Annotated in this window: 41 protein-coding genes and 2 pseudogenes (1 of these 43 only partly in view); 22 read left to right on the forward strand and 21 right to left on the reverse strand. The window is 67.9% G+C overall.

Annotated features, from left to right (window positions below; translation table 11 throughout):
- Both EV643_RS35655 and EV643_RS35660 read right to left on the reverse strand, forming a co-directional pair.
- A protein-coding gene (locus EV643_RS35655) for a M56 family metallopeptidase (RefSeq protein ID WP_133804619.1) crosses the window boundary here: on the reverse strand, positions 1-545 show its 5' portion. It extends 376 nt beyond the left edge of the window; only the first 545 of its 921 coding nucleotides appear in the window; the start codon lies at positions 543-545; its stop codon lies beyond the left edge, outside the window.
- Positions 542-925, reverse strand: a complete 384-nt coding sequence (locus EV643_RS35660; RefSeq protein ID WP_133804620.1) for a BlaI/MecI/CopY family transcriptional regulator — start codon at positions 923-925, stop codon at positions 542-544. The genes EV643_RS35655 and EV643_RS35660 overlap by 4 nt, the downstream gene beginning before the upstream one ends.
- Positions 926-1237: 312 nt before the next feature.
- Between EV643_RS35660 and EV643_RS45125 the strand changes: the two genes are divergently transcribed.
- Together EV643_RS45125 and EV643_RS35670 are read left to right on the forward strand one after the other, a co-directional pair.
- Positions 1238-1471, forward strand: coding sequence for a hypothetical protein (locus tag EV643_RS45125; protein ID WP_238166035.1), 234 nt, complete (start codon positions 1238-1240; stop codon positions 1469-1471).
- A 213-nt stretch (positions 1472-1684) separates the two neighbouring features.
- Positions 1685-2527, forward strand: coding sequence for a F510_1955 family glycosylhydrolase (locus EV643_RS35670; RefSeq protein WP_166665703.1), 843 nt, complete (start codon positions 1685-1687; stop codon positions 2525-2527).
- Positions 2528-2587: 60 nt separating this feature from the next.
- Here the strand turns inward: EV643_RS35670 and EV643_RS35675 are convergent, their stop codons facing one another.
- Entirely contained in the window at positions 2588-2998 is a 411-nt protein-coding gene (locus tag EV643_RS35675; protein ID WP_133804622.1) for a heavy metal-responsive transcriptional regulator, read from the reverse strand.
- A gap of 92 nt (positions 2999-3090) precedes the next feature.
- Between EV643_RS35675 and EV643_RS35680 the strand changes: the two genes are divergently transcribed.
- The 7 genes from EV643_RS35680 to EV643_RS35710 all read left to right on the forward strand — a co-directional run bounded on the left by EV643_RS35680 (position 3091) and on the right by EV643_RS35710 (position 11145).
- Entirely contained in the window at positions 3091-3315 is a 225-nt protein-coding gene (locus EV643_RS35680) for a heavy-metal-associated domain-containing protein (RefSeq protein ID WP_133804623.1), read from the forward strand.
- 95 nt (positions 3316-3410) lie between these two features.
- Positions 3411-5624, forward strand: coding sequence for a heavy metal translocating P-type ATPase (locus tag EV643_RS35685; protein WP_133804662.1), 2214 nt, complete (start codon positions 3411-3413; stop codon positions 5622-5624).
- A gap of 344 nt (positions 5625-5968) precedes the next feature.
- Positions 5969-6217: a hypothetical protein gene (locus EV643_RS35690; protein ID WP_133804624.1), complete on the forward strand. Its 249-nt coding sequence runs from the start codon at positions 5969-5971 to the stop codon at positions 6215-6217.
- 12 nt (positions 6218-6229) lie between these two features.
- Positions 6230-7615: a DUF4331 domain-containing protein gene (locus tag EV643_RS35695; protein WP_133804625.1), complete on the forward strand. Its 1386-nt coding sequence runs from the start codon at positions 6230-6232 to the stop codon at positions 7613-7615.
- Complete coding sequence (locus EV643_RS35700; RefSeq protein ID WP_133804626.1) at positions 7612-7938, forward strand: hypothetical protein; 327 nt, start codon at positions 7612-7614, stop codon at positions 7936-7938. The genes EV643_RS35695 and EV643_RS35700 overlap by 4 nt, the downstream gene beginning before the upstream one ends.
- A gap of 362 nt (positions 7939-8300) precedes the next feature.
- Positions 8301-9683 carry an LVIVD repeat-containing protein gene (locus EV643_RS35705; protein WP_133804627.1) on the forward strand — a complete coding sequence of 461 codons (1383 nt, stop codon included), beginning with the start codon at positions 8301-8303 and terminating at the stop codon, positions 9681-9683.
- An 82-nt stretch (positions 9684-9765) separates the two neighbouring features.
- A complete protein-coding gene (locus EV643_RS35710; RefSeq protein ID WP_133804628.1) occupies positions 9766-11145 on the forward strand; it encodes an LVIVD repeat-containing protein in 1380 nt (459 codons plus the stop codon).
- Between the two features lie 57 nt (positions 11146-11202).
- Here EV643_RS35710 and EV643_RS35715 read toward each other — a convergent pair whose 3' ends face one another.
- The 8 genes from EV643_RS35715 to EV643_RS35750 form a co-directional block, all read right to left on the reverse strand.
- Positions 11203-12015, reverse strand: a complete 813-nt coding sequence (locus tag EV643_RS35715; RefSeq protein ID WP_133804629.1) for a DUF6299 family protein — start codon at positions 12013-12015, stop codon at positions 11203-11205.
- 213 nt (positions 12016-12228) lie between these two features.
- Positions 12229-12954, reverse strand: coding sequence for an ABC transporter ATP-binding protein (locus EV643_RS35720; RefSeq protein WP_133804630.1), 726 nt, complete (start codon positions 12952-12954; stop codon positions 12229-12231).
- Complete coding sequence (locus EV643_RS35725) at positions 12951-13733, reverse strand: ABC transporter ATP-binding protein (protein ID WP_133804631.1); 783 nt, start codon at positions 13731-13733, stop codon at positions 12951-12953. The genes EV643_RS35720 and EV643_RS35725 overlap by 4 nt, the downstream gene beginning before the upstream one ends.
- 11 nt (positions 13734-13744) lie before the next feature.
- Positions 13745-15556, reverse strand: coding sequence for a branched-chain amino acid ABC transporter permease (locus tag EV643_RS35730; RefSeq protein WP_133804632.1), 1812 nt, complete (start codon positions 15554-15556; stop codon positions 13745-13747).
- Positions 15553-16647: a branched-chain amino acid ABC transporter permease gene (locus tag EV643_RS35735; RefSeq protein WP_133804633.1), complete on the reverse strand. Its 1095-nt coding sequence runs from the start codon at positions 16645-16647 to the stop codon at positions 15553-15555. Before EV643_RS35735 ends, EV643_RS35730 begins: the two co-directional genes overlap by 4 nt.
- A gap of 67 nt (positions 16648-16714) precedes the next feature.
- Complete coding sequence (locus EV643_RS35740) at positions 16715-17980, reverse strand: branched-chain amino acid ABC transporter substrate-binding protein (RefSeq protein WP_133804634.1); 1266 nt, start codon at positions 17978-17980, stop codon at positions 16715-16717.
- A gap of 121 nt (positions 17981-18101) precedes the next feature.
- Positions 18102-18512: an aconitase X swivel domain-containing protein gene (locus EV643_RS35745; RefSeq protein WP_166665704.1), complete on the reverse strand. Its 411-nt coding sequence runs from the start codon at positions 18510-18512 to the stop codon at positions 18102-18104.
- Positions 18512-19810, reverse strand: a complete 1299-nt coding sequence (locus EV643_RS35750) for an aconitase X (protein WP_133804636.1) — start codon at positions 19808-19810, stop codon at positions 18512-18514. The genes EV643_RS35745 and EV643_RS35750 overlap by 1 nt, the downstream gene beginning before the upstream one ends.
- 76 nt (positions 19811-19886) lie before the next feature.
- Here EV643_RS35750 and EV643_RS35755 point away from each other — a divergent pair, with 76 nt between their 5' ends.
- A complete protein-coding gene (locus EV643_RS35755) occupies positions 19887-23309 on the forward strand; it encodes an NAD-glutamate dehydrogenase domain-containing protein (protein WP_133804637.1) in 3423 nt (1140 codons plus the stop codon).
- Here the strand turns inward: EV643_RS35755 and EV643_RS35760 are convergent.
- Both EV643_RS35760 and EV643_RS35765 read right to left on the reverse strand, forming a co-directional pair.
- On the reverse strand, positions 23306-28798 hold the full coding sequence (locus EV643_RS35760; protein WP_133804638.1) for an ATP-binding protein: 5493 nt from the start codon (positions 28796-28798) through the stop codon (positions 23306-23308). The two genes, EV643_RS35755 and EV643_RS35760, sit on opposite strands and share 4 nt — an antisense overlap.
- A 94-nt stretch (positions 28799-28892) precedes the next feature.
- Positions 28893-29303: a DUF4386 family protein gene (locus EV643_RS35765; RefSeq protein WP_238166036.1), complete on the reverse strand. Its 411-nt coding sequence runs from the start codon at positions 29301-29303 to the stop codon at positions 28893-28895.
- A 22-nt stretch (positions 29304-29325) separates the two neighbouring features.
- Between EV643_RS35765 and EV643_RS35770 the strand changes: the two genes are divergently transcribed.
- The 6 genes from EV643_RS35770 (at position 29326) to EV643_RS35795 (ending at position 36879) form a co-directional block, all read left to right on the forward strand.
- Positions 29326-29730, forward strand: a complete 405-nt coding sequence (locus EV643_RS35770) for a TetR/AcrR family transcriptional regulator C-terminal domain-containing protein (RefSeq protein ID WP_238166037.1) — start codon at positions 29326-29328, stop codon at positions 29728-29730.
- Positions 29731-29765: 35 nt separating this feature from the next.
- Positions 29766-32042, forward strand: coding sequence for a penicillin-binding protein (locus tag EV643_RS35775; protein ID WP_238166038.1), 2277 nt, complete (start codon positions 29766-29768; stop codon positions 32040-32042).
- A gap of 127 nt (positions 32043-32169) precedes the next feature.
- Complete coding sequence (locus tag EV643_RS46775) at positions 32170-33987, forward strand: S8 family serine peptidase (protein ID WP_133804641.1); 1818 nt, start codon at positions 32170-32172, stop codon at positions 33985-33987.
- Between the two features lie 20 nt (positions 33988-34007).
- The gene (locus EV643_RS35785) at positions 34008-35864 is read left to right on the forward strand and encodes a RiPP maturation radical SAM C-methyltransferase (RefSeq protein ID WP_133804642.1); all 1857 of its coding nucleotides are present in this window, start codon (positions 34008-34010) and stop codon (positions 35862-35864) included.
- Positions 35861-36196, forward strand: a complete 336-nt coding sequence (locus EV643_RS35790; protein ID WP_133804643.1) for a hypothetical protein — start codon at positions 35861-35863, stop codon at positions 36194-36196. Before EV643_RS35785 ends, EV643_RS35790 begins: the two co-directional genes overlap by 4 nt.
- On the forward strand, positions 36193-36879 hold the full coding sequence (locus EV643_RS35795) for a hypothetical protein (RefSeq protein WP_133804644.1): 687 nt from the start codon (positions 36193-36195) through the stop codon (positions 36877-36879). The genes EV643_RS35790 and EV643_RS35795 overlap by 4 nt, the downstream gene beginning before the upstream one ends.
- Here EV643_RS35795 and EV643_RS35800 read toward each other — a convergent pair.
- The 3 genes from EV643_RS35800 to EV643_RS35810 are packed head-to-tail and all read right to left on the reverse strand — an operon-like array spanning position 36869 to position 39072.
- The gene (locus EV643_RS35800; protein ID WP_133804645.1) at positions 36869-37345 is read right to left on the reverse strand and encodes a pyridoxamine 5'-phosphate oxidase family protein; all 477 of its coding nucleotides are present in this window, start codon (positions 37343-37345) and stop codon (positions 36869-36871) included. The genes EV643_RS35795 and EV643_RS35800 overlap by 11 nt on opposite strands.
- The gene (locus tag EV643_RS35805) at positions 37314-38648 is read right to left on the reverse strand and encodes an MFS transporter (protein WP_133804646.1); all 1335 of its coding nucleotides are present in this window, start codon (positions 38646-38648) and stop codon (positions 37314-37316) included. The genes EV643_RS35800 and EV643_RS35805 overlap by 32 nt, the downstream gene beginning before the upstream one ends.
- 49 nt (positions 38649-38697) lie before the next feature.
- Positions 38698-39072: a DUF5997 family protein gene (locus tag EV643_RS35810; protein ID WP_133804647.1), complete on the reverse strand. Its 375-nt coding sequence runs from the start codon at positions 39070-39072 to the stop codon at positions 38698-38700.
- Positions 39073-39109: 37 nt separating this feature from the next.
- Here EV643_RS35810 and EV643_RS35815 point away from each other — a divergent pair, with 37 nt between their 5' ends.
- From EV643_RS35815 to EV643_RS35830, 4 genes are all read left to right on the forward strand, one after another.
- Positions 39110-39784: a LysR substrate-binding domain-containing protein gene (locus EV643_RS35815; RefSeq protein ID WP_133804648.1), complete on the forward strand. Its 675-nt coding sequence runs from the start codon at positions 39110-39112 to the stop codon at positions 39782-39784.
- 90 nt (positions 39785-39874) lie between these two features.
- The gene (locus EV643_RS35820; protein ID WP_133804649.1) at positions 39875-40564 is read left to right on the forward strand and encodes a hypothetical protein; all 690 of its coding nucleotides are present in this window, start codon (positions 39875-39877) and stop codon (positions 40562-40564) included.
- An 8-nt stretch (positions 40565-40572) separates the two neighbouring features.
- Positions 40573-41121 (forward strand): DUF6529 family protein, encoded by a 549-nt coding sequence (locus EV643_RS35825; protein ID WP_133804650.1) that lies wholly within the window; start codon positions 40573-40575, stop codon positions 41119-41121.
- A 12-nt stretch (positions 41122-41133) separates the two neighbouring features.
- A complete protein-coding gene (locus tag EV643_RS35830) occupies positions 41134-41538 on the forward strand; it encodes a Rieske (2Fe-2S) protein (protein WP_133804651.1) in 405 nt (134 codons plus the stop codon).
- A gap of 133 nt (positions 41539-41671) precedes the next feature.
- Here EV643_RS35830 and EV643_RS35835 read toward each other — a convergent pair whose 3' ends face one another.
- A complete protein-coding gene (locus tag EV643_RS35835; protein ID WP_133804652.1) occupies positions 41672-42190 on the reverse strand; it encodes a hypothetical protein in 519 nt (172 codons plus the stop codon).
- A gap of 167 nt (positions 42191-42357) precedes the next feature.
- Positions 42358-42756 (reverse strand): annotated as a pseudogene (locus EV643_RS47070) (IS701 family transposase); the annotation flags it as partial.
- Between the two features lie 126 nt (positions 42757-42882).
- Here EV643_RS47070 and EV643_RS35845 point away from each other — a divergent pair.
- Entirely contained in the window at positions 42883-44391 is a 1509-nt protein-coding gene (locus tag EV643_RS35845) for an IS1634 family transposase (protein WP_440589994.1), read from the forward strand.
- Here the strand turns inward: EV643_RS35845 and EV643_RS35850 are convergent.
- Together EV643_RS35850 and EV643_RS35855 are read right to left on the reverse strand one after the other, a co-directional pair.
- Positions 44332-45012, reverse strand: coding sequence for a hypothetical protein (locus EV643_RS35850; protein ID WP_133804655.1), 681 nt, complete (start codon positions 45010-45012; stop codon positions 44332-44334). The two genes, EV643_RS35845 and EV643_RS35850, sit on opposite strands and share 60 nt — an antisense overlap.
- 193 nt (positions 45013-45205) lie before the next feature.
- Positions 45206-45811: a TetR/AcrR family transcriptional regulator gene (locus tag EV643_RS35855; protein WP_133804656.1), complete on the reverse strand. Its 606-nt coding sequence runs from the start codon at positions 45809-45811 to the stop codon at positions 45206-45208.
- A 74-nt stretch (positions 45812-45885) separates the two neighbouring features.
- Between EV643_RS35855 and EV643_RS35860 the strand changes: the two genes are divergently transcribed.
- Complete coding sequence (locus tag EV643_RS35860) at positions 45886-46407, forward strand: cupin domain-containing protein (RefSeq protein WP_133804657.1); 522 nt, start codon at positions 45886-45888, stop codon at positions 46405-46407.
- 179 nt (positions 46408-46586) lie between these two features.
- On the opposite strand, the pseudogene EV643_RS44440 reads toward EV643_RS35860, so the two are convergent.
- Positions 46587-47159 (reverse strand): annotated as a pseudogene (locus EV643_RS44440) (hypothetical protein); the annotation flags it as partial.

Here is a 47159-nt window from a genome sequence, read left to right on the forward strand (position 1 = left end):
AGCAGATGGTGGCGCCCGGCCAGGTGCGCACGCTCATGGGCGAGCGCTGCCCGGAGTTCGGCGGGCTCCAGCCGGTGAAGGGCGCCGCTGGTGAGCACGACCTTGTCGGTGCCGGGCACACAGTAGGCCGCGGCGCTGGTCGATGAGACGACCAGGACGCCGAGATTGGAATCGTGGCGGCCGAGAACGCTCAGCAGTTCGAGGTGCCGACGGCGATCTGCGCGCCTCCGGCGGGCGCCGGCGATCGCGACCATGGTCAGCCGGGCCAGCAGGAGCACCGGGGCGAGTAGGCCAATGGCCACGGTCAGCACGCCCGTGGCGCCGGTGTCGCCGACCAGCGCGGCGATGCAGGTCTGAATGAGGCCTGGAGACGTCACACAGGTGGCGGCGGCCAAGACGAGCGATACGAGCACGCTCGCGGCGGAGGCGTGCCACAACGTCATGGTGAGTCGAGGCGACCGAAGCCTCCAGGCGCCGGCGAGTGCCCGCGGCGCGAGTGTCGCGACGAGCGCGGCGTAGCCGAACAGGGCGATGGCGAGTGTCATGGCTGCTGCGACTCTCGACGCGCGCGCCGCTGCAGGGATCGGAGTGCTCGCCGGACCGCGTCGACCTCGTCGGTGGTCATCTCGCCGACGAAGTGCAGCAGCGTACTCGTGTTGTCGCCGCTGCTGTCGAGTGCTTGCCGCATGAGCTCCGCGCTGTACTCCTGGCGCGACGCCACCGGACGGTAGCGGTAGGCGCGGCCGTCGAGCTCCCTGGTCAGCCACCCCTTGCGATGCAGGTTGTCCAGCACTGTCATCACCGTCGTGTAGGCCAGATCACGGTCTCGCCGCAGATCATCGAGCACCTCCCGCACGGTCGCCGGCTGCTCCCACGCCCACAGCCGATCCATCACGGCAGCTTCAAGGTCCCCTAGGCCGCGCACCTACCAACTCCTTTCGACCCGAACAATGACGGAAACTTCGTGGCCAAGGCGGCTCGTTAGCCCCGGCCAGTTTGTCAACTATCGTAGATAGTAGCCGGGGGTCGGTTGACGTGGCAGGGAGGTCGAATGCGTCCCGGGAGCGAATCCCCCACCCGACCGTATGTACTATGCAGACTAGTACTAACCAAGTTCGGACTCCTGTCGTTGGGCCGGCCTGCGCCTCCCGCTCGATCGCCGACCCGGCGCCCAATCGCCCGATCGAGGGTCCAGGTAGATCGCAGAACAACTCGAGGAGGTGTCAAGGCACAGACGGTGTATGTCGCGGAGGGCCTCTACGCGCTGGCTATCTTGGCCTGTCCGGTCGGGATGTGCCTGATGATGTGGTTGATGATGCGGGGCAACAAGCGGGCCGACAGACCCCAGTCAGGTCCCGGCACGTCGCAGACTGACGCCGAGGTGGCACAACTGCGCGCCGAGCTCGACGTGCTGCGCGCGACCGCCCGCGATCGGCAGGCCCCACCAGCGGACTCGGGTCGGCCACACTGATACCCAGCTGGTTCCGTGACAGAAGCGATCGGCCCACTACTATCCTTCTTCGTAGATACTGCTCAGCACGGTCGTCGACTTATCCTGAGGTCCAGTTTGGAGGGGTGCCGCATGGCCCGCACCGGTTCACGGCAGGCGGCGGGGAGGAAGCCACCTCCGGCGGCTGCCGCTCGGACGAACGAAGCCGACCATGGTAGACGTTGGGCAGCGCCCGTGGTGTTCGTCGCCGTCCTCGCCGTCGTTCTCGCGGTGGCACTCCCGTTTCTGTTTGGCTCGGACGACAAAGCCGGTAGCCCGGCCGCGGGATCGGACCCGGGAGTGGCGCACGTTCATGGCCTCGGCGTCGACCCGAAGGATGGGACGCTGTACGCCGCGACGCACCATGGCGTGTTCCGGATCCCGGCTAGCGGGACGGCGACCCGGATCGCAGACCGATACCAGGACACGATGGGTTTCACGGTGGTCGGGCCACGCCACTTCCTCGGCAGCGGGCACCCCGACCTGCGCGAGGACAAGCCCAGCCGACTCGGGCTGATCGAGAGCACCGATGGTGGCGAGACCTGGCAGTCGCTGTCGCTGGAGGGGAGGGCCGACTTCCATGTGCTGGCAGCCGCTCACGGCCGGGTCTACGGGTTCGACGCGGCCAGCTCTCAGTTCATGGTCAGCACGGATCGGCGGTCCTGGGAGTCGCGCGGACTGACCCCGCTGGTCGACTTCGCCGTCAGCCCCACCGAGGCCGACACCATCCTGGCCACCCTCCAGGACGGGCTCGCCCGAAGCACTGACGGCGGCCGCTCGTTCGCCATCGTGACGGGAACACCGCCCCTGGTTTTCCTGGCCTGGCCGGCCGCCGACCTCGTGTATGGCGTCACCGTGACAGGGGCAGTGATGGCCAGCAGCGACGGCGGAGCGACCTGGGAGCAGCGAGGCTCGCTCGACGGCCGCCCCGAAGCCCTCATCGCAGACGGCAGCCAAATCGTCCACGCAGCCACCGAGTCGGGCATCTACACCTCGACCGACGGCGGCCGGACCTTCCGGCTGCGCTACCGCGGTTGATCCCGCCGCCGCAGGCCCCACCCGATTGGCCATAAGGCCGCGGACGGCGGCAGGTCGGCCTCAGGCGTTGTCCGGTTCGCTTTCGAGGATCCAGCAGACGGTCGAGCTGTCGTGGTCGGTGTCGTTGTCCTGCTCGGCGTGGGCGAGCAGTGCCTCGAGGTGGGTCTCGAGGGTGATCAGCTCGGCGATCTGCGCCCGGACCTGGTCCAGCCGCTGGCCGAGTACGCCGCGGACGTGACCGCAGGGCGCTTCGCCGCGGTCGTGGATGGCCAACACCTGGCGGATGTCGCGCAGCGAGAGGCCGGCGGCCTGGGCGCGGCGGATGAAGTGGAGCCGCTCGATGAACTCTGTGCTGTAGTCGCGGTATCCGCTGGGCCTGCGGGTGGGCTCTGGCATCAGGCCGGACTGCTCGTAGAAGCGAATGGTCTTGGCGGTCGTGCCGGTGTGCGCGGCCAGTTCACCGATCTTCATGACGCCTCCCTTGACTTTCCAGCGTACTGGAAGGTTGACACTGGTGCCAGAAGCCCGCGACCTGGCGCGGGGACACTGGGCGGAGGAGCACCATGAGCCAGACCACCTACATCGTCACCGGGATGACCTGCGGCCACTGTGTCGACGCGGTCAGCGGCTCGCTGCGAGCACTCGCCGGAGTCCGCCAGGTCGACGTCGACCTGGCCACCGGCCGAGTCACGGTGACCAGCGACGACGCACTGCCGACCGACGAGGTGCGAGCCGCCGTCACCGAGGCTGGCTACGAGCTGGCCACAGACAACGGGGGCCGATCTTGACCATCGAATCGGACGGGGACCAACCGAACGCCAACGTGCGCGACGAGACGGACGCTGCGCCGGCCGTGCAGCAGGTCGAGCTGTTGATCGGCGGGATGACGTGCGCCTCGTGCGCGGCGCGGGTCGAGCGCAAGCTGAACAAGGTCGACGGCGTCGCGGCGACGGTCAACTTCGCCACCGAGAAGGCCCGGGTCAGCTTCCCGGCCGACCTGGATCCGGTCGAGCTGGTGAAGGTGGTCGAGGCCACCGGCTACACCGCCGAACTGCCCCGGGCGGCCACGGCCCCGGACCGCGACGCGGCCGAGGACGCCTACGACGAACGCACCCTCTCCCTGCGGCAGCGGATGATCGGCTCGCTGACCCTGGCCGTCCCGGTGATCGCGTTGGCGATGATCCCGCCGCTGCAGTTCACCAACTGGCAGTGGCTGTCCCTTGCCCTGGCGGCGCCGGTCGTGGTGTGGGGTGCCTGGCCGTTCCATCGCGCGACCTGGACCAATCTGCGGCACGGCGCCGCCACGATGGACACACTGATCTCGGTGGGTGTCGCGGCGGCGTTCCTCTGGTCGGTGTACGCATTGTTCTTCGGCGCCGCCGGCAGGCCCGGTCTGCGGCACGAGTTCACCTTCACCGTGCAGCGCGGCATGGCCGCCGAGAACATCTACCTCGAGGTGGCCACCGGCCTGACCGCGGCGATCCTCAGCGGCCGCTTCTTCGAGGCCCGCTCCAAGCGCCGCGCCGGCGCCGCACTCCGCGCGCTGCTCGAACTCGGCGCCAAGGACGTCGCCGTACTGCGCAACGGCCACGAGGAACGCATCCCGGTGGACCAGCTCGCCGTCGGCGACCGGTTCGTCGTCCGGCCCGGGGAGAAGATCGCCACCGACGGCGTGATCGAGGACGGCAGCTCCGCCGTCGACGCCAGCATGCTCACCGGCGAATCCATCCCGGTCGAGGTCGCCCCCGGCGACACCGTCATCGGCGCCACCGTCAACGCCGGCGGCCGGCTGATCGTGCGGGCCACCAAGATCGGCGCCGACACCCAGCTGGCGCAGATGGCCAAGCTGGTCGAGGAAGCCCAGAACGGCAAGGCAGAGATCCAGCGGCTCGCCGACCGGATCTCCGCGGTGTTCGTGCCGATCGTGATCGTCCTCGCCGTCGCCACGCTCGCATTCTGGCTCGGCAACGGCGCCGACACGTCGACAGCGTTCAGCGCCGCCGTCGCGGTACTGATCATCGCCTGCCCCTGCGGGCTCGGCCTGGCCACCCCGACCGCACTGCTCGTCGGCACCGGCCGCGGCGCGCAGCTCGGCATCCTGATCAAAGGAGCCGAGGTCCTCGAATCCACCCGCCGGATCGACACCGTCGTGCTCGACAAGACCGGCACCGTCACCACCGGCAAGATGAGCCTGGTCAGCGTGCACACCGCCACAGATGTCGACGCTCAGCACGCCCTGCGAATCGCCGGCGCCCTGGAACACCCCTCCGAACACCCCATCGCCAAAGCCATCGCCGCGGGCGCCGCGGAACAAACAGGACGCCTGCCGGCCATGACCGACTTCCGCAACCTCGAAGGACTCGGCGTACAAGGAGTCGTCGACGGCCACGCCGCACTCATCGGACGCGCAGCGCTGCTCCATCAGCACGGCGTCGACCTGCCCGAGGAACTCGAACTGGCCCGGAAACAGGCCGAGGCACAAGGCCGCACCGCCGTGGTCGTCGCGTGGGACGGCGCCGCCCGGGCACTGCTGGTGGTCGCCGACACGATCAAACCCACCTCGGCCGACGCCATCCGCGGGCTGCGCGACCTCGGGCTCCGACCCGTGCTGCTCACCGGCGACAACGACACCGCCGCCCGCGCCGTGGCCGCCGAGGTCGGCATCGACGAGGTCATCGCCGAGGTCCTCCCCAAGGACAAGGTCGACGCCGTCAAACGGCTGCAAGACGAAGGCCGGGTCGTGGCGATGGTCGGTGACGGCGTCAACGACGCCGCCGCACTCGCCCAGGCCGACCTCGGACTGGCCATGGGCACCGGCACCGATGTCGCCATCGAAGCCAGCGACCTCACCCTTGTGCGCGGCGACCTCCGCGCCGCCGTCGACGCGATCCGGCTCGCCCGCCGCACACTACGCACCATAAAGGGCAACCTGTTCTGGGCCTTCGCCTACAACATCGCCGCCCTGCCACTGGCGGCCCAAGGCCTGCTCAACCCCCTCATCGCCGGCGCGGCCATGGCCTTCTCCAGCGTCTTCGTCGTCTCCAACAGCCTGCGCCTCCGGCGCTTCAGCAGCGCCCAACCCAGTGGACGATGGTGACCGAGCGCCATCGGAGCTGACTGAATTGGTCTTGACTCGCTCCCGAACCAGGGCGACCGTGAGGTGATCAGGGGATTGCGGCCGTTGCGATACCTGGGGCGTCTTGACGGCCGCCGAGGGGGCGATCGCATGGCCGCCGCGCCAAGATCTGTTGTGCTGAGACCTGCTGGTGGTGACGCGGTCTGGGTGCTGACGGACGTTGCCGGCGGCGAAACGGGCATCCTGGTGTGATCGCTCCTGAAGCGACGGTGTTCCGTATCTCCTCGTCCGAGCCGGCGATGCGCCTTTCTCCGGCCCCCCGAATGATCGATGGACCAACCGGCTTCACAGGGAGGGGAAGTGTCATGAACAACGCCACGCGTCGAGGATTCCTGGCGATGGCAGGCGCAGGCGCTGCGATTGCGGCGACACCTGGAGCGGTCGCCCAGCCGGTGGCTCGCGCGCACGCCTCGAGCGGGCCGCTGGTGGCCTACGCGAGGGACGTCAGTAGCTCTGAGCTGTCCATCATGGTGGGCGAACAAGAGGTCGTGGTCCACGACCCCGACCTGGTCGCCAGGCTCGTCCAAGCGGCCCGCCCGGCCGGCCGCGACTGATGGGGGCATGTCATGTCATCGCATCGCGAGGCTCCCGAGATCTCGAAGGACCCGGTGGCCGACAATACCGACGTCTACGCGTTCGTCAGTCCGGACCGGCCCGACTCCGTCACCCTGATCGCGAACTTCATCCCGTTCCAGTCGCCGCAGGGTGGCCCGAACTTCTACGAGTTCGGTGACGACGTCCTGTACGGGATCCACATCTCGAACCGTGGTGACGCACGCGCGGACATCAGCTACCTATTCAGGTTCACGACCAAGATCCGTAACAACAACACGTTCCTCTATAACACCGGCCCGATCGGCGCATTGGACGACCCGAACTGGAACCGCCCGCAGTTCTACTCGGTCACGAAGGTGACCCGCGGCTACGAGAACGAGCCGCAGGTGCTGGCGAGATCGCTGCCCTGCCCACCGGTCAACATCGGGCCGCGCAGCACGAACGACTACGCGCGCTTCACCGCGCTGGCCACGCACCACCTGACCGGCGGCCGGAAGGTGTTCGCCGGGCAACGGGCCGAGGGGTTCTTCGTCGACCTCGGCAGCATCTTCGACCTCGGCACGCTCCGGCCGTTCCAGCACCTCCACCTGATCCCATCCGCGGCCGCCGTCGGCGTGAACGGCACCCAGGGCCTCAACGTCCACACCATCGCCATCCAGGTACCCCGCCGCGAGCTGACCCGGGACGGGACGACCCCGACCGATCCGCTGAACCCGAAGTCCGTCGTAGGGGTGTGGGCCACGGCCAGCCGCCGCAAGTCCCGCATCTACGACACTTCGACCGGCCGGACCACCGGGCACGGCCCGTTCAACCAGGTCTCGCGACTGGGGAACCCGCTGTTCAACGAGGTGATCGTGCCGATGGCGGCCAAGGACCGCTGGAACGCGCTGCCGCCATCCAAGGACAGCGAGTTCGCCAAGTACGTGTCCAGGCCCGAGCTGGCCGGATTGCTGCCGGTGCTCTACCCCGGGGTGTTCCCAAACCTGGCCGCCTACACCAAGCCACGAGCCGACCTGACCGCGATCTTGCTGACCGGCATCCCACCCGGTGTGGCGCCCGGGTTCCAGAACTCCACCGGGTCCGTCCTCGCCGACCTGCTGCGGCTCAACCTCGCCGTACCGCCGGCGACGTCGCCGAACCCGCTCGGCCTGGTTGGCGGCGACGCGGCCGGATTCCCCAACGGCAGAAGGGTCTTCGACGACGTCGTCACAGTAGAGCTACGAGCCATCGCCGGCGCCACCATCCCGCTGGTCGACCCGTCCTTCACACCGGACGGCGCCGCGGCCGCGATCAAGGACGGCACCTCGAACACCAACGCGCCGTACCTGACCACGTTCCCGTACCTGGGTACGCCGGCAGGCGGATACCAGACCAAGCCCGGCATCCCGGCCACATGATGTCCAGCCAGGAGAACCCGTACGCCGGTCAGGGCGCCGTGCTGCTCGACATCGGCGGCGGTGTCGGCGCACTGGTCGTGACCATGCCGGCCTCCCTAGCCGGGGCGGAGATCGAGGCCCGGCACGTGCCCGATCACGGCGGCCACCTATCGCATGTCGAAGTGCTGCGGCGGCCCTCGCCGGCCGGTGCGGTCTGCTCGGCGGTCTTCGGCGAACTCGAGGCCGGGACCTACGAGTTGTACCAGCGCCCGGCCGGCCCCGTCCGCGTCCGGGCAACCGTTACCGGCGGCCGGGTGACCCAAACCACCTGGCCCAACACCTGACACCGCCACCATCCAGCTCATTTCCAAATCGCCTTGTCGAGGCCTGAAGCACGCTGGATTGCCCAGTTTGCGAAAGATCGCATCGGTCTGGCCTTCGCCGAGCCTTGACATCGCAGGGAGGCGTGCGGATCGTCGGTAGAGGTCGTGGTCTGAGCGAGTCCGCTAGGTTCCGCCGATGCCTCTCGCGCGGGGTGGACGCCAGCCGCTGACCGACCACGGGGAGAGAACCAGAGTGAATCGGCCCATCAGCCGATCACTACAGGGGGCGGAGTGCCGGCGGTTCCGGCGATCCTGCTGCGGCGTCCCGCCCTCACCGGCAGTGGCGGCAACGCCACTGCGCGTCTCTTGAGAGGAGTTCGGACATGAGACGGCGATGGCGTCTCCTGTCGATCGGGATGGCGGTCGCGGGCTTGCTGCTCGTCCCGATCACGGCGGGCGCACACGATCCGGACGATCACGGCACCCACCCGCCTACCGGCGGTGGTGCTCCGGATCTGCACAGCGACAACATGACGCTGCTGAAGAACCTGCCCAAGGTGGGCACGGCGACCCAGTCGGATCTGGCGTTCGAGGGCCGGTACGCCTACGCGGGGTCCTTCTCGGGCTTCCGCATCATCGACATCTCGAATCCGGCGAGCGCACAGCAGGTCACGTTCTTCCCCTGTAACGGCGGTCAGGGCGATGTGTCCATTTACAACGGCCTGCTGTTCTCGTCCGTCGACACACCGCAGACCAAGTCCAGCTGTGACAGCGCCAACACCACGGCGGCGAACCCCGCCGCCTGGGAAGGCGTGCGGATCTTCGACGTACGGGATCCGAGCAACGTCAAGCACCTCGCGTCGGTACGCACCGACTGCGGCTCGCACACCAACACGCTCGCACCGGCGGGCACCGGCAGCCTGTTCGTCTACGTGTCATCGTTCGGGCTGACGGCGACGTCGATCGGACCGCACTGCCAGGCGGACCACGGCAAGATCTCGGTGATCCACGTCCCGCTGCGGAACCCGGAGAAGGCAAAGGTCGTGGCGACGCCGGCGACGACTGACGTGCCCGTGTTCGACGCGTCCCGGTTGGAGCTCGACGATCTCGTGCCGCCGGGCTTCCTGCTGGACACGACGGGTTGCCACGACATAACGGTGCTGAAACCGCTCGAGCTTGCGGCGGCAGCGTGTCTCAGCGTCGGCCAGATCTGGGACATCAGCGACCGCACCGCTCCGAAGGTGCTGCACACGCTGTCCACTGAGGAGGTCCGGGCCTGGCACTCGGCGCAATTCACCTGGGACGGCGAACGCGTCGTCTTCGGAGACGAGGCGGGCGGCGGCTCTCTGCCGCGGTGCCGCGCGCAGGACCCACCGACGACCGGTGCCGTCTGGATCTACGACGTCACCTCGGGCGCGGAGCTCGGGCACTACAAGCTGCCACGCGCCGAGACCGGCATCTGCACGATGCACAACTTCAACTTGGTGCCAGGGGTGAGCCGGGACATCCTCGTCTCGGCCGCCTACACGGCCGGTACGACGGTGGCGGACCTGACCGACCCGGCCAACCCCGTCGAGATCGGCTTCTACCGGGCCGGTGACCCGATCGCCGCGGATACCTGGTCGTCGTACTGGCACAACGGGTTCATCTACGGGAACGACATCACTCGTGGTTTCGATGTGTTCTCCCTCAACCATCCGGCGGTGGCCGGCGCGGCGAACCTAGGCCGCGACAACCCCCAGACCCAGGAAGTCCTCTTCCGATGATGACCTGCGGCCGGCCCTCTATCGCTGGGGCCGGCCGTCCTGGTCCGTGCCTGACACATCCGACAAGACTTGGAGGCAATCCATGTCACGGCACATCCGTCTTGTCCTCGGCGCGATCCTGAGCGCCGGGCTGTTGATCGTCCCGGCGACGGCGCTCGCCGACCACGGGACCAACCCGCACACACCGAACATGCATGCCTTGGGCCACAGTCCACACCCGGCGACATTCCTGGGGGAGCCGGATGGCGTGCGCCACATCAGCTCTGACATCGCCTTCCGCGGGAGGCTGGCGTTCCACGGCAACTACGACGGCTTCCGGGTGATCGACATCGCCGACCCGGACAATCCACAGGAGATCCTGCACCAGCGGTGCAACGGCGACCAGGGAGACATCTTCGTCTCCGGCGACATCCTGGTCCGGTCGTGGAACTCCAAGAAGACAATGCCCCGCCTCTGCGACGGCCAGACCGTCCCGGCCGGATGGGAAGGCGTCCACGTCTTCGACATCAGCAACCTCGCGGACCCCGCGCTCGTCGCCTCCGTCTCGCTTCCCTGTGGCTCGCACACCCTGACGGGTGCCGGGGTCTCACAGGGACGCCTGATCATCTACAGCAACAACTCGAGCAGCGCGGGCTGTGTCGACGGCACGCGCGCACTCGATGACCCGGTCGGTGACTTCATGGACGTCATCGCGGTTCCGGTGAACGACCCGGCCGCCGCGTCCCTGATCCACCGCGAACCGCTGGCCGGACCGACGACGGACGTCCGCACCGGATGCCACGACGCCGGCGCCATCCTTGGCTCGGTCAACAAGGTGGTCTGTGCGAGCGCCGACACGATCAACGTGTTCGACATCGGCGCAAACAGCACGCCCGGCGGCAGCCCCGAGGATCCGGTGCTCCTGTTCACGATCACCGAGCCAGGTGTCGGGCAGGCCGGTACCAACGGTCGCTGGCACTCCAGCGTCTTCACATGGGACGGCAAAGTGATCGCCGCCGGTTGGGAACCCGGTGGTGGCGCGGACACTGAGTGCCAGACCGCCGACCCCGCGGTGGACAAGAGCATGTTCTTCTACGACGCCACCACTGGCGCCAAGCTCGGCCAGTGGACGCTGCCGCGGGGCCAGGACGGCGTCGGCGAGAACTGCACGATCCACAACTACAACATCGTGCCGCTGCGCAGCGGCCGCTACGTCGCAGTCGGTGGCCACTACCAGGCCGGAACCTGGGTCACCGAATTCACCGATCCGGCCAACCCGGTCACCGTGGGCTGGTCCGATCCGCCCGTCATCGCTCCACCAGACCTGGGCGGAGCGTGGTCGTCGTACTGGTACAACAACTTCATCTACGAGTCGAGCATCACGGAGGGCTTGAACGTCTTCCGGCTGAGCGACAGCACGACCGGTGGCGCCCTGCGCCTCGGCCATCTCAACCCACAAACCCAGGAGTTCTCACTTCCGTGACCCGCTCCCCGGCCGGGCCCGCCTCAGCGCGCGGGCCCGGTCGGATTACCGCCGGGGCTACCTACCGCGTAGCTGGACGATGCGCTCCTCGAAGTCGATCCCACACTCGAACGGCCCGCAGGCGAACGCGAACGTGACGCTCGCCGCCTTGCCACCGGCGAACTTGCCGTTGTCCGGCAGCACCTCGACACTCCACAGCCGCGGGGTGCCGTCGCACAGGATGTCGGAGAAGCCGATGCCGCGCACGGTGAACCGCCCAACCTGCTGCGACAGCGTGGTCTCCACTGCCGTGAAGTCCGGCTCACCGGTGCAGATCGCAGACCCGCTCACCGTCGCCGTGCCCGTCCTGCTGTTGAACTGCGCAAACCGGTTCACGGTGATGTCCACCGTTGGCGGCGGCGGGATCACGCCGATCGTGAGATTGAGCGTTCCACCGTTACCGCCACCGTCGAGCTGGTCGTCAAACACCAGCACCGTGTACGTCGTACCAGCGGTCGCCATCCACGCGACTGCTCCAGGTCCACAGGCCACCAAGCTCCAATTACCCGGGCTGCCGGTCGCCACGATCGCGCCGGCCGAGTACGTCGACGAAGACACGTCGACCGCGATGCCGTCGTCTGCGCCGGGGGTGAACTCGTACCAGACACTGGCATCGTTCGCGGGTGCTCCACAATTCGCGTTGATGTCGGTGTCGTCGCTGTCGGTGGTCGCCTCGGTGGTGTCGAGGCTGTCGGTGAACGGGACGGCCCCGACCACCGTGCGGCCGCCGTACGTGTCGTTGCCCGGCGCCGCCGCGAGCGCTGTGCCCGCGGACGTGATCAGGGTGCCGAGCACGAGCGCGGACAGAACCGCGCTTCGAAGGTGTCTCATCTTGCCGCTCCTGCTGGGTGCTCGCGGGCGCAAGCCTGCGCCCGCAACTGGACGCTGTTCCCGACGGCCGTCGCCCGGCAGGCCCGTGATCCCTCCCCCGGCCCAGAGCGGCGCCGGCATCCTCACCCGGCAGGTCATCCGCCCACCGGGGCGCCCCTCGCATAATTGACGCACCTCCGAGGCGATTTGTTCGGGCCGGTGGAGCCTGGCCGGTCAGAGTTCGCCGAGGTACGCCGTCCGCATGCGCTGATCGCTCAGCAGGCTCTCGGCCGTGCCGGACAGCACGATCCTCCCGGTCTGCAGCACGTAACCGCGGTCGGCGATCGAGAGGGCCATGGTCGCGTTCTGCTCGACCACGAAGACGGTCGTCCCCTGCTCGTTGATCTCGCGGATGATCTCGAAGTTCTGCTCGACCAGGACCGGAGCCAGGCCCATCGAGGGCTCGTCCATCAGCAGCACCTTCGGCCGGGCCATCAGCGCCCGGGCCATCGCCACCATCTGCTGTTCCCCACCCGACAGTGTCCCGGCCCGCTGCCCGAACCGCTGCCGCACCCGGGGAAAGAGTGCGAAGACCCGCTCGAAGTCCTTCGCGACTTCCTCGCTGTCGTTCCTGAGATAGCAGCCCATTTCCAGGTTCTCGCGCACGGTCATGCGTTTGAACAAGCGGCGGTTCTCCGGAACCATCGACACCCCCAGGCCGACCAGCCGCTGCGTCGGCAGGCCGGTGATCCGCCGGCCGTCGAGCAGCACCTCGCCGCGGGTCGGGACGACGTACCCGAGGATCGTCTTCAGCATCGTGGTCTTGCCGCTGGCGTTGCCGCCCAGCAGGCAGACCACCTCGCCGGCGTGAATCTCCAGGTCGATGTCGCGCAGCACCTGGATCGCGCCGTAGTGCGTGCTGACGCCGCGCAGGCTGAGCAACGGCTGGGGATCGGTCATGCCGGGCTCGCTTTCCGCCCGAGGTAGGCCTCGATCACGCGCTCGTTGCTCGCGACCTCGTCGTACCGGCCCTCTGCGATCATCTGCCCGTAGTCGAGTACGACGACCCGCTCCGACACTCCCTTCACCAACCGCATGTCGTGCTCGATCAGGACGATCGTGACGTCGATCTCGTCGCGGATCCGCCGGATCAGGCCGATCAGCTCGCCGGTCTCGTGCGGGTTCATCCCCGCGGTCGGCTCATCGAGCAGGAGCAGCTTCGGGCCGGACGCGAGGGCGCGGGCGATCTCCAGCCGTCGCCGGTTCGCGTACGACAGCGACCGCGCCGGAGTGTCGAACCGCCACCCGACCAGCCGGGCGCCGAAGAACGCCAGCGCCCGCTCGGCCGCCTCCCGGGTCTCGGCCTCTTCCCGCCGGAACGACGGCGGCCGCAGCACCGCCTTGAGCATCCCCGACCGGGTCCGGCAGTGCCGGGCGACCATGACGTTCTCCCGCACGCTCATCTCCGGGAAGAGCCGGACGTTTTGGAACGTCCGGGCGATGCCGAGCTCGATGATCTGGCTGGGCCGCAGACCCACGATGCCGTGCCCGTCGAAGACGATCTCACCCCGGTCGGGCCGGGTCATCCCGGTGACGAGGTTGAACAGCGTGGTCTTGCCGGCGCCGTTCGGACCGATCACCGAGACGATCTCGCCCTCGGCCGCGTCCAGGTCGAGGCCGTCGACGGCCCGGACCCCGCCGAAATCCTTGGTCAGACCGCGAATCTCGAGCAGTGCCATGCCGGTCCCCCTCAACTCGGCTCGGGGCGAGAGCCCGGCTCTGGCCGAGAGCCCGGCTCTGGGCGAGAGCCGGTGTCCTGGGTCTTCAGCCATTCGTCCTGCGCGATCTCCTCCTCGTGCAACTCCTCGGCCCGGCGTTTGCTCGGGATGAACCCCTCCGGCCGCCGCAACATCATGAAGATCAGCAGGGCACCGTAGATCAGGAAGCGGTACTCCTCGAACTCGCGCAGCAACTCCGGCAGGCCGACCAGCACCATCGTGCCGAGGACGACCCCGGGCACACTGGCCATACCGCCGACGATGATCACCACCAGCACTGTGATCGACACGATGACGTTGAAGCTGTGCGGGAATACCGAGCCGATCTTGGTGGCGAACAGCGCGCCGCCGAACCCGGCCAGCACGGCACCGACGATGAACGCGGACAGCTTCGCGGTGACGATATCGACCCCCATCGCCTCGGCGACCGACTCGTCCTCACGCATCGCCATCCAGGCGCGCCCAATCCGGGAGTCCTGCAGCGCGTACGTCGCGTACGCCGCGAGCAGCACGAACACGAAGATCACGTAGAAGAACGCCTGCGGGGTGCGGACCCCGACCGGCCCGACAGTGATGTCACCGACCTGGATGATCCCCTGCGCCCCACCGAAGGTCGGCTTCAGCCAGTCGGACAGGAACAGCAGCCGGGCGATCTCACCGAAGCCCAGGGTCACGATGGCGAGATAGTCGCCACGCATGCGCAGTACGGGCGTACCGACGAGCAGACCCGCCACCGCCGCGGCGAGAACCACGAACGGCACCGCGAGCCAAAAGATCCATCCGACTCCGAGGCTCGACTGTGGAGAGGTCAGCAGCGCCGTCGTGTAGGCGCCCACGGCGAAGAATGCGACGTAGCCGAGGTCGAGCAGGCCGGCGAAGCCGACCACGATGTTCAGTCCGAGTGCCATCAGCAGGAAGATGCCGGCGATGTTGAGCACCTCGCTGAGGAACGAGCCGAGCACCTGGGGCAGCAGCCCGAGTAACAGCAGGGCCGCGGCCAGAACTGCGACCCTGACGATCCGGCGAGACCGGTCTGTGAGTCGCTCGAGCCGGGCGTTGACCAGGGCGCGAGGCTTCCGCGATCCCAGCAACTGCAGGCAGAACCCGAGTACAGCCACAACGGTGATCCCCGCGATGCTGAGGGCGCCGCTCGTGTCGTATAGGAAGTCGGCGAGCGGTTCGGTCCAGATCCGCAACTGTTGCTGGAGGCCGCGGAGCACCTGGCTGACCACGGCCTGCATCAACCCGAACGCCAGCACCCATCCCACCGCCGCCAGGACCGCCCGCCGCCAAAGGTCGGGCAGCACCTGGATCGCGCCGGCCAGACCACCCAGTACGGCAAACAGACCCACCAGCAGGCCTGCCCCCGCACCAGGCTCAAGCCCGAACGTCAGGATCCGTGGATCGTCGCGGACGAGCTCAGGGGTGACGTTCAGCAGGACGCCGCGCAGATCGACCGTCGCGATCAGCAGCACGAACGCGCCGATCGTCACGCCACTGATGAATCCCGCAAGCAGCCCGGTGGCAGGGTTCCGCCAGCCAGGGGGCCGGGTGGCGAAGCCCTCCAGCTCCGGCTGCCGTCGCCCGGCGACGTACCCGACCAGCAGCGGGATGGACAGCAGGAGCACCGCACCCAGCGTCAGACCGTCGAGCAACTCGCGCTCCGAGAACGCCTCGACCATGCCGTTGGCGGACACGAAGACGGCCACGGCGCCGCCGACGAGTCCGATCATGACCACTCTGGAGCCGACTGCGGCAGCCGGTGCCTCGACGACTGTCGTCATGCTCGGTCCTCGCGTACCCGCTCGCCGAGGATGCCGGTGGGCCGGAAGATCAGGACCATGACCAGGGTCAGGAACGCGACCACGTCCTTGAGCTGATGGGCGGCCGGGATGCCCAGGCCGACGAGCACCAGGCTCGGTCCCATCGACTCGACCATGCCCAGCGTCAACCCGCCCACAGCGGCGCCAGGGATGTTGCCGATGCCGCCGAGCACCGCGGCGGTGAACGCCTTGATGCCCGGCAGGAATCCGCTGAGGAAATGCACGTTTTGGAAGACGAGCCCGAACAGCAGACCGCCGGCGCCCGCCATCGCGCCACCGACGCCGAAGACCCGAGCGATCGTGCGATCGACGTCGACCCCCATCAGCCGGGCGATCTCAGGATCCTCGGCGACCGCCCGCATCGCCTTGCCCGCCCGGGTCCGCTCGACGTACAGATACAGGCCGGCCATGATCGACAGGGCGGCGACGATCACCAGCAGGTGCACCCGGAGGATCCGGAAACCGAGGACATCGAACGTCCCGCTGAGAATGTCCACTTCCGGGTAGGCCTTCACCGACGTACCGAACAGGCTGGCCATCGTGTACTGCAGGAAGAACGACGCGCCGATCGCGGTGATGAACGGGATCAGCCGCGGAGCACCCCGCAGCGGCCGGTACGCAACCCGCTCGAGCAGCAGGGCGACCAGCGCCGACACCGTCATGCAGCAGATCAGCGTGATGAGCAGCGCCAGGATCGGAGCGGCGTCCCACAACGCCGTACGGGCCAGTCCGTCGGTCACGAAGTAGCCGGTCATCGCGCCGATCATGAACACCTCGCCATGGGCGAAGTTGATGAACCGGAGCACGCCGTACACCATCGTGTAGCCGAGCGCGACCAACGCGTAGACAGAACCCTGGGCAATACCGAACACGACGAGATCGCGCCACTGCTGACCGCTCAGCCGGGCGCTGCTGATACTGCTGACGGCACCGATCAGGAGCAGCGCGATCGCCGCGATCCGGACCAGCCAGAGGAATGCGTCGACGACCGGAAGCCGTCGTACCCGTCGGGCGGCCACCGGTCCGCGTCGTAGCGAGTTGGTCCTGGCCATGTGCCTCCTCGCACGTCAGCCGAGCATGACCGGGCACCCCGCTTCCTTGGGATGCCCGGCCGTGCGCTCAGCGGGCCGGTGGCTCGAACGTGAACAGCACGTTGCCCCGGACCTGGTCGATCGTCTTCTGAGCCGCCGTGTTCTGGACGATGTCGATCTTCGGGTTGGCGCAGTCGCCGAACTCGTCGCAGCTGAGGGTGCCGGTCAGACCTTGGTAGTCCTTGGTCTGGTAGACCGCGTCCATCAGCTTCTGCCGGTCGATGTGGATCTTGCCGTTCTCCTTCACCGCCACCTTCTCGATAGCGGCGAAGACCATGTTGGCCGCATCGTAGGAGTGTGCGTGGAAGGCCTGGATGGGCTTCTCGCTGAACTTCTTCTCATACTTTCCGACGAAGTCCGTGTACGTTGCTCCGGTCGGGGTGGCCGGTCCGGAGAAGTACATCCCCTCGGTCTGGCCGATCACGATGAACGTGTTGGACAGCAGACCGTCGGCGCCGAACAGCTTCTTCGTGTCGGCCAGCAGCGGGAACCCCTTCGCCTGCTTGACGATGAAGTCGGCCTCTGGCTGGAAGATCGGGAAGAAGACGATGTCCGGCTTGGATGCGACCACCTCGGTCAGGACCGGGCGCATGTCGGTGTCACCCTTGCTGATGGCGGTGGCCAGCGTGACGGTTCCGCCCAGTTCCTTGAAGGAGTTGCCGAACGCATTGGCCAGCCCCTCGGTGTACGGATCACCGTCGTGGATCGTGGCCGCCTTTTTCGCTCCGAGCTTCTGGAACGCGAAGTTGGCCGCCGCCTGGCCCTGGATGATGTCGTTATGTGCGGTGCGGAGGTATCCCTTCTGGTTGGCGGTGCCCTTCTTACCTCGCAGATCCGACGTCAGGATCGGCGAGGTGTTCGACCCCGAGATCATCAGGATTCCCTTGCCCGAAAGGATCTCCATCGCCGGCACCGCGGCACCGGAACAGCTGCTTCCGATGACTGCGACGATCTGGGGATCGGCCGCGAACTTCTGACCGGCGGTGGTCCCGCCCTCGGCCTTGCACAGGTCGTCCTCGACCTGGGTCCGGATCGGGTGCTCGAGAAGATTCCCGCCCTTGTCCTCGATCGCGATCTCCACCGCCCGCACCTGGTCGGTGCCCAGGCTGGCGGTGTCGCCACTGATCGCTTGGAGAAGCCCGATCTTGATGGGTGCGCCCGTGTCGACGGTGACCGCACCGAGGGGGCCGGGCGTGAAGCCCGCGCCCTTCTCCTCCTCCGGTGCGCACGCGGCGCCGATGAGCGCCAGCACTCCGACGAGACAGGCTGTGAACTGCTTCCTGCGTGTACTCATCGCACCTCCTCCAGGAGGCTCTTGCTCCGCCACGCGAGTTCCGTGGCGATGTGGCTGATGCTACTCCGAGTGGACCCCGCGAGATGCGGTCCGGCAGCAGATACTCCCTGTGCGAACACGGCTACCAGGAGATCCCGCACTCCCCCGGCGTAGCCTCGACCCGAACGACGGTTCCGGACGGGATCTCCCCATGCTCCGGTGGTTCCACCAGCAGAATCGGCATCTCGAGACCGTAGAGCTCAGCGGCGACGATCGCACCGAGGACGACGATCGCGTCAGATCTGGCCAACACGATCGCCGCTGGCGCGGCCCGCGAGCGGATCTGCTCAGCCAGCACGCTCGAACTCGAACTCGATCCACGACCTGACTCCATCACAAGCACGCGGCCCGCCAGCGCAACACCGTACTGCGGATGGCGCGCGTCGACGATCCGCCCGCGGGCGTCCGTACCGCCCCAGAATGACAGCGGTTCGGTCAGCCGGATGGTGCTCCCTTCCGCGGTGCCACTGGTGAGCGCCTCGGCATGGATCATCACCTGGATGCCTCCCCGAACAAGGCGTCATCGAGGACGACACGACCCAGCCGAGCGGATGCCACACACTCCTCCACAGATCCGAGCACGACCTCGGCCCCGATGTTGGCCGGCGCGTAATAGGCCCACTTGGCCGAGTTCGTCATCACGCGCTTCGCCGCCGGCGACAGGATCGCCGTCACGTACGTACAGGTGTCGACGACAACCGTCACTCCGGCGGACTCAAGGATCGGCAGTACGCCGGTCTTCTCGGCGAGGGCCAACGTCGCCCGGGCGGTCGACAGGTAGAAGCGGACATCGTCGCGGATCGGCGGACCGTCGCGGAGAAGATCTGCAAGCACCACGCACTCGGCATAGGAGGCGTGCGGCGTCCCGACGCTCACCGCGTCAATGCGTCCCGACGAGAAAGTCGACAGCTCGGCCCGCGTCGCCCGCAGATCCTCTGGACTGACACCATGGACGCTGAGCGGTTCTCTGCCCTTGAGTGCATCCTCAAGTGTGGCTGCCTCCGGCGTCACTCCCACAGCGTGGAACATCGCCACTCCACCGGAGGACGCCGCCGCCGCACCCAACGCCTTCAGCCTGTCCTCGCTGACGTCCGCCGGTATGCCAACGAGGACTGGGATCTCGCTACCGGCGACCGAACCGACGTATTGGCCCAGGAGTGGATAGACCAGCTCGGATCCGAGGAGGGCGCGTTCGAGGTCGCTGCAGTCGAACACCACCGTTCCTCTGCGGGCCTCCTCGGTCTGGAGGCCGGAGAAGGGCACCCGTCCGGTGATCGCGGCACAAATGTCCACGAAGTCGCCGTAGCGGTCGGTGCGCGCACCGAGCACCGAGTTCGCGAAGACGATGGCGTTCGACTCCGCCCAGGCGATGTGATCCCCCAGGCCAGGCCTAGCCGGAAGCTGGTACGGCGCGCAGGTCCAGGTCGCCGCACATCCGAGCGCCAGATACGCCGACATCAACCGCCGCCCACCGGCTGCGACCTCACGCTCGGCCTTGGTATTCGTACGAATCAGGCCCGGGTGGAGCAGATCCATCGACCCGACGTTCAGCGTCGTCGGCACCCGCACGGAGGCACCGAGTTCGACGAGCCGGCCGGCGAAGTCGAGACTGACCTGGCCGTGGTACAGGCACGAATCGACGTGGGCCGAGGTAATCTCCACCATCCGCTGCGCACCCACGATCCGGCCCAGGCCGACCACGATCCGCATCGCCATCGCGATCCCCTCGCCGTACTCGCCGGACAGCATCCGCAGCTCTTCTGCAGTGAGAACGAGCTCGGTCCTGGACAAGTCGCGTCACACCTCCAGCCCCCAGTATGAGGCTGCGCACATGGGCGTGCCGGTGCCGCGGGCCTAGGATGAGCGCATGGCCACCAGCTCATTGCGGGGCTGGCAGGGCGGGCTCCAGGAGGCTCTCGCGGCGCGCCTTGGTGAGGCGCGTGCCATGACGACAGTGGTTCGGTACGGCCGGGCGTTCCCCGAGGGGTTTCACGCAACGCACCCACCCGCGCTCGCCTGCGCCTGGGTGGCGGCGCTGGAGGAGTACTCCGGGGTCAACGAGCCGTTGTTGCGACTGGTGGTGCCGGATCAGCTGGCCGCCGAACAGCTTGACCTGGATCTGGACGACGGCACCCGGTTGGTGCTGTTCTGGCCGAGCCCGGCGCCGGCGTTGCTGGCGGACGTGTTCCCGGTGCTGGAGAACCTGGCCCTGCGGATCGCGGGGCACGAGGCATACGAGGTCCGCCCTGCCGGGCACGCAGCGGTCCGGGCCGAGCAGTTCACCCTGCTGCCGCGTGACGTGGCGGCGCTCAAGCTCGACCCAGCGGTCCGCAACGAAGTGGCGGACGCCTTTGCTGCGGTGTGGTCGGGGCTCGCCGAGAACGACGCCTTCAACCAGCTGGTTCTGCGGGCAGGGCTGTCCTGGCGCGAGGTGATGGTGTTGCGGGCCGGCTTCGCCTACCTCCGGCAGGCGGGCCTCGCCTTCAGCCAGAGCTACGTCGAGCGGACGCTTTTGACCCACAAGCGGGTGACCCGACTCCTGGTGGAACTCTTCCACGCCCGACTGGACCCGGCGTACGCCGGCAGCACCAGGGAGGCAGAGGCGCTGGCCGAGGTCGAGGGGGCGCTGGCGACGGTGGAGAACCTGTCGGAGGATCGGCTACTGCGCGCGCTGGTGGAGCTGGTCTGCGCGGTTCTCCGTACCAACTACTACCAGCGCAACGAAGGCGACGCTCCGAAGCCGTACCTCGTGCTCAAGCTGGACTCGACCGCCCTCTCGTTCCTGCCCGCGCCGAGGCCGATGGTGGAGACGTTCGTCTACTCCACGCGGATGGAGGGCCTCCACCTGCGCACGGCGACCGTGGCGCGGGGCGGGCTGCGCTGGTCGGACCGGACCGAGGACTATCGCACCGAGGTGCTGGGCCTGATGAAGGCGCAGCGGGTGAAGAACGCGGTGATCGTTCCGCACGGCGCGAAGGGCGCGTTCGTGCTCAAACGGCCGCCCGCCGCAACGCATGCCGAGACGATGCGACAGGAGGCGCGTTCGGCGTACGAGACGTTCGTCCGTGGGCTGCTCGATGTCACCGACAACCGCGTCGAAGGGACGGTGGTCCCGCCGCCGCAGGTGCGCTGCCGCGACGACGCCGACACGTATCTGGTGGTGGCCGCCGACAAGGGCACCGCGACGATGTCGGATTTCGCGAACGAGATCGCCGAGGAGTACGGGTACTGGCTGGGCGACGCGTTCGCCTCCGGCGGTGCGACCGGGTACGACCACAAAGCCCTCGGCGTGACAGCGCGAGGCGCGTGGGAGTCGCTCCGACGGCACCTCGGCGAGCTCGGGCTCGACCCGGCGAAGGACGAGATCACGGTGGTGGGCATCGGTGACATGTCCGGCGACGTGTTCGGCAACGCGATGCTCCTCTCGAACCGGATCCGGCTCAAGGCGGCGTTCGATCACCGGCATGTCTTCCTCGACCCCGATCCCGACCCTCATGCGTCGTACGCCGAACGGGAGCGACTGTTCCGGCTGCCCGGATCGTCCTGGGCCGACTACCGGCCCGAGCTGATCTCCGCAGGCGGCGGGGTGTTCTCACGGACAGCGAAATCCGTGCCCCTGTCGCCACAGATGTGCGCCCTCTTGGACCTGACAACGAACCACGTTCCGGCCGACGAACTGATCCGCGCGGTACTGCGGTCCCGCGTGGATCTGTTGTTCAACGGCGGCATCGGCAGTTACGTCAAAGCGTCGACGGAGTCGCATGCCGACGCCGGCGATCGCGCCAACGACACGGTCCGGGTGGACGCGCGCGAGCTGCGGGCCCGGGTGGTGGTCGAGGGTGGCAATCTCGGCGTGACCCAACGCGGCCGGGTGGAGTACGCCCTGGCCGGCGGGCTCATCAACACCGACTTCATCGACAACTCGGCCGGTGTCGACACCTCCGACCGCGAGGTCAATCTCAAGATCCTGCTCGACGCCGCGGTCAAGGGCAGACGGCTGTCCCGGGAGCGGCGCGACGAACTGCTCCGCCAGGTCGCACCACAGGTCGTCGAGCAGGTCCTCGCGAACAACGCCGCTCAAGCCCAGGCGATCAGTGTCAGCCACTCGCTCGGCGCGGCCTGGCTGGACAAGCAAGTGGAAGTCATCCGGTTCGCCGAGGAAGCCGGCGTGCTGGAGCGCGCGCTCGAGTCGCTGCCTGATGAAGAGGCGGTCGCCCAACGACAGGCGGCCGGCCTCGGACTCACCCGCCCCGAGATCGCCGTACTGCTTGCCGTCAGCAAGGACATGGTCACCGACTACCTGATCGGATCGGGAGTACCGGACGACGCGTACGTCGGCTCCGCGGCCCTTGCGCGGTACCTCCCGCGGACGCTGCGAGCCGAGTTCAACGATCTCCTGCCCCGGCATCCCCTGCACCGCGAGATCGCCAGCAGCATGCTCGCCAACGAGGTGTTCAACCGGATGGGCTCCGGGGCACTGCTGCGAGTTCAGGAGCTCACCGGCCGGGATCGGGAGGACCTCGTCCTCGTGTATGTCGCCGCGCGTGACGTGTTCGCCCTTCCGGCTGTCTGGGCGGAGATCGACCGCCTCGACGTCGCCCGGCACGCACGCCTGCAGACTCGGCTGCTGGGCGAGACCAGACGCATCGTCGAAAGCGCGTCCCGCTGGTTCCTGAGGCACGGGCACGCCGTGGACCCAGCGATCGAGGTGGCCCGCCTTCGCCCCGGTATCGACAAGCTGAGCGGCTGCCTCGACGAGTTGATGCCCCCGCTCACCCGGCGTCGGCTCGATGAGCGGATCGCCGAGCTGGTCGCGGACGGTACGCCGCCTGAGCTGGCCCGTGCCGTCTGCCTCCTGGAACCACTCACTCTGACCTTGGGCGTGGTGGAGGCCACTGAAGCCAGCGGCGCCGACCTGACCTTCCTGACCGGCATCTTCGCGCTGGTCGGCGAGGAACTCCAGATCGACTGGCTGCGCGAACAGGCCGCCGAACGGCCCACCGACGACCACTGGTCGATCCTGGCCAGGGTGGCCTTCGGCGACGACCTCGTCATCGAACAACAACGCCTGGCGCTCGCGATCCTCCGCGAAGTAGGCGCCGCCGAGTCACCAGAGGACGCGGTCGCGGCCTGGCTTCAGCCCCGTCAGCGGCGGATCGCGCTGCTGGAGCACACGTTGCAGCAGTTGCGCGCGGCGGCCGAGGTCGACGTCGCCATGCTCGCCGTCGCGCTCGAGGGTCTGCGCAGTCTTCAAGGCGCAGACCCCGGCGCGGGCGCCCGCTCCAGCTAACTCGTCGGCAGGCCTCGCTCGATTGCGGCGATGAGTTGGGGGCGTAGTTCCTCCGGGCGGATGACCGCGTCGACCGAACCGACCTGGACGGCGCGCTGGATGCTGTGCACCCGGTCGAACTCGGCCGCGACCTCGCCCAGCTTCTCGGCGCGGACAGCCGAGCGGACCTCGGTCAGCTCGGTCGCCAGCGCGGCCCGCTCGGCGCCGGCCGTCTCGGCCAGCTTGGCCACGATCGCGGCGACCCGCGGGTCGGCCGAGGTCCGGGCGTCCACCTCACCGGAGAACACCACGGCCGCCGCCGGCGCACCGCCGATCACCGAGGCGTACGACCCCTCGACCGCGAGCACGGTCATCCCCGGGTTCAGCGCCTTGGAGAACACGACGAACGCGCCACCGTGGTACCGCGACACCACACAGAACACGATCGGGCCCTTGAAGTTGACGATCGCGCGGCCGATCTCGGCGCCGTACTCGAGTTGCAGGTTGCGCATCGAGTCGGGTGAACCGTCGAACCCGGACAGGTTCGCGAGCACCACCAGCGGGCGGTTGCCGCTGGCCGTGTTGATCGCCCGGGCCGCCTTCTTGGACGAGCGCGGGAACAGCGTCCCGGCCGTGTACGTGTCCGGGCCGTCCGTGGGAGGGAATCCGCGCCGCGGTACCGGCTTCGACTCGATCCCGAGCAAGCAGACCGGCCAGCCACCCAGCCGGGCATCGGTGACGACCGCGGTCTCCGCGTCGGCCATCCCCGCCCAGCGCTCCAGCATCGGGTGATCGGAGTCGGCGACCGCGCGCATCAGGGTGCGGATGTCGAACGCCTTCTTGCGATCCGGGTTGGTCGCCGCCGAGAAGATCTCGCCGACGGTGCGGAACCCGCCGTCCGCCGGGTTGTGCGGGTACGACGTGACGTCGCGGTCATGCGGATCGCTTGTCGCGGCCCGCCTCGGACCGGACTCCCCCGGTACGACGTACGTGTGGTCGTAGTGCGCCATCAGCACGTCCCGCGCGCCGGCCAGGTCGGCCGCCCAGTACTGCGCTTGGCCGTTCGGACCCATCACCCGGTCGTAGCCGCCGATGCCGTGGTTGTCCTCGGCCGAGACGCCACCGGAGAAGTCCAGCGACTGCTTGCCGGTGAGCACCATCGCGGAGTCCGGCGTCATCACCAGGATCCCCTTGGTGTGCATCAGCATCGTCGCCTCGGCGTTCCAGTACGGTTGCGCCCCGACATTGATGCCGGCGACAACGACGTTGATCTCGCCGCCGTCCTGGGTGAACTCGACGATCCGCTTCAGCGCCTTCGCGACCCAGTCCATGTTCTCGGTACCGGAGTCCATCGAGATCCGGGCGCCCGCGGACACCGCGAACCACTCGACCGGGACGCGCATCTTCTCGGCCAGGTCCAGCGCCGCGATGATCCGGGCGCACTCGGCCTCCGACACCGCACCGAGCGCCTTGGTCGGGTCGCCGCTCAGCACCACCCGGGTGACGCCCTCGGGGTGCCGCCGGGTCGGCGTACTGATGACTCCGGCGATCAGGCCGGCCTTGTTCAGGCCGCGTGGCCGTTCGACGGGCACGAGTACGCCGGCGTCGTTCAGGTCGTGCTCGAAGTACGAACCGCCCGGACCGGCGACCATGCCGGCGACCTCGTACGGGTAAACCGTGTTCCGGCGGCGCGCGCGCAGCACCTTCTGGGCGTAGTCGTCGAGCGGTTTGAGCAGTTCGGTCGCTGGCCGCTCGACCGCCGCGACCACACCCGCGCCAGGCTGGTAGTGGAACCGGCCGACCACCGGGAACGGCGTACCGTTCGACCCGGTCACCCGGCCGGACACGACGACCTCCTCGATCCCGGCGCCCGCGGTCAGCGGCGCGATGTTGCGCTGCAACGCGGTCAGCTCGGCGACCTGCGCGTCCAGGACCGGCCAGATCGTCACCCAGACGTGGTTCATCTCCAGCCGGGCGCCGGCCGACCCGCGCGCGGTCCTGGCCCGGCGAATACCCTCCAGGCAGTTCGCGATCGCGCGCTCGACGTGCGGCAGCGAGGTCACCTTGCCCTCGTCGTCGCGGACCACCGCGAACTGCCGGACCTGCGCCAACGCCACCAGCCGCTCGTCCGCTTCGTTGTCACGGGCAACACAGTGGTACAGCAGCACGTCCTCGGGCGCGTCCAGCCGGGTGATCCGGAAGTCCCGCAGCCGCCAGAGGTTCAGCCGCCGGCCGACCATCGGGTGCACGCCGCGGACGTTGTCGTCCTCGACCACACCCTCGTGAGTCGGCCGGTAGGTGAAGTACGAGACCGGCTGATCGTTGCCGGGTGTAACGGCAATCGCGATCCGCCGTACCCGCTGCATGAAGGGAATGGATGCGACGACCGACTGCAGCCGCTCAGTCGACAGTGCCGCGGAGTCCGGCGCGTCTGGCCAACTCAGGTAGAGGTCGAGCACCGCCTCGTGGCCCGGCGGCCGCGCGTCCACCTCAGTGGCGAGATCGCTCACCAGGTCACTACCCGGATCGGCCAGCTCGGCGACCGTGCCGATCGTGGTGATCAGGCGCCTCGGACGCTCGTCGAGGGTGTAGTCGGCGGTGGTGAAGGCGCGGCCGTGGATCGTGGCGTTGCGCAGGTCGTGCAACTCGTGCTCGAGGTAGTGCCGGCGAACCAGCACCTCCAGCATCGGCTCGGTCTCGGCGATGCCGGCCTCGAGCCGCTCAGCCAGGAACCGCACGATCTGCTCGGGAATCGTGGCCAGCGCCTCGACCCGCTCGGCGTGGTCGGTAGCGGTCGGGTCTGCGGCCAGCGCGGCCAGTTCGTCGGCCACCCGGGCCAGTACCTCGGAGCGCGCCTGCTCGACCAACGGCTGGTCGAACCAGCGGAACCGAACACTCCGGGCCAGGTCGCCGATCACCGGGAACCGCAGCTGCGTGGCCAGCACCAGGTGGTCCAGCATCGCGTGTGCGTCCTCGTCCAACGGAGCGTCCGGCCGGGGTTCCGCAAGCCAGCGCTGCAGCAGCGAGGTCACCAGTACTACGTCGGGAGCAGTCCGCTGCTGAGCCAGGAAGATCCGGAACACCGCATCGACCAGCTCGTCGGTACGGTCCAGCTCGGCGACCCCGTAGTACCCGAGCACCCGGCGGAGCCGCTCGGTGAATCCCTCGGGCAGACCGGCCCGCTCACTGTCGAGGGTCTGCAGGTACTTGTGGAAGTGCTCCTTGGGGCTGTGCACCCGCAGCTCGGTGTTCAGCTCCTCGCCGGCCGGGCGGTTGCGGCTCAGGTCGGCGAAGTCGGCGAACAACCGCAGTACGACGATCTCCTCGGCGACCGGGGCCTGGTCCAGCTCGGCGCGAGCGGCCAGGTATCCGGTCAGGGTGCGGTCCTCGTCCCGCGGGTGGATGTCGAACCCGAGCAGCATGCTGCGGAGATCGTCGAGCCCACGGGCAGCGCGTTCGGAGGCAGTCGGGGCCGCATCCGGCTCGGGCAGGTCGAGCTCGACCCCCGCGGCGGCCTCGGTCTGCGTCGCCTCATCGTCGACCGGCTCCAACCGCAGCAGCGGCGCACCGGTCTCCACCTGGCTCCCGGTCGACACCGGCAGCTCGCGGACGATCGCCTTGAACGGCGCGTACAGCACCGTCTCCATCTTCATGCTCTCCAGCACGAGCACCGGATCGCCCGCCGCCACCTCCGCGCCGGCCTCGACCGGCGTCGCGACGACCAGCGCAGGCGACGGCGCCCGCAGTACGCCGCCCTCGTCCCGGCTGACCCGGTGGGTCACCCCGTCCACCTCGATCAGGTGCACCGGCCCGTGCGTCGCCATCACCAGCCGGAAACGCCGGCCCGAGACCACCAGCCGCGCGTCGTAGCCGCCGAGCCGCTCCAATTCGGCGTCCAGGAACTGCAGATCGCCGTTCGAGCCGACGCCGATCCGGTACCGGTGCGGGCCGATGCGGGCGACAGTCACCTGGTAGGTCGCTCCGCGCAGCTTGAGCGCGATGAGCCGGCCGACCTCGTGCTGCACCTGCGGCCGACCACCCCGAGCCGTCTCGAGCAACCGCTGCCGCTCGACCTGTTCGGCCTCCTGGTACGCCTCGATCGCCGCGGCGACCAGGGCGATCCCGGAATGCCGGTACGAGACCAGCCTGCCCTCGGCGCGGACCCGATCGATCCAGCCGGTGTCCGCACTTCCGTCGATCACCTCCGGCTGGTCGAGCAGATCCAGTACGAAGCTCTTGTTCGTCGTACCGCCTTCGAGCACGACCGTGGTGTCGGCGACCGCGCGACGCAACCGGCCGAGCGCCTCATCCCGGGTCCGCCCGTAGGCGATGATCTTGGCGATCATCGAGTCGAAGTCCGCGGGGATGCTGTCGCCCTCGCTGACCCCGGTGTCGACCCGGACGCCGGGACCGCTGGGAAAGTCCAGTCGCGCTATCCGGCCGGGGGCGGGGGCGAAGTCGCGGTCCGGGTCCTCCGCGTTCAGGCGGGCCTCGATCGCGTGCCCGATCTCCTGCGGCGGCGCGCCCTCGAGCCGGCCGCCGGCCGCGACGTGCAGCTGGGCCTTGACCAGGTCGACACCCGTGGTCACCTCGGTGATCGGATGCTCCACCTGCAGCCGGGTGTTCACCTCGAGGAACGCGAACAGCTTGTCCGCGGGGTGGTACAGGAACTCCACCGTGCCGGCGCCGCTGTAGCCCACCGCCAGTGCGAGCCGCTCGGCCGACGCCTTCAGCTCGGCGGCCTGCTCGGGTTCGAGGACCGGCGACGCGGACTCCTCGATCACCTTCTGGTTGCGCCGCTGCACCGAGCAGTCGCGCACGCCTAGCGCCCAGGCGGTTCCCTGCCCGTCGGCGATCACCTGTACTTCGACGTGCCGCGCGCCGGTGACCAGCCGTTCGAGGAACACCACACCGCTGCCGAACGCCCGCTCGGCCTCGTCCCGGGTGCGCTGGTACGCCTCGGCCAGCTCGTCGTCGCTCCCGATCACCCGGATGCCCCGGCCGCCACCGCCCGCGGTCGCCTTGAGCATCACCGGGTAGCCGATCTCACGCGCCTTGGCCTGCGCCTGCTCCAGCGTGTCCACAGGACCACGGCTCCACGGCGCGACTGGTACGCCGACCTCCTCGGCGATCACCTTCGAGCCGATCTTGTCGCCGAGTTTGCGCATCGCCTCCGGGCTCGGCCCGATGAACGTCACGCCGATCCGCTCACACAGCTCCGCGAACGCCGGATCCTCGGCGACGAACCCCCAGCCGACCCAGACCGCGTCCGCCTTCGTCTCGGTCAGCGCCCGCTCGAGCTTCGCGTGGTCCAGGTACGGCCGGTCGGCTGCCGGACCCAGCGGATAGGCCAGGTCGGCCTCCCGCACGAACGTCGCGGTGCGCTCCGCGTCCGTGTACAGCGCCACGGTCTCGACCCGGCTCCCCCGCTCCGCGTTGAGCTCACGGACCGCGTTGATCAGCCGCATGGCGGCCTCTCCCCGGTTGACGATAGCGATGCGTTCGAACACCGGGCGGGTCTCCTGTCGTCGGGGGGCTACTGCTAGGCCACACGATCCCAGGCCCCGGCCGTTACCGTCGAGTCGGGGGGCGGGGAAACCCTGATCACGCCATGGCCCGGATCGGTGCGACGCGCCGGCCGCGGATCACGAGCCAGAGCGCAAGCAGGAACTCACCGATGAAGGTGTACGTCGAGATCTCGCTCCAAGGACCCAGATCGGCCAGGTAACCAAGACCCGCGACGGCGAGCAGGACACCCAGAACCCTGGGGACGTATCCCGATCGGTACGCCAGATACCCGATGACCAGCAGGTGACAGCCGAACAGGCCAAGACCGAGGCCCCACAGATCGGTGAACGCGTCGATCTCCAATAGCACCTGTTCATCCGGGCCAGTGCCGAGCAGGCGAAGTGCTTCGAGAAGCCGGCCGAGGGCGACCAGGAAGACACCTGACATCGTCTTCAGCGAGATCGACCTGCCGTCGGTCGGCGGCGACTGGCGCTCGGAGCTGACCAAGCGGGCCGACTCCGCCCGTCGCGTGCTGGCCCGCCACCCCTGGGCGATCGGGCTGCTCGAAACCCGAACCAGCCCCGGCCCGGCGACCCTTCGACACCATGACGCGGTCCTCGGCACCTTGCGTACGGCGGGGTTCTCTGTGCAGCTGACCGCCCACGCCTACGCCCTGCTCGACAGCTACGTGTACGGGTTCGCACTGCAGGAGACCTCGCTCCCCTTCGACGGACCCGACACGGTCGCCGACGTCGCCGAACCGATGATGGCGCCGTTCTCCACCGGCGAGTACCCGTATCTCGTCGAGCTGGCCACGGAGCACGTCCTCCAGCCCGGCTACGACTTCGGCGACGAGTTCGAGTTCGGCCTCAACCTCATCCTCGATGCCCTTGCCAACGAAATCCCCGTTCAGCCAAGAGTCACCGAGCTGTGACCCTTTGGAGGGACTTGCGCCCTTAACCTGGAAAGGTGCGTCCAGCCCAGCAGGAGGGTGTTCGCAGTCGCGCTCGGTCGATGATCGTGTTCCTCGGCGTGAGCGTGATGGCGGGTGCGCTGGCGGCCGGGCTCGCGATTCCCCTGGCCGGCTTGGGCGGATTCGTCACCGAGAAGGCCGCGGTGACGGTCCAGAGCCTGCCGCAGGACCTGAAGACAGAACCGCTCGCGGTGCGGAGCAAGCTGGTCGCCGCGGACGGCACCTGGATCGCCACCCTGTACGAGCAGAACCGCGTCCCGGTGAAACTGGACCAGATCAGCCCGATCATGCGCCGGGCGATCGTCGCGATCGAGGACTCGCGCTACTACGAGCACGGCGCACTGGATGCCCAGGGCACCTTGCGCGCGCTGATCCGCAACCAGACCGTGGGGTCGGTCCAGCAGGGTGGTTCGAGCATCACCCAGCAGTACGTGAAGATGAGCCTGATCGAGAAGGCGCGGACCGCCGAGGAACGGCTCGCGGCGACGGAGGTGTCCTATCAGCGCAAACTGGCCGAGCTCCGGTACGCCATCGCCGTGGAGAAGGAGTTCTCCAAGGACGAGATCCTGGAGAAGTACCTGAACCTGGCGAACTTCGGCGACGGCGCGTGGGGCGTACAGGCCGCCGCCCAGCACTACTTCAAGACGACGGCGGCCAAGCTGACCCTGCCGCAGGCCGCGCTGCTGGCCGGCCTGGTGAAGAATCCGACCGGCTACGACCCGACGAACAACCTGAAGCGGGCCAAGGACCGCCGGGACCTGGTGCTCCGCCGGATGCGGGAACTCAGCCTGATCACGACCAAGCAGGCCGCCGACGCGATCAAGACGCCGGTGATCGACCGGACGAAGATGCAGAAGGTCCCGAACGGCTGCGCCAACTCGCGCTACCCGTTCTACTGCGAGTACGTCGTTTCCAAGCTGCTGGACAACCCGGCCCTGGGCAAGACCCCCAAGGAGCGGGACCACTACCTGAAGACCGGCGGCCTGACGGTGCAGACCTCGATCGACCCGCGGATCCAGGCCGCCGCGCAGGCGTCGATCAACGAGCACAGCAGGTTCACGGACACCGCCAGCGCCGCCATCACGGTCGTCGAGCCCGGTACCGGCCTGGTGAAGGCGATGGTGCAGAGCAAACCGTATGGCGCCGGCAGGAACCACACGTACTACAACCACAACGTCGAGAAGTCGTACGCCGGCGGGTACGGCGGATTCCAGAACGGCTCGACGATGAAGGCCTTCGTCCTCGCGGCCGCGATCCAGAAGGGCCTGCCACTGAACTACCGGATCAACTCACCCCAGCAGATCGACCTGAGCGGGAAGAAGTTCAGGACCTGCACGGGCTGGACCCGGGACCCGGACTACCGCCCGCAGAACTCGACCCGGGGTGGCAACCTGACCATGATCGACGCGGCCCGGTACTCGACCAACACCTATTTCCTCCAGCTCTCCCAGCGAACCGGTCTCTGCGCGCCGGCCACGATCGCAGCCAAGCTGGGCATGTACAACGCACAGGCAATCGCGCCGCTCGACCAGGTCGTGTCGTTCACTCTTGGCGTCGGCTACGTGACGCCATTGATGCTGTCGAACGCGTACGCGACCTTCGCGGCTCGCGGCAAGTACTGCCGGCCCACCGTCGTCACCGCAGTACAGGACAAGTCACGCAAGCCGATCAAGACGCCGGGCATCGGGTGCAAGCAGGCCCTCGCGCCGGAGGTGGCCGACGGAGTCAACCGCGTCCTCAGCGCCGTGATGGAACCCGGCGGCACCGGCGGACGACTCAACTTCGGCAACTGGGACCTGGCCGGCAAGACCGGAACCATCCAGGACAACCGTGCCGTCTGGTACGCCGGCTACACCCCGAACCTGGCGGCGGCCGCCGTGGTCGCCGACGCGAACCTGCCGTACACGAACCTCATGTACGGCCACACCCTCGACGGCCAGGACATTTCGGATCCGACCGGCTCGGGCACCGCCGGGCCGCTGTGGCAGACCGCGATGCGGAACGCCCTGAAGGGAATGCCGCTGCGGCGGTTCGTCCCGCCGACCACCAAGATCACGCGTGGCGACGTCAAGAACCTTCCGCCCGTGAGCGGCCTGAGCCCAGAGGACGCGGCCAACTCCCTACGGCAGGCAGGATTCGAGGTCACCGTGGCCGACAAGCGGGTGAGGTCATCCGAAGCTACCGGCACAGTCGCCTACACCGATCCCCGAACCAACGAGGGCGCCCCGCAAGGCTCACTGATCACCCTCTACCTCTCCAGGGGCTCGAACTAAGCAGCATGTTGTTTGACCTGACTTTGTTTCCGATTGTGCGGAGCGGCCCCCGGCCATTGACTCGATCCGGCGCCGTGGCTAGCCTCCAAAATGGGGGAATTGCCATTTCTTTGGGGGGAGCATTGTCATGCCACCGGCAACGAAGAAAACCAGCAAGAAAGCCACCGCCAAGCGCACTCGGAGCGGTGCGCCCGGAGCGGCCGAGAAGATCGCGAAGGACGCCGAAGGATTGCCCCGGCTGATCTACGCGCAGGCATCGCCGGTCTCCGTCGGTGGCCGCTCGATGTTCGAAATGGGGTCGGTCACTGCCGACACCGCGACCGCGGTGATGTCCGAGCCTGAGGTGGTGATCGCCGCGGCGAGCCGGCTGCAGACAGCCGGCTTCCAGATCCTGCAGATGTCCTCGACCACGATCAACATCGCCGGTCCCGCGGATCTCTTCCGCAGCGCCTTCGAATGCAACCTGGTCAGTGAGGATCGGCCGGTCATCAAGGAGCAGGCTCGCGAGGACGTCGCCCAGTTCGTCGAGTGTCCCGACACCGACCTGCCCGGACTCATCGACACGGCCGGAACCGCCTTCGCGGAGCTGATCGAAGGTGTGGCCCTCGAGGAGCCCCGGTACTTCATGGCCGCGAACCAGTTCCCGCCTCCGGTCAAGTACTGGCATCTGGACGTTCCCGGCGACGTGTCACTCGGCTGCAACGCCGACAAGGCCCATCGCGGTGGTTCCACCGGCCGCGGCATCAAGGTGGTGATGTGCGACAGCGGGCATTTCGCCCATCCGTACTTCGGTGCGCGCGGCTACCGGGTCGGTCCGGTCGTCCTCGGACCTGGCGCGGCGAATCCGGCGGCTGACGAGAGCGGGCACGGTACCGCCGAATCGGCGAACATTTTCGCGGTCGCCCCGGACGTCGATTTCACGATGGTGAAGATGAGCTTCGTCAACTCGATCGGCTCTTTCAACGCCGCCGTCGCCTTGGCCCCGCACGTCATTTCCTGTTCCTGGGGTTCGAGCAAGCGGAATCCGCCGCTCAGTGCGGCCGACAACGCCCTTGCCGCCTCGATCGCGGCGGCCGTCGCAGGCGGAATTGTGGTGGTCTTCTCGGCCGGCAACGGGCACTTCGGATTCCCTGGCCAGCATCCGGATGTGATTTCGGCCGGCGGTGTCTTCCTGGAATCCGATGGCGCGATGCAGGCCTCCGACTACTCCAGCGGGTTCGCCAGTGCGATCTACATCGGGCGTAATGTGCCGGACCTCTCCGGTCTCGTCGGTATGCGGCCACGCGCGGCGTACATCATGCTGCCTGTGGAACCCGGCGACCAGATCGATGTCGGCCTCGGCAACGGCCAGGCGCACCCCGACGGCGACGAGACTGCCGCCAACGATGGCTGGGCTGCGATCAGTGGGACTTCGGCGGCCGCGCCCCAACTCGCCGGGGCGGCAGCCCTTGTCCGGCAGGCCTGCCCGCGGCTCACCCCCGCTGAGGTTCGCGATGTGCTCATGTCCTCGGCGCGTGACGTCACGGCCGGTACCTGCTTCGTCCAGCCAGACATGGGCCATGCCGCCGTTGCCGGCCCAGACCTGGCAACTGGGGCCGGCCTGATGGATGTGGCCCGGGCAGTGATGTTCGCGAAGCTGCGCTGCATTCGCCAGCCGATCACCCCGATCACCCCGATCTCTCCGATCACCCCGGTCCGGCCCGTCACTCCGGTGACGCCGATCGTGCCGATCAGCCCGGTTCTTCCGATCACCCCGATCAGGCCGGTCACCCCGATCACGCCCATCACCCCGGTACTGCCGATCACCCCGATCCGGCCGGCGCCGATCACGCCCGCCGGCCAGGTCGCTGAGCCGCCACAGGCCGAAGGGCTACCGCTCACCGACGACGATGTGGCCGCGCTGGAGCAGATCATCCGCACCACGGGCGACGACCTCGACCTGTGACCCCGACGGCGGGCAGGCCGATGCGAACCCTGTTGGTGAGCATGCCCTGGCATGCACTCGACCGTCCCTCGCTCGGGCTGAGTCTGCTCAAGGCCGGGCTCGAGCGAGGTGGCCACCGGTGCGAGGTGCGCTATCTCGGCTTCGACTTCGCGGACGCCATCGGGCTGGACGACTACCTGTGGGTGCACGGCGAGCTGCCGTACGTGGCCTTTGCCGGCGACTGGCTGTTCACTGAGTCCTTGTACGGCGCCCGCCCGGCACTCGACCACGAGTACCTACGGACCGTCCTGCGCAAAGAGTGGCAGCGTCCCGAGGCCGACATCGAGCGGTTGCTGCGGATCCGGCACCGGGTCGAGCCGTTCCTCGCGCACTGCGCAACGCTGCCCTGGGGTGAGTACGACCTCGTCGGCTTCACCTCGACGTTCGAGCAGAACCTCGCCTCGCTGAGCCTGGCCCAGCGGGTCAAACGGGATCACCCGGAGGTTCTGATCGCGTTCGGTGGTGCGAACTGGGAGGCCGAGATGGGCCAGGCCCTGCACCGCCGTTTCGGATTCGTCGATCTGGTGGCCAGCGGCGAGGCGGACGTCTCCTTCCCGGCGCTGGTCGACGCGCTGGCGGATGGGCGAGATCCGCAGGACGTACCGGGCCTGGTCGTGCGCGACGCGAACGGGTCCACCGTCCCCACCGCGGAGCAAGCGATGGTGGGTGATCTCGACGCACTCCCCGTTCCTCACTACGCCGACTATCTCGACCAGTTGCAGGCAAGCCCTTCCTCGATCGACGTGCTGCCGACTCTGTTGCTCGAGTCTTCCCGGGGCTGCTGGTGGGGAGCCAAGCACCACTGCACGTTCTGCGGGCTGAATGGTGGCTCGATGGCTTACCGCAGCAAGTCTGCGGACCGGGTGCTGATGGAGATCGAGTCTCTTCGCGCCCAGGGGGCCGGGGCGGTCGCGGTGGTGGACAACATCTTGGACATGCACTACTTCCGAACCGTGCTGCCGGCGCTGGCCGAGCGCGGTATGCCACTCGACCTCTTCTATGAGGTGAAAGCGAATCTGACCCGCGAGCAGATCCAGCTCCTCGCCCGGGCGGGCGTCCGGCACATCCAGCCCGGGATCGAGAGCCTCAGCGACGCCGTACTGGGGCTGATGCGCAAAGGTACGACCGCACTGCAGAACATCCAGCTGCTCAAGTGGTGCGCCGAGTACGGCGTGGTGCCGGAGTGGAACTTCCTGTACGGCTTCCCCGGAGAGGACCCGGCTGAGTACGCGCGAATGGCCGAGCTGGTCGACTCGATCCGGCATCTGCCGCCACCGACCGGCCACGGGCCACTGCGGCTGGACAGGTTCAGCCCGTACCACGAAGACCCGGCCGGTTTCGGCATTACCGACGTCCGCCCGTTCGCACCGTACAAGTACCTCTACCAGGTCGACCCGGACCAGCTGATGCAGATCGCCTACTACTTCGAATTCGGCTACGCCGATCGACGCAGCCTCGACTACGTGGCACCAGTGCTTCAGCGGATCGGTGCCTGGTCGGAAGCAGGCCTTGGAGAATCGCTGACGGTAAGTCGGCAACAGGACGGCTCGGCCGTCGTACTCGACAGCCGGGGCGGGTCGGTACGCGGGCATTCGCTCGAGCCCTGGCAGGCCGACCTGCTCGACAGCATGGACGCCGTGACGTCGGAGAAGGCGGTGTTCCGGCACGCCGCAGCCGCCGGAATAGCCGAGGACCAAGCGGCTGGATTCCTGGCAGCCTGCCACGAGTTGCGCATTGCGTTGCAGGTCGGCGACCGTTGGCTCGGACTCCCGGTGCACAATCCGCCCAGGTGGGATGATCTGTCTGTACCGCGTCGCCGCCTGGAGATGACCCGATGACCGAGGAACAGCAGTCCGCGCAGGTCGTGCTCCGCCACGGCCCGTCGGTTGGGACTGATGAGGTGCGGGCCGCCGAGGCCCCGCCGCCGGCCGAGGTCGCGGACCAGGTGGCGAGCTGGTTTCAGGCGAAGGGCTTCGACACCGGCCCGATCGTCGGGATCTCATTCGCCATCAGCGGTCCCGCGTCGCTGTTCGAGCTGGTCTTCGGCACCACGCCGGCGTTGGGGAGGTCATTGGAGCTGCCGCTGACCACCCTTGCCGACGACGTGGTCGAGCACGTGGACGCCGTCATCGTCCCACCCCCGCCGGACTTCGGGCCTGGTAACCCGTGACAGCACTCGACACCGCCGAGCTGGATCAGAGGAGGCGGTTGTCCCGCGTACGCGAACGATTGGCCACCAGCAGACTTGTGCGCGGAGGAGGTCTGCTCCGGTTGCGGATGCTCGATGGCGGCCAATTGGGCGGGCTTGTCGCGGACGCCCTTGCGTCGCATGCGAACGCCACCGAGTCGAGGGTGCAGTCCTCGGAGTCACGAGGTCGTGGCGACCCGGACCGATGGCTCGAGTCCGCACCCGGTGGTCAGGTGCTGAATGACTTCGTCAGCTCGGTCGACATGGCCGGCGCACTCCACGCGCTGACCGGAGTGGACTGGACGCCGGCAGGTCCGGGTAGTTGGTCCTACTACCGATCCGAGGGGCATCATCTCGGAATCCACCGTGACGTCGCCGTTTGCGACCTCGCGGTGATCACCTGCGTGTTGGACGAAGGTCGCAGTGGTATGTCGGGGCTGCTCCGGGTGTGGCCGACAAGGAGCCGCGCGACACCGGACGAGCTGAGGCGGTCAGCGCACGGTCATGTCGACCTCCATGTCTCGGCCGGCGACACAGTGGTGCTCCTTGGCGGCCTGCTACCGCACTGCGTGTTGCCGTTGACCGTCGGCCACCTTCGCATCGTGGCGCCAATCTGCTACCAGCCTCGAGCTCTGGCGACCGAGAGCAGGGCGCTCAGTCGGTGAAGGTGAACCTGGTCGCGTCCTTGGGGAACGACGACCAGGCGATCACCCGTCGTGGGTGCAGCACCCCCGGCTCGGAGTACGAGCTTGCGTCGTACTGCATCCCGTACTCGGCGTACTTCTCGTTCGCGTGATCGGCCAGCCGCTGCGCCAGCTCCGGCGACGGCTTGGTCACGCGGACCTCGCCCTCGACCACCACGACCTTCCACGGATCGGGAAGGTGGACCGTCACGTGTGGATCCGCCCGAACCATCCGCACGTGGACGGTCTCCGGGCTGCCGCCGTAGTACAGCAGGTCGTCGATCCACAAGCCGTCCACCGGCACCAGGTGGGGACTGCCGTTCGCCCGGTTCGTCGCCAGCCAGTACTGCTTGGCCTCCGTCAGCTGGGCGCGCACGCTCTCCCAGCTCAGTGTCTTCGTCGTCCGCCCGTACCCCTCAGGCAGCACCAGCTTCTCCTTGGTCGGCATGGCGGCCACCTCCTCGTCGTCGATCTTCCAGGAGTACAGCAGGTGCCACCGACAGGGAATCGGAGGTGGCTCGTTCGCGACGGGCCAGGAAGATGAGCGGCAGGGCGAGGAGCTGAAGGCCGGCGCTGATGAGATAGGCGGGACCGTAGCTCCAGGCGTCGGCGGCCTTGCCCAGCGCGGGCTGGATGACCACGCCACCGGCGGAGCCGAGCAGGCTGTCCGACGACAGCACCGTCGCGCGCTGCGCCGACGGAATCAGACCGTTGATGAGCGCCTGCCTGACCGGCATGGCGGCCGCGAACATGACTCCCCAGACCGCCAGGGCCGCGAGCGCCATCCAGAAGCTTGCCACCAGGCCCATCACCAGCAAGGCCACTGCGCTGACGCCCGAGGTGATGAGCAGCACCGAGGTTCGCCGCCGGAACGCCCTGGCCACGACCGAGGCCGAAGCGCCACCGGCGATCTGCGCGCCTGCGACCAACCCTGCCGACAACCCGGCGATCGCATAGGAATCGCTACTGCCGTAGAGCTGGAGCAGGTAGGGCTGGGCAGCGTAGAAGCCGTAAACGCTGATACCTGCGCCGACGGGAGCAGCGAGCATCAACCAGCGCACCGGCGGATTGAGCAGCCCGTGATCCAGCGAGGCGCGCAGGATGCCGCGCATCTCCGAAGTGATCGACACCCGCGGTTTCGGCGCGAAACCGACGTCACGCATCGACCGCCAGGCGACCACGAAGGTGAGGCCGAGCAGCACCGCCCTGACGAGGTACGGAACACCGAGGTTCGTCCACTGGGCCAGCAGACCGCCACCGATCGAGCCGCCCAGCATCGCGATCCCGTTCGCGATCTGGCCCTTCGCGAACGCCGCCTCCAGCGAGCCGCGATACCCGGTGGCGTTCAGGCCGTCCACCAGCCACGCCTCGGTGGCGCCGCTGAAGAAGGTGAAGCCCAGGCCGAGCAGGATCGACGCCCCCGCCCAGGCCGCGAACGGAGCACTTGTCTGCCACAGCAACAAATAGAGCAGGGTGGACCCGACCAGGGTGGCCGCGCCGAGCAGGTACGACATACGCCGGCCGACCGTATCGGCGACCACACCCGTCGGCACCTCGAACAGCACCATGCCCACGGTGAAGAACGCGTTCGCGGCAAAGGCCTCACCGATGCTCAGCTCGGCGTCGAGCAGGAACAACGTGTTGATGCCCCAGATCATCGACGACGCACTCGTCGACACCGCGACAAGGTGATGTACGTCCGTAGTACCTGATCCGAAGCCGACCTCATCGGGCCACCTCTTCCGTAGCATCCGCAGCACGTTCTTCCGCGCTGTCAATTGCTACGTCGGAGCCGCCCCGCTACTTCTCGACGTCACCCTTCAGGCGGGCTGCCTCCTTGCGGACCTCGGCCTGGGTGGCGCGCTCCCGTTCCAGCCACTCGGGGTTGTCGGCCTTCAGCGCATCGATCTCATCCGTGGTCAGCGGATCGGTGATTCCGCCGCGGGCAAGACCGCTGATGGAGATCCCCAGCCTCGCCGCGACGACCGGGCGCGGATGCGGGCCGGTACGGCGCAGCTCCTGCAGCCACTCGGGCGGATCGGTCTGAAGGGCGTTCAACTCGTCGCGCGAGACGAGGCCCTCCCGGAACTCCGCGGGAGTGGCTTCGAGGTACACGCCCAGCTTCTTCGCCGCTGTCGCGGGCTTCATCGTCTGGGGAGTCTTTTGCGACGTCATGACCGAAGGGTATCGAGCGGCCCCGTAACCTGGCCCGGTGACCGCATCCTTCCGGCTCGGGTACGTCCCCGGGGTGACGCCCGCCAAGTGGGTGCGGATCTGGAGCGAGCGGCTGCCCCGAGTCCCGTTGGACCTCGTCCAGGTGGCAGCCGCCGAAGCCGCCGACCTGGTGCGCGACGGAGGCGTCGACGCGGTGCTGCTGCGGTTGCCGATCGACCGGACGGGTCTGAATGCGATACCCCTGTACGCCGAGACGACGGTGGTCGTAGTACCGAAGGACCATGTGGTGACCGCGGTGGAAGAGGTGACCATCGAGGACCTGGCCGACGAGCTCATGCTGCATCCCCTGGACGACACCCTCGACTGGCAGGGTCCGCCCGGGCGCCTGGTGGATCAGCGTCCGGCTACGACAGCGGATGCCATCGAACTCGTCGCGGCGGGGACCGGGCTTCTCGTAGTACCGCAGTCGTTAGCTCGTCTGTATCACCGCAAGGACCTCACCTATCGACCGCTCGTGGACGCCCCGGAATCGCGCGTCGCGTTGTCGTGGCCGGAGGGCGAGCCGACCGAATTGATGGAGCAGTTCATCGGCATCGTCCGCGGCCGGACCGTCAACAGCACCCGGGGACCCGCACCGGCCAAGGCTCCCGTGAAGACGCCCGCCAAGAGCCAGGGCGGCGGCAAACGCGGGAAGCCTCGGCGCCGGTCATAGCTGTCGGCGAGCAGACGGTTCGCGTCAGGCGTTGACCAGGCGTGCGCTAGACGAGATCCTCAACTCACATCGCGCTCCCGGGGGGATGAGATGGGGCAACGCAGCCCTTTGGTCACGCTTGCGGCAGCAGCCGCAGGCTTCGTTGTCCTGCTCGTCGTCAACAGCACCCAGAACACCGCCAGTACTGCGCCGCCGGCAGCGGGCGAGGCGACCACGGCACCCGCTTCAACCGCACCCGCCACGACCGCACCCGCCACTCCCCCGCCGTCGTCACCGCCAACAAGCGCTGCCACCACTCCGACGGCCACGGCCACGAATGAGGTAGCCGCCGTCTACGCCGGCCGCACCGACGGCCGTGAGGCGACGCTGGCGGTCGCGGTGAAGGGCGGCCGGGCCGTCGCCTACGTGTGCGACGGCCGCCGGGTAGAGGCCTGGCTGACTGGAACCTACGTCTCCGGCCGACTCGCTTTGCGATCCCGCGCAGGCGACGTACTCACCGGCAATCTCGCCGGTGACGCCGTCTCCGGCACGGTCACAGTGCGCGGTCGCGACCTGGATTTCGCGATCGACAAGGCAGATCCACCGGCCGGCCTCTACCGGGCGAAGACCACCAGCAGCAGCGTCATCGGCTGGATCGTCCTGCCCGACGGCACCCAGGTCGGCATCGAGAACGACGGCACCCCAGGCCCGGCACCGCAGCTCGACCCAGCCAGTGGCAGTGCGACCGTCGGCGGCACCACGGTCACGGCCGACTCGATCGCCGGCGACGAGACGTTCTGAGGAGAAGCATGACGATCGCACCCGTCCAAACCGCAGGCCGGATCGCGATTCCACTGTCGGTGGGTGCCGCGGTCGCCGTCGCACTCGGTGTCTACGGCCGCGTCCACGAGCCGACCGGCGTCGCCGTGAACGTCGCCGGCTTCTCGAGCCCCCAGTCCGTCAAAGCCTGGCTGGCCACACTCGCCCTCGTACTCGCGGTGGTGCAACTCGTCTCCGCACTGGCCCTGTTCGGCCACCTACGACCGCTGTCCGGGCAACCCTGGATCGGCCCCCTGCACCGCTGGTCCGGACGAGCCGCCGTCGCGGTGACGCTCCCCGTCGTCGCACACTGCCTGTACGCGCTGGGATTCCAGTACGACGAGCCGCGGGTACTGATCCACTCGTTGCTCGGCTGCCTCTTCTACGGCGCGTTCGCCACCAAGATGCTGACCCTCAGCCGGCCCGACGCGCCATCCTGGCTGTTACCGCTGATCGGCGGAGCCGTGTTCGCCGGCCTGGTCGGCTTGTGGCTCACGTCGTCGCTATGGTTCTTCACCACCTTCGGAATCACCCGTTGAAAAGGACAGCCCGTGGATGACCTGAGTCGCCGTACCCTCCTCGCCGCCGGTGCCGCAGGCCTGGCCGCCGTCGCCGGCTGCAGCTCGTACGGCGAGCCGAAGAGCGCCCCGGCCACGTCAGCCCCGGTAGGCACCTCCATCGCCAAGACCGGCGACGTCCCGGTCGGCGGCGGCCTCATCGTCGCCGCCAGCCAGATCGTCATCACGCAACCCACTGCCGGCACCTTCAAGGCGTTCACCTCGATCTGCACCCACCAGCAATGCCCGGTCGCAAACGTTGCCAACGGCACCATCAACTGCGACTGCCACGGCAGCAAATTCTCCATCACCGACGGCTCGGTAGCCTCACCCCCGGCCCCCCAGCCCCTGGCCGCCAAACAAATCAAAGTAACCGGCGACTCCATCACCCTCGCCTGAGGGTTGCTCAGTCGATCGACTTGATTCTCTTCAGAACCGCGCTGGATTGTTGATATACGCGAAGCCACTCAGGAACGGTGCCGAAATTCATTGCGGCCTCGCTTTCCGATCCAGGGCTCGCCTCAGCGATCACCTAGCGTTTGACGGCCTCGACGTACGTCTGTGTCGGCAGTGTCGACGGAGTTGTCCGCAAGTCGGCTGCCACAGCCGTTACGGCGCCATCCGTGGCCGGCGGCGGCGGTGCGGGTTGGGCTTGCTCGCGGGCCAGCAGGCCTTTGCCGAGGGACGAGATCGTGGCGAGGAAGGCCACGTCGAACGCCGTACCCCAGTCGAAACTCGTGATGTCAAAGACTTTGTCGGCGGCCACCGAAGCTGCCACGGATGCCAGGAACGTCTTCGCGAGGCGCGCAAGCGTGTCGGGCCAGAACTTCAGATCTGTCCACCGGACCAGGTATTGCAGAGCTGTCAGAACGAGGGATGACACGGCTGCGCTGATAGCGAGTGTCGATGCATACTTCCACGGAAGTCCGGTAACGGCGACTGTAGTGCCGCCGGCGAGTAGTGTCGCGAAGAACACCTGCCCGGCCGACCAGCCCGACCTTTCCAGCAGATCGAGCAATACGGCCCGCCATTTCGATCCGATCCCCGCCATTGTTCACTCCCCCTGGTAAGAAGACCACCCGAATACAGGGTCCTCGCGGCAGTCTCCGATAGCAATACCTGAAAGCCAGCCCGAGAAATCCACATGACATATGTCGAAGAGGGCGTTATTCGGACGCGGACTCAGCAGGCCGCTCGGCAGGCCCCGCCACCCAACCACTAGTAATACAGCCGTAGATCGTGATCGCGTTCCTGTCGCGCTTGGTAGTTGCAGTGTCTGGCTCGGTGTTGGTGGCGTCGGCGGAATCGGCTCCATCGGGCGATGTGCAGCTGGTCGTGGATGGGGCGGGTGAGTGCTGTGCGGAGGTGCCGGATCTCGTTGCAGGTAAGGGGAATCATCGCTGTTTGGTGTTCGGTGTCGCTGGGTGTGGTGCTGGCGGTGTGGGTGGTGGTTGGCTGTCGGGCTCGTGCGGCGGTGACGGCGAGGAAGGCATGGGCGAGCATGGCGAGGGTGGTCCAGCGGTGCCAGGAGGTCCAGGTGCGGACCTGGTGTTCGTCCAGGCCGGCGCAGCCCTTGCCGGCTTGGAAGTTCTCCTCGACCCGCCAGCGGGTCCCGGCCCTGACTTGTGCCACGTTTGGGAGTCTCGGCTGAGCTCAGCGCGTTGACCTGCAGGTTTGTGCCGATTGCTGCCTGGATGTGTGCACTAAGCGGGTGTCTTTAGGCTGTCGGTCGTGGCTCCGTACGTGCGCACGGTGAAGACGGCCTCGGGTGCGACCGCGGTCCAGATCGTGTATTCCTCGCGGCGCGGTTCGCGGGACATTGAGCACATCGGGTCGGCGCACGACGACGTGGAGCTCGAGCTGCTGAAGGCCGCCGCGCGACAGCGCATGGCGGCAGGGCAGGGTGAGCTCGATCTCGGTCTGGACGCCGAACCCGCTGAGAGTGTGGGTCGTGGTGGACCGTTGGCGATCACCTCGGCGCGGATGGGGCACCTGTGGGACGCCTTGGCCCGCGGCTACGAGGTGCTCGGGTTCGACGAGGCCACCGGCTCCGACGAGGTGTTCCGGGCGCTAGTGCTGGCGCGCATCATCGAGCCCACGAGCAAGTTGGACTCACTGCGGGTGCTCGAGGAGGTCGGTGTCGATCCTCCGGCCTACCGGACCCTGGTCCGTCGGTTGCCGGTATTCGCCGAAGCATCGTGGCGGAAGAAGCTCGCGGCGGCCTGTGCCGCCCAGGTAGACCTGGGCCCGGCGAGCCTGGTGTTGTACGACGTGTCGACGTTGTACTTCGAGACCGACGCCGGTGACGGGTTCCGTGAGCCCGGGTTCTCCAAGGAACGTCGGCTGGAGCCGCAGATCACCATCGGGCTGCTGACCAACGAGTCCGGGTTCCCGTTGATGGTGAACGCGTTCGAAGGCAATCGCGCCGAGACGACCACGATGCTGCCGGTGATCCGGGAGTTCATGAAAGCTCACCGGTTGGCGGACGTGACGATCGTGGCCGACGCGGGCATGGTCTCCGATGCGAACAAGCGTGCCCTGGAGACCGAGGGCTTGTCGTTCATCCTCGGAGCACGTGTCCCGGACATCCCTTACGTGGTGAAGAAGTGGCGACAGAACCACCCCGATACCGAGATCCCGGACGGGCACGTGTTCACCCAGCCATGGCCCGCCGCGCGCAGCGATAAGCGCCGTGACCAGATCTTCTACTACCAATACCGCGCCGACCGGGCCCGGCGAACCCTGCGCGGGATCGACGAACAGGTCGCCAAGGCCGAGAAGGCCGTCCAGGGCTTGGCCTCGGTGAAGCGCAACAGGTTCATCAGCGTCACCGGCGGCACGAAGAAGGTGAACCGTGAGCTCGAAACCAAGGCTCGCGCGCTGGCCGGGATCAAGGGCTACGTGACCAACCTCGACGCAGGGCCGGAGTTCGTGATCGACGCCTACCACCGGCTCTTCAACGTCGAGAAATCCTTCCGGATGTCCAAAAGCGACCTCGCCGCGCGGCCGATCTACCACCACAAACGCGACTCGATCGAAGCCCACCTGACCATCGTGTTCGCCGCCCTCGCGGTCTCACGCTGGATTGAGGACACCACCGGCTGGTCGATCAAGAAGTTCATCCGCACCACCCGCCGATACCGCACCATCGAAATCCAGGCCGGCGCCCACACCATCACCGCCGCCGACCCGCTACCCAACGACCTGCGCGAGATCCTGCGAACGATCCACGGCCACGACGGTGCGCACTAACTTGGCACAAGTCAGGTTGCAGTGTCTGGCTCGGTGTTGGTGGCGTCGGCGGAATCGGCTCCATCGGGCGATGTGCAGCTGGTCGTGGATGGGGCGGGTGAGTGCTGTGCGGAGGTGCCGGATCTCGTTGCAGGTAAGGGGAATCATCGCTGTTTGGTGTTCGGTGTCGCTGGGTGTGGTGCTGGCGGTGTGGGTGGTGGTTGGCTGTCGGGCTCGTGCGGCGGTGACGGCGAGGAAGGCATGGGCGAGCATGGCGAGGGTGGTCCAGCGGTGCCAGGAGGTCCAGGTGCGGACCTGGTGTTCGTCCAGGCCGGCGCAGCCCTTGCCGGCTTGGAAGTTCTCCTCGACCCGCCAGCGGGTCCCGGCCACCCGCACCAGAGTTGCGAGCGGAGCGGCGCTGGTGGCGTGGCAGAGGAAGTAGGCCAGCTCACCGGTGTGCAGGTTGCGCCGCAGCAGCAACCAGCGGTGATGGGTCGGCTCGCTGTCGCTGATGCTGGTGAAGGCCCAAGCGTAGAGCCGTTCGCCTTTACTGCCGCGGCTCGCGGAGAGGATCTGCCAGCCGTTGCATGGGATCTGTTCGACGAACCTGTCGGCGCGTAGCTTGCCTGCCGTGGCCGGCATGCTCGGCCAGGCTCCAGCAGTTCTCGCGTCACACAGCCACGCCGATCCCAGATCCCTTACCAGGAAAGCGAATCAGCCAAGGCAACGATCCACGGCTGTAGTACTGGGCGGCCCAGGCGCATTGCATGGGCCAGGGCAGTTCTCAGAAGCCGTGCTTGTGCCCATCGTCACGACGCTCGCTCACACCAAGCCGTCATCCCGCCGCCGCGCCGACCATCGCCTCCATGAGATCGGCAGCCTCTTCGCTCGTGAGCGATCCCTCCCGGACGAGCGAGTGCCATGTCACGAACGAGATCGCGTGGCCGACGGCTGCCGCCGTGCGCACGCGCACCCGACCTCGCTCGCGGCGTCCCGTCATCAGTGAACGAGCGACGTGGCGGAAGTATCCGACGAACGCCTCGCGGGCCGCCGGCGGGACAGCATCGATGTCGCGGATGCCTACCGAGAGCATCGCCTCCGTTTCCTCGTACCACCGATACAGTTCGCGCACCGCGACGCGAAAGCGCTCGTTGGGTGAGGCGATGCCGACCCACGACGTCGGGTCGGGCATGGGGTGCCGCTCGTAGTAGTGGGCGTTGCACGCCTCGAACAGCACCTGGAGATCGGGGAAGTGGTTGTACACCGTGGCGCGCTGCACGCCCGCGCGCTCGGCGATGGCCTTGATGGTCGTCTTCGCGGGGCCGAGCGTTTCGTGGAGCTCGACCGTCGCTTCAACGATTCGTTGCCGGGTCTCGGCTTCGGTGAGCGCACGCTTCGTCTTCCGGTAGGGGCGTGGCGACGCTATGTTCGCTGAACACATATGTTAGCCAATCTTGACAGGGCACTTCGCTGCTGCTTCATTGTACGCATGTGTCAGCCAAATGGAGGTGCGGCATGAGTGCAGGGACTGTAGCGGCCACGACCGTCAAGGTTGTCCAGCCCGGTGAAGGTCGGCGCGGCGGATTGATGCCCGGCGTCGGGGTGATCTTCAAGATCGACGGTGTCGACTCCGGTGGCGCCCTCGCCGTCGTCGAACACCCCTTCGAGGTCGGCGGACTCGTCCCGCCCCACGTCCACCACCGCGAGGATGAGATCTCCATCGTGCTCGAGGGCGAGATCGGCTTCCGGTCCGAGGACAAGGAGATCGTGCTCGGCCCGGGCGGATACATCGTGAAGCCGCGCGGCGAGGTCCACGCGATGTGGAACGCCGGGCCGACGCCGGCGCGCATGATCGAGATCATCTCGCCTGCCGGACTCGAAGAGCTCTTCCGGACGGTCGTCAGCCTGACCGAGCGCGGCGAAGCAGAGATGTCGAAGATCGTCGAGCTCGCGAACCGCTACGAGGTCCCAATCGCGGAACCCGAATGGTTCGCGGACGTCATCCAGCGCTACCAGCTCTCCATGCCGACGCCTTAGTCCGGGGCCGCCTGGACGTAAGCCAGGCGGCCTACACCCGTTCGCGATGGACTACCTGCTCGACAGGAACACGATCACGATCTACGGCTGTAGTACTAGCCCCAAACAAATCAAAGTAACCTGCGACTCCATCCACTCGCCTAATCCTGAATCCGTGGACCGGGAACGGTGGTTCGACTTCAGGGGTCTGGTGTGGGGTCGGTGATTCGGTGGGTGCCGGTGGGTGTGACGTGGAAGCGGTAGCCGTGGGGTGTGGTCCACTCCAGCGTCTTGCGGTCCAGGCGCCTGACCTTCCAGCGGCCGTGGGTCTTGACCCTGTGGGCGTAGCGCCGCAGGGGTGCGAGATTCTCGGTTCCGGTCTGACCGGGTGGCCCGAGGGGGTCGTACGGGCGGATGTGGTCCAGGTCCATGGCCCGGTCGGTCTCGCGGGTGCCGTACGGGAACTGCTCGATCGGGTGGATCAGCTTGACCCGTTCCCGGATCCGGTCCGGGATCTCGTAACAGTCAACACCGACCGCGTCGTTGAGGTCGATGACCGGCTTGACGATGTAGGGGCCGTGGCCGATGAGTTCGGCGAGTTGGCTGGCCAGCAGCGGGCCGAGGCCCTCGACCCGCAGGATCCCGTCGCCGGTGGCCAGGGTGTGGTCGGTCAGGTGCACGTAGATCTCGGTCTGCCCGGGCCGCACCCGCCCACCCGAGCGACCCCGACCGGCTGCGGGCGCGGTGGCGTAGGCGTCGTGTTTGATCTGGGC

It is taken from the genome of Kribbella caucasensis, from assembly GCF_004361855.1.
GTDB lineage: Bacteria > Actinomycetota > Actinomycetes > Propionibacteriales > Kribbellaceae > Kribbella > Kribbella caucasensis.

Bases quoted from the DNA above. Each gene is read 5' to 3' on its own strand.
- EV643_RS35675 (WP_133804622.1), bottom strand. From the start codon at position 2,998: ATGAAGATCGGTGAACTGGCCGCGCACACCGGCACGACCGCCAAGACC.
- EV643_RS35680 (WP_133804623.1), top strand. From the start codon at position 3,091: ATGAGCCAGACCACCTACATCGTCACCGGGATGACCTGCGGCCACTGT.
- EV643_RS35685 (WP_133804662.1), top strand. From the start codon at position 3,411: ATGACGTGCGCCTCGTGCGCGGCGCGGGTCGAGCGCAAGCTGAACAAG.
- EV643_RS35690 (WP_133804624.1), top strand. From the start codon at position 5,969: ATGAACAACGCCACGCGTCGAGGATTCCTGGCGATGGCAGGCGCAGGC.
- EV643_RS35695 (WP_133804625.1), top strand. From the start codon at position 6,230: ATGTCATCGCATCGCGAGGCTCCCGAGATCTCGAAGGACCCGGTGGCC.
- EV643_RS35700 (WP_133804626.1), top strand. From the start codon at position 7,612: ATGATGTCCAGCCAGGAGAACCCGTACGCCGGTCAGGGCGCCGTGCTG.
- EV643_RS35705 (WP_133804627.1), top strand. From the start codon at position 8,301: ATGAGACGGCGATGGCGTCTCCTGTCGATCGGGATGGCGGTCGCGGGC.
- EV643_RS35710 (WP_133804628.1), top strand. From the start codon at position 9,766: ATGTCACGGCACATCCGTCTTGTCCTCGGCGCGATCCTGAGCGCCGGG.
- EV643_RS35715 (WP_133804629.1), bottom strand. From the start codon at position 12,015: ATGAGACACCTTCGAAGCGCGGTTCTGTCCGCGCTCGTGCTCGGCACC.
- EV643_RS35720 (WP_133804630.1), bottom strand. From the start codon at position 12,954: ATGACCGATCCCCAGCCGTTGCTCAGCCTGCGCGGCGTCAGCACGCAC.
- EV643_RS35725 (WP_133804631.1), bottom strand. From the start codon at position 13,733: ATGGCACTGCTCGAGATTCGCGGTCTGACCAAGGATTTCGGCGGGGTC.
- EV643_RS35730 (WP_133804632.1), bottom strand. From the start codon at position 15,556: ATGACGACAGTCGTCGAGGCACCGGCTGCCGCAGTCGGCTCCAGAGTG.
- EV643_RS35735 (WP_133804633.1), bottom strand. From the start codon at position 16,647: ATGGCCAGGACCAACTCGCTACGACGCGGACCGGTGGCCGCCCGACGG.
- EV643_RS35740 (WP_133804634.1), bottom strand. From the start codon at position 17,980: ATGAGTACACGCAGGAAGCAGTTCACAGCCTGTCTCGTCGGAGTGCTG.
- EV643_RS35745 (WP_166665704.1), bottom strand. From the start codon at position 18,512: ATGATCCATGCCGAGGCGCTCACCAGTGGCACCGCGGAAGGGAGCACC.
- EV643_RS35755 (WP_133804637.1), top strand. From the start codon at position 19,887: ATGGCCACCAGCTCATTGCGGGGCTGGCAGGGCGGGCTCCAGGAGGCT.
- EV643_RS46775 (WP_133804641.1), top strand. From the start codon at position 32,170: ATGCCACCGGCAACGAAGAAAACCAGCAAGAAAGCCACCGCCAAGCGC.
- EV643_RS35785 (WP_133804642.1), top strand. From the start codon at position 34,008: ATGCGAACCCTGTTGGTGAGCATGCCCTGGCATGCACTCGACCGTCCC.
- EV643_RS35790 (WP_133804643.1), top strand. From the start codon at position 35,861: ATGACCGAGGAACAGCAGTCCGCGCAGGTCGTGCTCCGCCACGGCCCG.
- EV643_RS35800 (WP_133804645.1), bottom strand. From the start codon at position 37,345: ATGCCGACCAAGGAGAAGCTGGTGCTGCCTGAGGGGTACGGGCGGACG.
- EV643_RS35805 (WP_133804646.1), bottom strand. From the start codon at position 38,648: ATGCTACGGAAGAGGTGGCCCGATGAGGTCGGCTTCGGATCAGGTACT.
- EV643_RS35810 (WP_133804647.1), bottom strand. From the start codon at position 39,072: ATGACGTCGCAAAAGACTCCCCAGACGATGAAGCCCGCGACAGCGGCG.
- EV643_RS35820 (WP_133804649.1), top strand. From the start codon at position 39,875: ATGGGGCAACGCAGCCCTTTGGTCACGCTTGCGGCAGCAGCCGCAGGC.
- EV643_RS35825 (WP_133804650.1), top strand. From the start codon at position 40,573: ATGACGATCGCACCCGTCCAAACCGCAGGCCGGATCGCGATTCCACTG.
- EV643_RS35835 (WP_133804652.1), bottom strand. From the start codon at position 42,190: ATGGCGGGGATCGGATCGAAATGGCGGGCCGTATTGCTCGATCTGCTG.
- EV643_RS35850 (WP_133804655.1), bottom strand. From the start codon at position 45,012: ATGCCGGCCACGGCAGGCAAGCTACGCGCCGACAGGTTCGTCGAACAG.
- EV643_RS35855 (WP_133804656.1), bottom strand. From the start codon at position 45,811: ATGTGTTCAGCGAACATAGCGTCGCCACGCCCCTACCGGAAGACGAAG.
- EV643_RS35860 (WP_133804657.1), top strand. From the start codon at position 45,886: ATGAGTGCAGGGACTGTAGCGGCCACGACCGTCAAGGTTGTCCAGCCC.